Source organism: Micromonospora sp. DT178 (genome assembly GCF_049841695.1).
GTDB lineage: Bacteria > Actinomycetota > Actinomycetes > Mycobacteriales > Micromonosporaceae > Micromonospora.
In genome coordinates this window covers 623,500-678,734 of the sequence record NZ_JBNCKV010000001.1, presented here as the reverse complement: position 1 = coordinate 678,734, position 55,235 = coordinate 623,500, and the positions used below count along the sequence as shown (strand labels likewise).

Here is a 55,235-nt window from a genome sequence, read left to right as displayed (position 1 = left end):
GCCCGACCCGCGCACCGGCCGCGCGTTCCGCTACGACAAGCTGGGCGCCCTGGCGTACGAGAAGCCGCTGCTGCTCTCCGGCGGCGGCGGCCTGATCTCCAGCGCCGCCGACTACCACCGGTTCACCCAGATGCTGCTGCGCGGCGGCGAGCTGGACGGGGCACGCCTGCTGGGGCCGCGCACGGTGCGCTTCATGACCCGCAACCACCTGCCCGGCGGGCGGGACCTGGAGGCCCTCTCCGCCGGTGGCTTCGCCGAGACCACCCTCGACGGGATCGGCTTCGGGCTCGGCTTCGCCGTGGTCGACGACCCCGTGCCGAGCCGGGTGCCGAGCAGCCCCGGCGAGTACTACTGGGGCGGCGTGGCGAGCACGGCGTTCTGGGTCGACCCGGCCGAGGAGGTCACGGCCCTGTTCCTCACCCAGCTCATGCCGTCGAGCACCTACCCGATCCGGCCGCAGCTGCGCCAGCTCGTCTACTCCGCCCTGGTCGACTGAGCCGGCTCCCGGCCCGGCCGGCGAGTCGGGCCGGCGGCGCGGTGCCGGTCCGCCCCCGGTCGCCGGGTCACCGCCGCCGGCACTCCTCCATCCCGTCGGGGTACGTCCAGCACTCCGTCTGCACCCCGGCCGTGCCGGTGACCCGGAAGGGACGCCCCGCGTCGTCGACCGTGACGGTGCCGGTGCGCCCCCGCGACGCCCAGTCCACCTCGACCGTCCAGTCGCAGTCACAGTCGACCGTGTGGCCGATGACGAGGAAGGTCTCGGCATCGGTCAGGGACACCCGGTACGGGAAGCGGATCTCTTTGCGCTCGTGCTCGGGGAGGCTCTGCCCGCCCTCGTCGAACAGGCCGGCGGTGAGCACCGGAGGGTCCTCGTCCAGGTTCGCCTCCACCCAGCGGTAGGCGGCCGGGCCGCCCCCGCCCGGAGCGGTGAACACGCCCCGCAGGGCGGGGCGCCGCGTCACCACCCGCACCCGCAGGTCGGTGAGGGTCACCTGCGCCTCGTCGACCCCCTGGACGGTGAAGTAGACGTACTGCCGGGAGGCGGGCGTCCCGGCGGCCTCCCGGGCCCACCGCGACCAGTCGTCCGCCCAGGCCGGCCGGGCGGGGACGTCCGCCAGCGGCGGCGCGACCACCCAGCCGTCCGACGCCTCGTGGCCGACGCGGACCGCGACCGTGAACGGCAGCGCGTCGGGGTCGGGCGGAGGCGGCGGGGGCGTGCCGGGGAGGAGGCCCCAGGCGACGAGCCAGGCGGTCAGCACCGCCGTGACAACGGCCGCGAGGACCCCGGCGAACCAACGGCCGGCGGGCGGGCCGGCGGGTGAGAGCCGGCGCAGCAGCACCCGCAGCCGATCCGACCGGCGCGGCCTCGGCTCCGGCGCCGGTTCCGTCGACGGATCGGGGGGCCCGGGCGTCCCGGCGGACGCGTCACGTTCCTCCGTCATCGCGCCCACCCCCCGCCTTCAGCGGTCACGGTCCGATACCAGTGCACCCCGAAGCGTGCGACGACGCAAGGGGCGGCCGGGCCGGCCGGGATCCCCGGTCCGCCAGCGCGCGGCGGCGCCGGTCAATAGCCTGGAGACGGGCTACGTCCGCCGGGCCGGACGGGCCGGGCGGGAGGCGGTATGAGCAACATCGTCGTGTTCGGCGCGGGTGGCACCGCGGGGTCGCGGATCACCGCCGAGGCGGTCGGCCGGGGGCACCGGGTCACCGCGGCGGTACGCCGGCCGGAGGCCACCTCGTACCTGCCGCCGGCGGTCACGGTGGTCACCGGGGACGCCACCAGCGAGCGGAGCGTACGGGAGTTGGCGCCCGACACGGACGCCATGGTGGTGGCGATCGGCGGCGGCGGACACGACCTGTGGCTCGACGCGGCGCGGAACCTGGTCGGCGTGCTGCGCGGCATGCCGGCCGCGCCCCGGATCATCCACGTGGGCGGCGGGTCGACGCTGCTCACTCCGAAGGGCACCCGCTACCTCGACGAGCCGGACTTCCCCGAGGAGTACCGCGACGCGGCCATGGGGCAGGCCGACGCGCTCGACTTCTACCGCTCCTCGGCCGACGGGGTGAGCTGGACGTACGTCTCCCCGCCGCCGCTGGAGTTCCACCCGGGCGAGCGCACCGGGCACTACCGCACCGGCGGCGACCAGCCGGTGACCGACCACGAGGGCCGCTCGGTGCTCAGCTACGAGGACCTGGCGGTGGCGATCGTGGACGAGATCGAGCAGCCGCGCCACGAGAACGCCCGCTTCACCGCCGCGTACTGAGGGCGGCCCGGGCGGCGGCGGTGGGCCACCACTCGCGGTGGCCCACGGCGGCGCGGGACGGCGGGCGGGTCGTCAGTCGGCGAGGCGGGCGGGGAAGCCGCCGGTGGCGATCGGGCCCCACGCCTCGATGGTGACCCGGATCAGCGACTTGCCCTGCCGGAGCATCGCCGCCCGGTACTCGTCCCAGTCCGGGTGCTCGCCGGAGATGCAGCGGAAATAGTCCACCAGCGGCTCCAGCGCCTCCGGCAGGTCCAGCACCTCGGCGGTGCCGTCGACCTGCACCCACGGGCCGTTCCAGTCGTCGGAGAGCACGCAGGCCGACACCCGTGGGTCGCGGCGGACGTTGGCGACCTTGGCCCGCTCGGGATAGGTGGAGATCACCAACCGCCCGTCGCCGTCCACCCCGGCGGAGACCGGGGACGACTGCGGCCGACCGTCGGCGCGGGTGGTGATCAGCACCACCCGGTGCCGTGGCCGGAGGAACTCGGTCAGCTCGGCCCGGTCGACCCGGGTGTTCGTCGCGATGCTGCGTGCCATCGTTCGTTCCTACCAGGATGCCCGTCGCCCGGCGACCGCACCGGGCGGAACGGGCGCCGCGCGTCGGCCCGGCGGCCTCAGCGGGGGCGCGGGGCGGCGCGGCCGGCGGCGGGCTGGGCCGGCACCCGGGGGCGGACCGAGGGCCGCCAGGCGCGGCCGTTGGCGTAGATCACCCGGAATCCGAGGTACGAGGCGAGGGGCGCCCAGTGCGCGGAGCCCATTCGCAGTTCGGCGGCGTTGTGCCGCTGCCCGTTGGCCAGCACGTCGAGCAGGACGGTTTCGAAGGCGGCCGACTCGACCCAGTCCACCTCCCGGGTGTATCCGCAGATCAGAGCCGCTCCGGTGGCGTCGAGGAAGTCCCGCAGCACCGCGTCGGAGGCCCGCAGCACCGAACAGCTGCCGAAATAGAGCCGTCGGCCCTCGCACCGGCCCGCCATCAGCTCGGCGACGTCGGCGAGCGCCACCGATTCCCAGTCGGTGAGGCAGAGCCGGCTCGGCTCGCCGTGCATGGCGAAGAAGCCGACGCGGTGGTCGGCGTACTGCTTGAGCAGCCAGCGGTCGAGGAAGTAGAACAGCTCGTCGCGGGTGGCCGCGTCCTTGTGGATGAAACGGATCTTTCCGAGCCGTTCGAGCAGTTCCAGGGTGGGCAGGACGGAGCCGCGCTCGTTGAGGTCGCGGTGCCACTGGCCCTCGATGCAGAAGACGCCACCACGTGCCATGTCGCCCCCTCCCCCGGTCCCGCCGGCGCTGACGTTACCGGGTCGGACCAGCGGGAGAACATCACCCTGCGTGTGCCGTACTGCGCCTTCGCGTGCCGTTCGCGCTCTGCTGTGGCCCGTTGCCGATCAATGGGCGTTTCGCAATTCGCGTAATGCCCAGGCAACACCCAGGAACGGCGAATCGTGAGGACAATTCTTGTTAATTGCCGCGAACCGCCCGTCGACCTGCCACTGTGGAAATGCGGGACGGCCAGGCCGATGTCCCGGATGCCACCCCATTCCCACTCCTATCGGGAGGACTTCTGTGCGCGTTAACACCCTGAAACGGGCGGCTGTCGCATTCGCCCTGGCGTTGCCGGCAGCCGCTGTCGCCACGGTGGTCGCCGCGCCAGCGGCCCATGCCGACGGCTGCTACACGTGGCAGCGCAACCTCTACCAGGGGCGCTCCGGCGACGACGTCCGCCAGTTGCAGATCCGGGTGGCCGGGTGGGCCGGCAACCGGGACATCGTGGAGAACGACGGCCGCTACGGACCGAAGACCGCCGCCGCCGTCAAGCGCTTCCAGGCCGCGTACGGGCTGCGGGCCGACGGCGTCGCCGGACCGCAGACGTACGGCAAGCTCTACGCCCTCCAGGACGACGACTGCACGCCGCGGCACTTCAGCTACAGCGAGATGGACGACGGCTGCGGTCGCGGCGGCTGGACCGGCGGCCCGCTCTCCGCCGCGCAGACCCGGCAGAACGCGCTGCGCACGATGTGGAAGCTGGAGGCGATGCGGCGCAGCCTCGGCGACAAGCCGCTGCTCGTCAGCAGCGGCTTCCGCAGCCGCGCCTGCAACAACCAGGTCGGCGGGGCGTCCGACAGCCAGCACCTCTACGGCAACGCCGCCGACGTGGTGTCGCGCACCAGCTCGCTGTGCCAGATCGCCCGCGACGCCCGCAACCGGGGCTTCAGCGGGATCTACGGTCCCGGTTACCCGGACCACGACGACCACGTGCACGTGGACTCGCGGCGGGAGAACAACAGCGACAACACCTCGAACACCACCAGTTGGTCCGCGCCGGACTGCGGGATCGGCGCCGGCAACGACTGAGCCGGCCGGACGACGACGCCGGCCCGGTGCGCGGGTGGGAACCCCGCGCACCGGGCCGGCGTGGTCTCCCGCGGTCCCGCCGGCGGGCGTACCTCCGCCCGGCGGGCCGGCGGTCGCGCCGGCGTTACCCCCGTTCAGCTCGCCCGGGGCCAGCGTGGCGCGGTGGCGGGGGGAGCCACCGGCCGGCCGGGGCCGGCGGGACGGGCGCCGGGCGCGACCGCGCGCGGGCCGCCCGGCTGCCCGGCGGTGGTGCGTGGTGCGCGGGTGCTCGGCGCGGGGCCGGTCACCGTGAACGGGAACGGCACGTGCACGAAGGGATTGCCGTGCCGCACCAGGGCGTCGATCTGCCGCTCGTTGAGCCCGTGCCGCTCCAGCACCCGCCGACCCCAGCGGTGCAGCCGGCACGGGTACGTCGCGCCGTCGTTGCGGCACAGCGGGCCGGCCGGCCACTCCTCGGCGGCGTGCACCACCACCGCCCGGACCGCGAGCCGGACGTCCTCGGGGGTCAGCGGCGCCGGTACCGGCACCTCGCCCAGGATCTGGTCGATGGGATCCGTCGACTGCTCACCAACCCGCACGGCAGGCCTCCCGCGGCTCCGGCAGCGGTGCGGCTGGCCCGCCGCACCGCATCCTCGGCGACTGGTACGGCCCCCGGCCCCGGAAGGTTCAATCCCGCCTCAGACGAGCCCGGCGTCGTGCACCAGCAGGGCGACCTGGACCCGGTTGTTCAGGCCGAGCTTCACCAGCAGCCGCGACACGTACGCCTTGACGGTCGCGACGCTCATGAACAGCTCGGCGGCGATCTCCGCGTTCGTCCGGCCCTGCCCGAGCGCGACCGCGACCTCGTGCTCCCGCTCGCTGAGCCCGGCGAGCTGCCGCAGCGCCCGCTCCCGGCGCGGGTCGGGGCCGCCCGCCGCGCCCGGCGCGGTGACGTGGTCGATCAGCCGGCGGGTCACCGCCGGGGAGAGCGTCGCCTCGCCCGCCGCCACCCGACGCACCGCCCGCACGATCTCGGCCGGCGGGGTGTCCTTGAGCAGGAAGCCGCCGGCCCCGGCCCGCAGCGCCCGGAGCACCTGCTCGTCGGCGTCGAAGGTGGTCAGCACCAGCACCTCCGGCGGGTCGGGCGACGCGCGCAGCGCCTCGGTGGCCGCGAGACCGTCGAGCCGGGGCATCCGGATGTCCATCAGCACCACGTCCGGCGCGCAGGCGGCCACGGCGGCGGGCACCTCGCTGCCGTCGGCGGCCTCCCCGACCACGAGCAGGTCCGGCACCCCGCCGAGGATCATCGACAGGCCGGCCCGGACCAGCGCGTCGTCGTCGACGATCAGCACCCGCACCGGCCGGTCGGGCTCGGGCCCGTCCGCCGTCGGGCCGGTCACGCCGGCCACGGCAGCCAGGCGGCCAGCCGGAAGTCGCCCGCGTCGTCCCGCCCGTACTCCAGCCGGCCGCCGGCCAGGCTGACCCGCTCCGCGATGCCGACCAGCCCGGTCCCGGCGCCGGGGATCTCCGGGCCGGCGATGCCGCCGACCGGCCACCGGTTGCGGATCTCCACGGTCAGCCCGTCGCCGGGGGCGCCGGCCACGTCGACGGTGACCGCCGCGCCGGCCGCGTGCTTGCGGGCGTTGGTGAGCCCCTCCTGCACGATCCGGTAGACGCTGCGCCCCACCGCCGCGGGCACCCGTTCCGCCGAGGTGACCACCTCGCGGACGCCGATCCGCGCCCCGGCCGACCGGGACTCCTCGACGAGCGCGGGCAGGTCGCCCAGGGTGGGCTGCGGGCGCTCGGGATCCGCCTCGACGGTGGTCTCCGCGCGGAGCACCCCGATCACCTCGCGCAGGTCCTGCAACGCGGCGTGGGCGCTGCCCCGGATCACCCCGGCCGCCCGCGCCACCTCCTCCGGCGGCGCGTCCGGCCGGAACTCCAGCGCGCCGGCGTGCAGGCTGAGCAGCGAGATCCGGTGTGCCAGCACGTCGTGCATCTCGCGGGCGATCCGGGTGCGCTCCAGGTGCCGGACCTGCGCCACCCGCAACTGCTGCTCCGCCTCCGCCCGCTCGGCGCGCTCGCGCAGCGACACGACGAGCTGCCGCCGGGCCCGGACGAACATGCCCCACGCCAGCACGGAGAGGCTGAGCACCACCCCCCAGGCGGTCGTGATCCAGTACGGCATCTGCGGATCCGGGCGCAGGTAGCTGAAGGCGAAGTTGGTGACCAGACCGGCGGCGGTCACCGCCAGCGCGACGCCCGTGCGGCGGTGCACCACCACGGTGAAGTAGATGATCAGCAGCGGGATCGCCGCCGCCATCGAGAACAGGGTCAGCGGTACGGTTGCGACGGCGAGCCCCACCGGCCACCGGCGCCGCACCCAGAGCAGCGCGCAGCAGACGAGCCCGAGCAGGGCGTCGGCCGGGACCATCCAGCGCTGCGGCAGCGGGGTGGCGAACTGCGGGTCGAACGAGGCCGCGTCGGCCGTGGCCAGCAGCACCCAGCCGAGGGAGAGCAGGAAGCAGAGGCCGTCCACCACCCAGTCGCGGGTGGTGCGACGCGGCCCCCGCCCCACCCGCGCCGCCGGGTCGACGCTCAGCGCCCCCGGCAGCAGCCAGGGGTGCTCCGGTACGGCGGCACTGGTCACGCGACCCATGCTAGGCAGCCGCCCGGCGGGCCGACCAGCTACCAAAGTCGAGACCCTGGCGTCGACCAAGGTAGCCGCCGGACGAGACCGTCGGCCGCAGCGGGTGACCGGGTGGCTCCGGCAGCGTGACCGGCATGATCAGCGTGGAACACCTCACCAAACGGTACGGGCGGCACACCGCCGTCGACGACGTGTCGTTCCGCTGCGAGCCGGGCACCGTCACCGGCTTCCTGGGGCCGAACGGCGCCGGCAAGTCCACCACCATGCGGATGATCTGTGGACTCACGCCACCCAGCGGCGGCGGCGCGACGGTCGGCGGCCGGCCGTACCGGGAACTGCCCAACCCCGGGCGGGAGGTGGGCGTGCTGCTGGACGCCTCCGCCCAGCACGCCGGGCGCACCGGGCGGGAGGCGCTCACCGTGGCCGCGGCGACCATGGGCGTGGACCGCCGGCAGGTCGCCACCAAGCTCGACCTGGTCGGGCTGAACGAGGTCGCGGCGAAGCGCCGCCTCCGGGCGTACTCGCTGGGGATGCGGCAGCGGCTCGGCCTGGCGCACGCCCTGCTGGGCGACCCCCGGGTGCTGATCCTTGACGAGCCGGCCAACGGCCTGGACCCGGAGGGGATCTTCTGGATGCGCGGCCTGCTGCGCGACTTCGCCGACCGGGGCGGCACGGTGCTGCTCTCCTCCCACCTGCTGCGCGAGGTGGAGGCGGTCGCGGACCGGCTGGTGGTCATCGGGGGCGGCCGGATCGTGGCCCAGGGGGACAAGACCGAGTTGCTGGCCGGCGGCGGGACGCTGGTGCGGGCCCGGGACGCCGTGGCACTGCGCGGCGCGTTGGAGCGGGCCGGGCTGGCCGTCACCGAGGGCACCGAGGGGCTGCTGGTCCACGCCGACGCCGAGGCGGTCGGGCAGGCCGCCGCCGACGCCGGCGTCGCCCTCACCGAACTGCGGTCGGCCGGCAGCGGCGGCCTGGAACAGCTCTTCCTCACCCTGACCGCCGGCGCGTCGACCCAGGAGGCCGTCCGATGACCACCGCCACCACCGCCAGCCCGCCCGCCGCCGCCGCGCCTGCGCGCCATTCCGACGTACGCCGGCCGTCGCTGCTCCGGCTCACCGGCGTGGAGCTGCGCAAGCTCGTCGACACCCGGGCCGGGCTCTGGCTGCTGATCACCATCGGGCTGCTCGCCGCCGCCCTCGTGGTGGTCCAGCTGATCTGGACGGACGACGCCGCGCAGACCTTCGCCAACTTCTTCCTCTCCTCGCTGCTGCCGATCGGGCTGCTGCTGCCCGTGCTGGGCATCCTGTCGATCACCGGGGAGTGGTCGCAGCGCACGGCGCTCACCACGTTCGCCCTGGTGCCCCGGCGGGGCCGGGTGATCGTCGCGAAGCTGGCGGCGATGGTGCTGGCGGCCCTGGCGTCGGTGCTGGTGAGCCTCGGCGTGGCCGCCGCCGGCACGCTGGTCGCCGGGGCCACCGGCGGCGCCGGCACCTGGCGCATGGAATGGGCCCTGGTGCTGCACGCCGTGGTGCTCCAGGTGGCCAACGTGCTGATGGGGGCCGGCTTCGGCCTGCTGCTGCTCAACACCCCGGTGGCGATCGTCGGCTTCCTGCTGCTGCCGACCCTCTGGTCGATCCTCGGCGAGATGATCCGGCCGCTGCGCGGCCCGGCGGGCTGGCTCGACACGGGCCGGACCATGGAGCCGCTGCTCACGCCGGACGTGACCGCCGGGCAGTGGGGACGCTTCGCCGTGTCGCTGCTGGTCTGGCTGGCCGTGCCGCTGGTCGCGGGGCTGGTCCGCACGCTGCGGCGCGAGGTGTCCTGACGGTGGACGGCTACGGCGCCCCCACCGTCGTCGACGGCGGCGTGGCGGAACTGGCGGTCCTCTGGGGCGGCATCCCGACGCTCGGCGCGGGCGCCGGGTGGCTGCTCGTCGCGGGCGCGGAGTGGGTCGCCGGGCTGTCCTGGGCCCCCGCTCAGGATGTGTTCGAGCTGGTGGCCCGGCTGCCGGACCCGCAGGCCGGCATCGGCGGGGTGGCTCTCGGCACGCTGGGCGGCCTGCTGGTCGCCGCCGTCGGCACCGCCGAGCGGCTCGCCGTCACCGTCGACACCGAACGGGTCCGACTGCGCCGCGACCGCACGGACCGGCAGGTCGACCGGCGACCGGTGCGCGCCGTCTTCGTCGACGGCAAGAACCTGGTGCTGCTCGGCGCGGACGACGAGGAACTGGTCCGGGAGCGGTCGGACCTGGCCGTCGACCGGCTGCGCGACGCCTTCCGCGCGCACGGCTGGCCGTGGACCGACGGCGACCCGCACCGGGACGCGTACCGGCGGTGGGTGCCCGGCCTGCCCGGGCTGCCGACCGGCGCGGACGCGCTGCTGCGGGCCCGGCAGCGGGCCCTCGACGCCGACCGGGGCGGCGAGGCCCGGGAGCTGCGCGGCGAGCTGGGCCGCACCGGGGTGGTGGTCCGCGACGACGGCCGGCGGCAGTACTGGCGGCTGACCCGGGCCGCCCCGCTCCCCCGGCCGCAGGACGCGACTTCGGCTGAGCCGGAGGTCGAGGGCCGGTAGCGTTGCTCCCGACGGGGCCCGGGGCACGGGGAGCGCGCGATGACCGAGCAGCAGCCGTACCGGGTGGTGGCCCGGCACCCCGGCTTCGAGCTGCGCCGCTACCCGGCCCACCTGGTCGCCGAGGTGCGGGCGGAGGGCGCGTTCGAGCAGGCCGCCCGGGACGCCTTCACGCCGCTCGGCGCGTACCTGCGCGGCGCCAACCGCACCCGGCGGGCGACCGCCCGGGAGACGGGCCCGGAGCCGGTCGCCCTGACGGTCCCGTTCGTGCAGGAGGAGGGGGACCGACCGGGCCACTGGCTGGTATGGCTCGTGATGCCGGCGGGCCTCACCCCCGACACGCTGCCCGAGCCGACGGACCCCCGGGTGCGCACCCGGATGGTCCCCGAACAGCTCGCCGCCGCGACGCGCTTCGCGGGCCGCTGGACGGCCCGGGCGTTCGACCGGCGGGCGACCGCGCTGGGCCGCGCGGTCACCGCGGCCGGGCTGCGCCCCACCGGCGCGGTCCGGTACGCGCGCTTCGATCCGCCGTGGAAGCCGTGGTTCCTGCGCCACAACGAGGTCGTGCTGCCGATCGCCGAGTGAGCCCGCTGCCGCATCCCGGCCCCGGTGTCCTCGTTGGAGATTTACCGGCGTCGTTCGCGGGTACCCGCACGGGCATCGCAGCCGGCGGGTCGGGCACGTCGGGCGGGTCGGGAAGGGGGACGACGATGACCTCCACGGGACGGACGGCGGGCGGCGGCACGGGCATCTTCCGCCGCAAGCCGGTCGAGGAGATCGCCGACGAGACCGGGGACGGGCTCGCGCGTTCCCTCGGGCTCTGGCAGCTCACCGCCATCGGGGTGGGCGGCATCATCGGCGCGGGCATCTTCGCCCTGGCCGGTGCCGTGGCGAGCGAGACCGCCGGCCCGGCCGTGCTGGTCTCGTTCCTGATCGCGGGGCTCGCCAGTGCGGCGGCAGCACTGTCGTACGCCGAGTTCGCCGGCATGATCCCGAAGGCCGGCTCGGCCTACACCTACGGGTACGCGGTGCTCGGCGAGGCGGTGGGCTGGTTCATCGGCTGGGACCTGCTGCTGGAGTACACCGCGATCGTGGCCGTGGTGGCGATCGGCATCTCCGGCTACTTCTCGTTCCTGGTGGGCGAGCTGGGGGTGGACCTGCCGGCCTGGATGCTTGGCGCCCCGGGCACCGGCGAGGGACGGGTGGTCGACCTGTTCGCGGTGGTCCTCTGCCTGTTCATCGCGTTCCTGCTGAACCTCGGGATCAAGTCCGCCGCCCGCTTCGAGACGATCGTCGTCGGGTTGAAGATCGCCGTGGTGCTGCTGGTCGTCGTGGTCGGCTTCTTCCACATCCGCACCGAGAACTACTCGCCGTTCTTCCCCTTCGGGCTGGGCGGGGCGTTCACCGGCGCGGCCACGGTCTTCTTCGCCGTGTTCGGCTACGACGCGATGAGCACCGCCGCCGAGGAGTCGAAGGACGCCCGCCGGCACATGCCCAAGGCGATCATCTACTCGCTGGCGATCTCGATGGTCCTCTACGTGCTGGCCACCCTGGTGCTGACCGGCATGCAGAACTACCGGGACATCGACCCGGAGAGCGGCTTCTCCTCCGCGTTCGCCTCCGTGGGGCTCTCCGGCCTGGCCAGCGTGATCGCGGTCGGCGCGATCATCGGCATCCTGACCGTGATGTTCACCTTCATGCTCGGCGTCACGCGGGTGTGGTTCTCGATGAGCCGGGACGGGCTGCTGCCGGGGTGGTTCGCCAAGCTGCACCCGGTCCGCCGGGTGCCGAGCCGGGTCACCTGGATCGTCGGCGTGGGCTCGGCCCTGATCGCCGGCTTCCTGCCGATCCGGGAGGCCGCCGAGCTGACCAACATCGGCATCCTGCTGGCCTTCGTGGTGGTCTGCGTCGCGGTGATCGTGCTGCGCTACCGCCGCCCCGACGCGCCGCGCACCTTCCGGCTGCCGGGCATGCCCGTGGTGCCGGCGCTGGGCGCGGCCTTCTCCCTCTGGCTGATCACCTACCTGGCCCCGGAGACGTGGCTGCGCTTCGCCGTCTGGTTCCTCATCGGCGCGGTCATCTACGCCCTCTACGGCTACCGACGCTCGGCGCTGGCCCGCCGGGACTGAGGTCGGCCCGCACGCCCGGCACCGGGCCGCCGGAGCATCGGGCCACAAGGCCGTCCGGCGTCAGGCGTCGGGTGGGCACCGGCGCGCCCGACCCGGGACCGGAGGCGGTCACCCGCGTCCGGAGGTGCCCGCCCGCCGGGGCTGCGGGCCGGTCACCGACGCCAGCAGCTCGTCGAGGGCGTCGACCTCGGCCCAGCCGTTCACCGCGATCCGGCCGGCGGCGTCGACGGTCACCTCGACCCGGTCCGGGCTGCGCGACACTTCGTCGAGCAGGCCCGGGAAGCGGTCGCCGAGCAGCACGAACTCCTGGTTGGTGGAACCCACCCAGGGCCGCCGGGTGTCGATCCGGTCGGCCAGGAACGGCCCGGCGACGAGGAGGTCGGTCGCCGCCAGCAGCGCCGAGACGTCGTCCCGGCCGGCGTCGACCGCCCGGTGCAGCTGCGCCCCGGTGTAGCCGGTGAAGGTCATCACCGAACGCCCGGCGGCGCGTACCCCGGCGGCGACGGCGGCCAGCGGGGCGGCCTGGTCGAAGGGCTCGCCGCCCAGCAGCGTCAGCCCCTCGGTGCCGGCGTCCAGCACCCGGCGCACCAGGTCGGCGGGGGCGACGCGTTCCCCGCCCCGGAAGGTCCACAGGTGCGGGTTGAAGCAACCGGGGCAGCGGATGGCGCAGCCCTGCACCCAGACGGCCGTCCGCTCGCCCGGCCCCTCCGCGCGGGTGGCGGCCAGGAACCGGGCCACCGACACCGCCTCCGCCCCGACCGCCGGGCGGGGCCCGGGACCGTCGTCAGACATCGAGGACCCGGCCGGGTGGCGGCTGCCCGGGCACCGGCCCGACGGGCGGGAGGCAGGCCACGGCGTCGCGCAGGCGCGCGTACTCGTGGGGGGCCAGGTCGGCGGCGGCGGCGAACTCGGCCAGGCTGCCGAAGGAGCCGCGCCGTTCCCGCTCGGCCAGCACCTTGCGGGCGCGCGGCGGATCGAAGCCGGGCAGCGACGCGAGGGCCTCCGGCCCAGCCGTGTTGACGTCGAGCGGCCCCGGGGCCGGCGCTGCGGCGGCCGGCCGGTCCGGCTGCGACACGGGCGTCGCGACCGGCCCGGTCCCGAAGGGGTCGACGGGCTGGTACGGCACCATCGTCGGGTCGGCCGCCGGCGGCGCATACCCCGCCGGCGCGGGCGGATACCCCACCGGCGACCCCGGCGGATAGGCCGGCGACCCGGGCGGATATCCCGGCGACGCGGCCGGGTAGGACGGCGACCCGGGCGGGTACCCCGGCGGGGGTGCGGGCGGGTACGCCGGGGACGGGTACCCCGTCGGCGGACCGGGCGGATACGCCAGGGACATGCCCGGGTAGGGAGCGGGGATCGGGCCGGCGGGAGCCGTCCCGGGCAGCGGAGCCAGCGGGTACGCGCCGCCGGGCCACGCCCCCGCCGCCGCGGACCTAGCCCGGCGGTCGGTGAGCCAGCGCAGCCACGCCGGGTTGATCAGCGCGGCGTGCAGGATGCTGCCGACCCACACGGCCAGGAGGGCGCCGACCGCCCAGTCACTGAGGGCGCTCTTACTGTCCGACTCGCCGACGAGGATGAACGCCGCCCAGCCCACCACGGCGTAGACGATGCCGGGGATCCACCAGGCCGCGCGCCGGGCCCGCAGGCCCACGTAGATGAACCCGAAGCCACCGAGGCAGCTGCACCCGAGGACGGGCAGCAGCAGCCACCAGCTCTGCAACACCTGCCACATCGCGCTCGGCCGGGGCACGGCCGGGGGCGGCCAGCCGGGGCTAGGCGCGTTCGACATCACGTTGCTCCTGCCGCGCGACCACGGCCGCGCGATCGTGGTCGGCGGTGTACGCGCTGCGTACCGTGCGGGCCGCCAGCAGGTCCTCCAGCACGGCGATGTAGTCGAGGCAGTCGTCGCCGAGCACGTCCCGGGTCTCGGCGCTCACGACGCCCTCGCTGGTCACGGTGACCACGATCCGCGGCTGCCCGCCCATCACGACCTGCCCTCGACGGCGAACACCAGGCGGACGCTCGCGTCCTCGGTGACCTGTTCGGACTCCAGCCGCAGCCCGGCGGCGGGGGCCTGCTCGCGCAGCCGCTCCAGCACCGCCCGCTGGACCTGCCGCCCGTACGCGGCGTCGATGGCCCGGACCGCCTCGACGGCCCGCTGCTCGTCGACCTCGCCCGTGAAGTGCGCCGACCAGATGCCGTCCTCGCCGCGTCGGAAGCCGGCCCGCACCTCGGCCCAGTCCGCGATGATCGCGTCCGGCTCGGTGGTGACCACCGCGCCGGTGTCGCCCAACGCGGCGACGAGCAGCGTCTCGTCCCGCATCCGGGTCTGCACCTCGCAGACGACGCGGCCCTCCCCGTCCCGCCCGGCGGTGGCGCCATGGGTCGCGGCGACGGCGGCGACGGCCAGCGGCAGGAGTATCAGTGAGACGCTCATCGGGGCCCTTCCCTCGGTGTCGACCCACAGACTAGAACTCGACCGCTCGCCCGCCCTGCCCCCGTTGCTGCCCCGGACCGCCGGGGCGGGAGCCGCCCGGGCCGGCGGGGCGACCGCCGAGGTCCCAGTCCTCGGCGGCGGTGGCGGCGACGGCGCGGGCGTCGGCCCAGGAGCGTACGGCGTCGATGCGTTCCGCCTGGGTGACGCTGAGCGGCACCATGCTGACCAGGGCCCGGACCAGGTCGTCGCGGCGCAGCGGACGCCGTTCGGCGAAGGCGTCGAAGAGCCCGCCGACGACGGCCTGCTCGATCTCGGCCCCCGAGTAGCCCTCGCTGAGCCCGGCGAGTTCGCCGAGCAGGGCGTCGTCGGGCGTCAGGGCGCCGGCGACGGCCGGGTTGCGCAGCCGCCGGGCGAGGTGGACCCGCCAGATCGACGCCCGTTCCGCGCGGGTCGGCAGGTCGACGAAGAAGATCTCGTCGAAGCGTCCCTTGCGGAGCAGTTCCGGGGGCAGCCGCTCGAAGTCGTTGGCGGTCGCGATGACGAAGACGGGCTGGGCCTTCTCCTGCATCCAGGTCAGGAAGGAGCCGAAGACCCGGGCGGAGGTGCCGGAGTCGCCGGCCCCGCCGACGAAGCCCTTCTCGATCTCGTCGACCCACAGCACGCAGGGCGCGGTCGCCTCGGCGGTCCGGATGGCGGTACGCATGTTCTGCTCGCTCGACCCGACGAGCCCGGCGAAGACCCGGCCGACGTCCAGCCGCAGCAGCGGCAGGCCCCAGGCCGAGGCGATCGCCTTCGCGGTCAGCGACTTGCCGCAGCCGGGCACCCCGGTGATCAGGACGCCCCGGGGCGCGGGCAGCCCGTACGCCGCCGCCTCGGCCAGCCAGGAACCGTCCCGCTTGGCCAGCCACCGCTTCAGGTTCTCCAGCCCGCCGACGTCGGCGAGGTCGACCGGGGCGTCGACGAACTCCAGCAGCCCCGACTTGCGTACGGTCTGCCGCTTCTCCTCGTGCACGACGGCGAGATCGCTGCCGTCGAGCACGCCGTCGTTGACCATGGCGCGGGCGAACGCGTTCTCCGCCTCGTGCAGGGTGAGCCCGAGGGCCGCCTTGGCGAGCCGTTCCCGGCCGAGGTCGTCCAGTGCGATCCGGATCCGGCCGCTGGCGGAGTTGGCGGCGATCATGCCGTCGAGCACCCGCCGGATCTCCGTCTCGGTGGGCAGCGGGAAGTCGACGATGGTCACGTCCTTCTCCAGCTCCACCGGGATGTGCAGCACCGGCGAGACCAGGACGAGGGTGCGCGGCACCGGGCCGGCCTTGAACGCCGCCACCACGTCCCGCAGCCGGCGGACCACGCCGGGGGTGCCCGGCCGGTCGCTGCTGCCGTGCGCCGGGTGCAGGTCCTTGAAGATCAGCACACTGGGGTGGTCGAGGCGCAGCGCGGCGGCCAGCGCGTCGTCCGGGTCGGTGGTGCCCTTGCGGGCGACGCCGTCGGGCTGCACGAGCCCCGTCGTCAGCGACCAGGTCCACACCGCCCGGGGCGTGCGGACGAGGGTGGCGTCCTGGGCGACGGCGCAGACCTCGGCGACCACCCGCTGTTCCTCGGACGACTCGACGTAGAGGACCGGGAAGCGCGCCTTGAGCATCTGCGACAGCGCGTCACGAAATGGCACCACCACCCTCACTCCCCCTCCCACCCACCCGACCCACGAGCAGCGGAACTCTAACAGCCCCACCCACCCCCGACCCCGGCGTCGATCATGAGGTTGGCGGCGCGGATTCCGGCATTTCCCCCCGCCAACCTCATGATCACCGGGGCGGGGTCGGGTGGGAGGCGGTGGCCTGGCCCTCGGGGTCGGGCACCGCCGCGCGGACGTCGGCGGCCAGCGCGGTGTCGCCGGTGCTCTGCCCGGTCAGCCGGGGTGCGCGCGGCATGATCCCGACGGCCACGACCGCGGCGACGAGACCGACGACCAGGGTGAGGACGGTTGGCTTGCGCATGGTGCTCCCTCCGTCGGGGTGGGTCAGCGGCGGGCGGCGGTGAGGATGGCCAGCAGCGGCACGACCCGTTCGGCCGGGACGGCGTAGTGACCCCGGCCGGCGCTGCGCAGCCAGCCGGCGGCGGTGAGCTGGCGCAGGTGGTGGTGCAGCTGGCCGGTGGTGCCCAGGCCCTCGATCTCGGCCAGCTCGCCGGTGCCGTGCCGGCCGCCGAGGATCTCGCGCAGCAGGCGCAGCCGCACCGGATGCGCCAGGGCGGTCAGCACGCCGGCCAGCTCCGTCCAGTCGCCCGCGAGCACGTCGTCGACCGTGCGGCCGTACTGCCAGTCGTAGTGCTGGTCGTCGAGGCGGACGGTGCCGGTGTAGAGCACCGCGCCCCCGCCGTCGGGCGGGATCCGCTGCTTCAGCCCGTCGAGCGCCCAGAAGACGTCACCGGTCGTCGTGGGCGCCTCGGCCGGGGGCGGTTCCGCCCCGAGGCGCTCCGTCAGCGCGGCGACCTGCGCCTCCAGCGCGCCGAGCCGTTCCTCGATCTGCGTCATTATCCGATAATACGAACTTACGTAGTTACGTGCAAAGGCGGACCGCCGGAGCGGGTGCCGCGCCGGTCCGCCGGCCCGCTACCGTTCCCGGTCTGGGGAGGTGCCGGTGTACGTCGTATCGGTGATCAACTACAAGGGCGGGGTCGGCAAGACCACCGTGACCGCCAACCTCGGTGCCGAGCTGGCCAACCGCGGGATGAAGGTGCTGCTCATCGACCTCGATCCGCAGGCCAGCCTCACCTTCGGCTTCTACGACCCCGACGACTGGCGGGACCGGCTGCGCGACGGCCGGACGGTCAAGCGCTGGTACGACGGCCTGCGCGGGGACACCCCCGCGACGACGCTGGGCGAGCTGGTCGTCTCCCCCGGCCCGGCGAACGCGCGACTCAGTGGCGCGGGTCGGCTCGACCTGATCGCGTCCCACCTCCAGCTCGTCGACATCGACCTGGCGCTGGCCCGGGCCGTGGCCGACGGCGACGAGTACGACGCCGAGCTGTTCCGGGTGCGCGGCTCCCTGGCCGAGGGGCTGCACGACGACGCGCTCGGCGGCTACGACATGGTGCTCATCGACTGCCCGCCGAACTTCAACGTGGTCACCCAGTCGGCCATCATCGCCAGCGACCACCTGCTCATTCCGGCGAAGGCCGACTACCTGTCCACGTTGGGCATCGACTACCTGCACGGCAACGTCCGGGAACTGGTCGACCAGTACAACGCCGACGCCCGCCGGTTCGCCACCACCCGCCGGCACCACAAGGTCGCCCCCGACGTCGCCGGCGTGGTGTTCACGATGATCCAGCTCATGGCGCAGCGGCCGATCGCCGCCCACCAGGGCTACATGGACCAGGTGCGGGCGCTCGGCCTGCCGGTCTTCCCCACGCCCCTGCGGGAGAACGTCACCGCGTTCGCCACGAACACCCCGCGCGGCGTGCCCGTGGTGCTCCGCGACCGCATCGCCACCCCGGCGGTCCGCGACGAGCTGCGCCAGCTCGCCACCGAGTTCCTCGACCACCTCCAGCCCGAGCGGGTCGGGGCGTGACCGACCCGAACCGCGACGTCGCCGACCTGGTGGCCGCGCTGCTCCGGGGGCTGCCCGCCGCCGATCTCGCCGCCCTGGCGGAGGGGCGGGCCCGGCTCGCGGTGGTGCCGGTCGACCCGGCCCCACCCGGCCCACCGGCCGACGGGGCCACCTCCGCCGCGCGCCCGGCCACCGCCCCCGCCGACCGGCTCGCCCCCGCCGGGCGCCCGGCCGCCGCACCCGCCGACCTGGTCCTCCCGGCCACCGCACCCGCGCGCTCGTCAGCCCGGCGGGCGGCGCCCGCGCCGGACCCGGTGGCGGCCCGGGCCGCGCTGGCGACCATGTCCCGCCGCGACGACGGTACGGCGTACCTCTCCGGCTGGACCGCCCGCGACCTGCGGGTGCTCGCCGCGAGCCTGGAGCTGCGCGGCGTCGCCGGGCTGCGGAAGGCGGACCTGGTCGCCCGCATCGTCGACCGCACCATCGGCTTCCGCCTGGCCTCCGCCGCCATCCGCCGGCTCTGATGCCGGAGCAGAGCGGACGCCCGTCCCGGCGAGGAAGCTCGCCCCGGTGCCGACGGGCGCCGGCGTCCTCGGCATCCGCGGGGTCCCGGCCCGGCTCCGCCGCGACGCCCGGGCACCGGAGACGGCGACGCCCGGGCACCGGAGACGGCGACGCCCGGGCACCGGAGACGGCGATGGCCGGGCCTGCCCGGCCCGGCCATCCCAGTGGGTCAGCCGGTCGTGCAGGCCAGCCCGTCTAGGGTGAAGCCGACCGGACGGCTGTTGCTCGTGGACCAGCTGCCGAGGAAGCCGAACTCGACCGTCCCGCCGGCGGGCAGGGCGGAGTTCCAGGACGTGGGGGTGACCGCCACGTCCGGGCCGTCCTGCCGAACCGTGCCGTTCCAGAGCTGGCTGATCAACTGCCCGTCCGGGAACCGCCAGCGCACCGTCCAGCCGTCGCGCGCCCGCACCCCGGTGTTGGTGATCTTGAGGCTCGCCTGGAAGCCGCCCGGCCACTGGTTAGTGACGGTGTACGCCGCCCGGCAGGAGTCCGTCCCCGTGGTCGGCGTGACCGTCGGGGAAGCCGTCGGGCTGGCCGTCGGGCTGGCCGTCGGGGAGGCCGTCGGGGAGACGGTCGGCGTCGGGGTCGGGTCGATCCGGGTCGGGTCGACGATCCCCCAGTACGCCGACTTCGCCTGGAGTTCCGTGTCGAACAGCAGCGGCGCGTCCTTGCGGGCCACCGGGAAGGTGTCCAACCAGGTGTCGTCGTCCGCCAGCCCCCACAGGGTCACCGAGGTCAACTCGTCGGCGTAGCGGCGGTAGAGGGCGAAGAGGTCCCGGTACCGGTACGCCTGGGTCAGCAGCCGGTCGGCCGGCGGGGTGGGGAAGGACTCGCCGTTGTCGACGTAGATGCTGACGTCCATCTCGGTGACCTGCTGCTCGACGCCGAGCGGGATGAACGCCCGGAGCATCGCCTCGGTCTCGGCGATCGACGGCCACTGGACGTTGACGTGCATCTGGTGCCCGACGCCGTCGATCGGCACCCCTTCGGCGCGCAGTCGACTCACCAGGTCACGCAGCTTGTCGCGCTTGGCCGGCACGTTGGTGTTGTAGTCGTTGATGTAGAGCTCGGCAGTCGGCGCGACCTCCCGAGCCACCCGGAACGCGGTCCGCAGGTAGTCCAGGCCGCTGATCTCGTACCAGCGGCTGCGCCGCAGCCCGTCGGACTGGTTCTCGTCGATCACCTCGTTGGCGACGTCCCACACCCCGATCGCGTCGCCGTAGCGGCCGACGACCGCGCGGATGTGCGCCTCCAGCCGGGACAGCAGCAGGGCCTTGTCGGCCGGTTCCGAGGTCAGCGGGGTGCCGTCGGTGTCGGTGAAGACCCAGGCCGGGGTCTGCTGGTGCCAGACGAGGGTGTGTCCGCGTACCGCCAGGCCGTTGTCGGTGGCGAAACCGACCTGCGTGTCGGCGTCGGCCCACCGGAAGGTGCCCTCGGTCGGCTGGGTGGCGTCCCACTTGAGCGCGTTGCCGGGGGTCACCGTGTCGAAGTGCCGACGCAGCAGCGTGGCCTGGTCGCCGATGATCTGCCGGTTGCCGATCGCCGCCCCGATCGGGAAGTCGGCAGCCAGCACCTCGCGCAGGGCCGGGATGTCGGTCTGCACGGGCTTGGTCGGCTGGTACGCCATGGTGAAGTCGTCGATGTGCAGGTCGGCGGTGCCGCTGGCGGTCTCCACGTACGCCGACAGCCCGTCCACGTCGTGCGCGAGCACGTATGTGCCGCTGAGCCGGACCCAGGCGTCGGCGGTGACCGCGGTGTCACCCACCACCTGGTCGTAGGCGGAGGTGCCGCCGGAGTCGCGTTGCACGCTGAGCCGGACCTGGCCGGGCGACTGGCCGGCGGCGAGCCGCACCCACACCGTCAGCGTGTAGCGCGTTCCCTTGACCATCTCGTCGAGCAGGTCGAGGGCGGGGCCCTGCCAGCTCGCGGTACGGCCGGAGGCGAGCAGGCTGTGGGTACCGCCATGGGCGACGGCGGTGCTGACCGCGACGGTCTCACCGGCCCGGGACCGGAAGCCCTGGGTGGTGCCGTCCTCGAAGGTGGCGTCGAGCACCAGGACGGGATCGGCGGCGCGGGCGGGCGGGGTGGTCAGCGGAACGGCGGCGGCCACGGCGACGGTGGCGAGGCAGGCCAGGGCCAACAGGCCCGGCAGGAGGCGGTGACGGCGCGTCCAGGGAGCGCGCATAGGGGTGTCCTTCCGGTACGGATGGATGCGCGCGGACCGCTGGGCGAGGTTCTCGCGGAGACGGTCGCACGCCGGTCGACCGGCATGAGCCCGCATGCCGGTGGTCGGTGGTCCCGCTCCGCTCGCGGCACCCGTGGCGGGCGCCGCTGTCGAGCACTGATGGTACGGATCACGGACGCCTCGCTCCAGCACGGCGTGGTGGCGGCGCGCACCGCCCCGGGCGTCGACGGCGGCGATCGACGTCGACACACGCCCTAGGCTGACCCGTACCGCGGGTCGAGGAGGTCGGGTGGACAGGTGGGTCGCGCTGCTGCGCGGGGTCAACGTCGGCGGCGCGAAGGTCGCCATGGCCGACCTGCGCCGGCTGGTCACCGGCCTCGGCCACGACGACGTGAGGACGTACCTGCAAAGCGGGAACGTGGTCTTCGGGAGCACGGTGCGCGACGCCGACGCGCTGGCGCGGGGCATCGAGCGGGCCATCGCCGACGAGCTGGGGCTGACGGTGCCGGTGCTGGTGCGCAGCGGCCGGGAACTCGCGGCGGTGGCCGGCGGCAACCCGTACGCCGACCGGGAGGACGACCCGACGCGGCTGCTGGTGGTCTTCCTCGCGACCGCGCCCGGCCGGTCCGCCGTGGACGCCCTGGCCGTGCCCGGCGGCGAGAACCTGGCGTTCACGGTCGCCGGTCGCGAGGTCTTCCTGCACTATCCCGACGGCGGCTACGGCCGGTCGAAGTTCACCAACAACCACCTGGAGAAGAAGCTCGGCGTGGTGGCGACCACCCGCAACTGGCGGTCGGTGCGGGCCCTCGCCGAGATGTCGACGAGCTGAGCCCCCGGCGCCGGGCCGGTGCGCCGACCGGTCGAGCGGACGACTCACGCCCCAGCCTGGCCGTGACCGGTCCGCTGACCGGTCGCGGCCGACGGCTCACAGCAGCCCGTGCCGGGCGGCGTGCGCCCCGAGCTGGAATCGGCTGCGGGCCTCCAGGCGCTCCATGAGGGAGGCCGTGATCCGTCGCACCGTGCGCAGGGAGAGGCCGAGCTTGCGGGCCGCCACCTCGTCCGTGTGGCCGGCAGCGAGGATCTCCAGCAGTTCCCGGGCGAACGGCTCGAGGCCGTCCGCGTCCGGCGGCGCGGTGACGCCCAGTGGAGTGGCCGCACGCCACACCTGCTCGAACAGCGCGTGGATGGCGGCGACCACCTCGATGTGCACCACCTCGACCGCGCCGCGGCTGGAGTCCGCGGGGTCCAGCGGCAGCAGCGCGACCTGCCGGTCCACGACGACCATCAGCATCGGCAGGGTGGGGGTCGTCCGGACCTGCCCGCCGAGGCCGGAGAGCCAACGGGAGTACGCCACGACGTTCGAATCGTTGCGGTAGCTGTCCTGGTAGACGCACCTGATGGCCACGCCACGCTCCAGGGCCAGCTGGTTGAGCGGCTTGCTCGACTGCTTCGCGTCGGGCGCCTGCGCGCTGCCCGGGTTGAGTGAGACGCATTCGGTGGAAGCACCCGCCGCCAGTTCCTCCAGTCGCTGCCGGACGGCGTCGACGTCCTCGTAGCGGCGGACCCCCTCCCGGGAGCGCAGGGCTGACTGTTCGTCGGCGATGGACTTGATCGCCACGCGGGTCGCCTCTATCTGACGTTGCCGGTGCAGCACGTCGGCCTCGGCCCGCTGGAGCAGGGCGGCGAGGCCAACGTCCGGCGAGACCGCGCGCAGGTTTCCGGGTTCTGCCGAGGACGGCCGGAGCAGTGCGAGGTCGGCCAGTTCGTCGAGGGCGGCGCGGACGCCCGATTCGTCTGTCCCCAGATGCTCCGCGAGCCCGCCGACGCCGAGGCTGGGGAAGGCCAGCATGGCGCGGTAAGTCCGCTCGGCAGACTCCGTCAACCCAAGCATTTCGAGCATGTTCAACCTTTCGAGCCCCCGTGTCTGGTCAGTATCAAGACGCCGCTGAGCCCGCGCAAGGCCCGCGAGAGGGCAGGGCCCGAGATGGCACCAAGGTGCCACGCAGCTTGGTGCCAGTACGGAAGTAGTGACACCCACCCCGCCGGGCCGGCAAGCTTCTCGCATCGGGAGAACGGGCCCGAAAGACACCCGGAAACAAGTTTCCGCGACATTTCCTTAATTGTTCCAGCAGGAGGAGTCCGCCATGCGCACATCGATTCGTCTGATCTTCAGCGTCATCGCGGCGGGGGCTTTCCTGCTGGGCCCGAACCTGTCGAACCAGGGCGGCGCCGAGACCGGAACTAGCGACCCGGCCCGGGCCGTCGCCGGTGGTTTCGAGTGGGCCGTCACGCCGGACAGCGAGGTCCACCCCGTCGGCGACGCGACCGTCGACGGCGGTTTCGAATGGGCCTGAACATGGACATGCTGACCTTCACCGTCGAAGTCGACGGGATCACGGCACTCAACGAAGCGGCACTGCTCGACGCGATATGGGTCCACACGAGACCTGCCGACCGGGTCGAACACATCCGAGTACGGGCCGGGCCCGGACGAATTTCCGTGGCGCTTTTCCTCCTCGCGACAGATGCGCACGACATGAACGAGCTGACCGACCGGATCCGACAACGTATCAAGCAGTTGCCGCATTTCCGAACTGACTTCGAGAGAAAGGCACCACCATGACCGACATCAGCACGCCGCGCCGGGGCCGGCGGATCTCCGTGGGCATCATGGGCATCGCCGCGCTCTTCGCTGGTGGCCTCGCCGTTGCCCCCGACGCTGCGGCCAGCACGCTGCGCGACTCCATCGTCACGATCGCACAGCGCGAACTGAACGACGACAGCCGCAACCACGAGTACCGGGGCAGCGACAACTGCACCTACTACAGCGGTCAGATGACCGGCTGGCCCGTCTGCAACTCCCTCGGCTGGCGAGGCGGCACGCAGAGCGGCGACGGCACGTACGCCTGGTGCGCCAACTTCGCCAAGTACATCTGGAAGCAGGCGGGGGTGACCGACCTCGGCGGCCTGAACACCTGGGCGCGATCGTTCCGTGAGTACGGCCTCGACAACAAGACCTACCATTCCCGCGGCAGCGGCTACACCCCGCAGCCCGGCGACGCGATCGTCTTCGACTGGGAGCAGAACGGCGTGATCGACCACGTCGGCATCGTCACGAGCGCGTCGGGCGGGCGGGTCTACACGGTGGAGGGCAACTCCAGCGACCGGGTCGCCGCCCGCAACTACAGCACCTCCGACGTGGACATCGTCGGATACTCCTCGCCGGTCGGCGCGAACGCCGAGGAGGACACCGGCGGTGCCGGCACCACCACCGGCGACCTCGGCATGGTGCGTACCGACGACGGGATCCTGGCGCAGTACCGGCTCGGCACCGACGGGTGGATCCACGGCACCAACCAGCCGAGCGTCGGCGCGGCCTACGGCTCGTGGAAGCGGATCGGCGACCGCGGCGACTTCACCGGCAACCCGTCCGCCGTCGTCGGCGGCAACGAGACGATCGTGGTCTACGCCCGCGGCGCCGACAACAAGATCTACGGCGCGGGCCAGCCCTCGCCCGGCGCGGCCTTCGGCACCTGGAAGACCATCGGCACCGGGCAGCCCACGTTCGCCAGCGACCCGACTTCGGTGATGACGCCCGACGGGGTGATCGCCCTGTACGCGACCGGCAGCGACGGCTACGTCTGGGGCACGGCGCAGAGCGACCCCGGTAGCGCCTTCGGCGCCTGGGTGAAGATCGGCACCGGCGGCGCCGGGGTGGCGTCGGAGCCGCACGTCGTCATCGGCGCCAACGACACGATCGTCGTCTACGCCCGCGGCACCGACGGCAAGATCCACGGGGTGGGTCAGCCTTCTCCCGGTGCGGCCTTCGGCACCTGGCGCACCATCGGCACCGGTCAGCCCGTCGACGGCTTCAAGACCGCGCCCAGCGCGGTGGTCACTCCGGCCGGCGCCATCGTCGTCTACGCCACCGGCGTCGACGGCTTCGTCTGGGGGGCCGGCCAGAGCAGCGCCGGCGGCACCATCGGCGCCTGGGTGAAGATCGGCGCCGGCGGCGACGGGGTCGCGTCCCGCCCGCAGCCGATCATCGCCGCCAACGGCACCATCGCCCTCTACGCCCGGGCCGGCGACAACAAGATCCGCGGTGTCGGCCAGCCGTCGAAGGGCGCCGCGTTCGGCAGCTGGACGACGATCGGCACGGGCCAGCCGGACTTCGTCGGCGACCCGACGGCGATCGTCGCGGAGTCGGGCGCGATCGTGGTCTACGGCAAGGGCACCGACAACTGGGTCTGGGGCTCCGGACAGGGCAGCGCCGGCAGCACCTTCGGCGCCTGGTCCCACATCGGCAGCTGACCTGAGCGCGACGACGGGCCGCGGGCGGAAGCCCGCGGCCCGTCGTGCCGTCGCTCAGAAGTGGTACGCCGTGTGGTACTCGGGCACGATGACCCGGCTGCGCGGGGAGACCCGACGGACGGCGGCGAGGAGCGCGTCCAGCCGCTCGCGGTCCGCCGGCGCGACAGGCACGGGGTTGCGCAGCTCGGTCTCGAAGTTGTCGAAGTGCACCGGCACCACGATCTTCGGCCGGTCCAGCGCGTCGAGCAGCCGCTCGGCGTAGTCGGCGGTGGCGGTGCTGCTCGGCAGCGCCACCATGGCCACGTCGGGGGCCAGCCCGGTCAGGTTCCGCTGGTCGAAGTCGCTGGCGCCCATGAAGAAGACCGACGGGCCGCCGGCCACCCGCACCTGGTAGGCGAGGGTGTCGCCCTCGGGCAGGTCGGCGATGGTCTCCGGCTTCGCCGGCGGGCTGACCCGGACGCCGGGGAAGGCCATCGAGTACGACCTGTTGCGGCTGTGCAGGGAGCTGACCACCTCCACGGTGTAGGCCCCGAAGTCCAGCACCTCCCCGCCCCGCACCGGGCTGAGCTGCCCCGACGGCAGCCCGTACGCCAGCCCGAGGTGGTAGGCGGTCAGCGTGCCGACGACCCGGGCGCCGGTGCGGCCGGCGATGTGCGGCACGTCCATGTAGTGGTCCCAGTGGGTGTGCGTGACGAGCACCGTCTCGGCCCGGTCCACCAGGGAGTCCACGACGTCGGTGCGGACCTCCAGCTTCCTGGCCTGGTCGAAGGCGCCCCTGAACAGCCCCGTGTCGATCCGGCTGAGGAAGGGGTCGACCAGGACGGTCCGGTCGCCGACGTCGACGCGCCAGGCCGACGTGCCCCACCAGCGGAAGCTGACCGGGCCGCTGCGGCGGCCGGCCGGGGCGGCGGCGACCGGCGCGGCGTGCGCCGGCGCGGTGAGTGCGGTGCCGGCGAGCCCGCCGGCGGTGACCAGCGCGGTGCTGGCGGCGGCGTCGCGCAGGAAGCGGCGGCGGTCGAGGTTGGGCATGCGGAACTCTCCCCGTCGTGGTCTGATCGGTCGGCACCGAGCCAATCAGCACGACCCCCGCCAGGTCCAAGATCCATGCCCGACACGGTCGATACCGGACGGCATATCGGACCAGCTCAGCGGGGTTGTCGACGCCGCGTGCGGCCGGAAGACTCAGCCGGCGCGCAGCAACTCGACGGCGGCTCGGGCGGCCTGGCCCATCGCCAGGTCCACGTCGATGCGGCGGGTGGCGAGCTGCGTGGCGCGGACGAAGACGGCGATGGCGTACCGCCCGCCGTCGGGGTACTCGGCCACGCCGGCCTCCAGGTGCAGACCCGGCAGGCTGCCGGTCTTGCCGGCCACCCGCACGCCGGGCGGGAAGCCGGCGGCCAGCCGGGTCCAGAAGAGCTGCCGGGCCATCCAGCCCCGGACCATCGCGCACGCCTCGGGCGGGCCCGCCTCGTCACGCCAGATCAGGCCGAGCAGCCGGGTGATCTCCCGGGCGGTGCTCGACGTGGTGTGGGCGGGGTCGAACATCCGCATCGCGCGGACCCGCTCGGGCGGCAGGGTGGGGAAGATCCGGGCGAAGTCCGCCTCCGTACGCGCGCCGACGTCGGCGAGCATCGTCTCGACCAGGTGCCGGGGACCGCCGACGATCCGGGTCCGCGGCAGCCCCAGCTCGGCGGCGAGCATCGGCAGCACGTCCGCCCCGACCCGGCGCAGCAGCAGGTCGGCGGCGGTGTTGTCGCTGACCGACATGGCGAAGTAGGCCAGGTCCCGCAGCGACACCTCGGCGTCGTCGGCGCAGCCGGCGATCCCCCACCCGCCGAGCCGGTCGTCGGCGGTGACGAGGACCCGTTCCCGGGGGTCGAGCTGGCCGGCGACGACCTGCCGGGCGAACTCCAGCACCAGCAGCACCTTGAAGATCGAGGCGATCACCACCTGCTCGTCCGCCCGTACCGCCACCTCCCGCCGGCCGCCCGACCGCCCCGGCGCCGCGCCGCCCGGTCCTCCCGGTCCCGCGCCGCCGGGCCGCCCGGGGGCCACGCCGTCGTCGGCCGCGTCGAGGTCGACCACGTGCAGGCAGCCGGTGACCCCGACCCGTTCGAAGATCTCGCCGATGTGCTCCGTCGCCACCTGGGCACGGTAGCCGCCGCCCCCGGCCGGCGTCGGGGCACTGGCGTAGGGTCCGGCCGTGGACCTGCTCCGGCACCTGCGGCACTTCGTGGTGGTCGCCGACGAGCTGCACTTCGGGCGGGCCGCCGAGCTGCTCGGCATGGCCCAGCCGCCGCTGAGCCAGTCGGTGCAGCGCCTGGAGCGGGAGCTGGGGGTCGAGCTGTTCGACCGCTCCCGGCGGCAGGTGCGGCTGACCGCCGCCGGCCAGTTGCTCCTCGGCGAGGCCGAGGAACTGCTGGCCGGGGAGGGCCGGCTGCGCAACCTGATGCGGCAGGTGCGCGACGGGGTGTCGGGAGTGCTCCGGGCGGGGGTGCCGCCGGAGACCCCCGCGGTCACCCTGCGCGAGCTGCTCGACCGGCTGGCCGGGCGCGCCCCCGGGCTCGACGTGGACCTGCACGAGCTGACCAGCGGCGAGCAGGAGCGGATGCTCGGCGAGGGGCGGCTGGACGTCGGCCTGCTCCACCACCCCGTCACCGACGACGGGCTGCGCCTCGGCGCCGCCGTCGACGTACCGCTGGGGGTGCTGCTGCCGCGCGCCTCGGCGCTGGCCCGGGGCCGGGAGGTCGAGCTGGCGGCGCTGGCCGGACTGGACCTGGTGACCGCGCCCCGGGCCACCGCGCCCGGCTGGCACGACCACCTGCTGGAGGTCTGCCGCCGGCACGGGTTCACGCCGGGGCGGGTCCGCCCGGCGCGGAACCCGGAGTTCCTCTTCGGGTTGGTGCTGGCGGGCGGCGGGGTCGCCGTCGAGCCGGCGGCGACGGCGCGCCGGGAGCCCCGGATCGCCTGGCGGCCGATCGCCGGGTCGCCGCTGGTCCGGCGCACCTCGGCGGCGTGGCCGCGCCGGGCCGCGCACCCGGCCGCGCCGATGTTCGGGCAGCTCGCGGCGGAGGTGCTGGCCGACGGGTCGGAGCCCCCGGCACCGCCGCCCGGGCCGGCGCCCCGCCCCTGGCCGGTGCTCTTCGACGAGCCGGCCTGAGCCGGGGAGCACCGGTGGGAAGGCGATCAGGGGTACGCCACGGCCCGGTCCCCGGGGATGAGCCGGGCTCCGGTCAGGCCGTCAGGTCGAGGCGCCAGTCGTTGGCGCGCATCAGTCGACCGGGCGGATATTCGCACTCGGTCTCGCCGAGCAGGGTGAGCCACCCCTTCCTCCGACGCCCGTGGAAGCACCCGCCGCCGACATCGCGCCCCGCCAGTTCCGATCTGGCGGGGCGCTGGCCGCCGTCTCGCGCCTGACGGGTGGGACCGGAGCCGGGAGGGGGAGCCATGACGCCGCTGGGCCTCGCCGTGATCATCGGCAGCACCCGGGAGGGACGGGCGGGCGACCGGATCGGCCGCTGGTTCGTCGACCGGGCACGGCGGCGCGACGAGCTGGCGGTGACGGTCGTCGACCTCGCCGACCACGACCTCCCCGCGGGCTGTCCGGCCGGGCCGACTCCCGCCGTCCGGTCGTTCGTCGCGCAGGTCGCGCGGGCGGAGGCGTTCGTCGTGGTCACCCCCGAGTACAACCACAGCTTCCCGGGCTCGTTGAAACAGGCGATCGACCACGCGTACGACGAGTGGCAGGCCAAACCGGTCGGCTTCGTGTCGTACGGGTGCGGTTCCATCGGCCTGCACGCTGTCGACCAGCTCCGGACGGTCTTCACCGCGCTGCACGCGGTCACGATGCGCGACGTCGTCGGCGTCGACCTGCTCGACGGCGCGCCGTCACCCCCGACAACCGACCGGTGCGAACGCGCCGCCGACGTCCTGCTCGACCAGCTCCACTGGTGGGGCCTGGCCCTGCGCGACGCTCGCGCCGCGCGCCCGTACGTCTCCTGAACGTGTGACACATGAGGAAGGTAGGGAGCATGACACGCACCACCGGCCTGGCCATCGAGGCCGAGGGCCTGACCCGGTCGTTCGGGGCCACCCGGGCGCTCGCCGGCATTGATCTCCAGGTCCCGGCCGGCACCGTCTACGGGCTGCTCGGGCCCAACGGCGCCGGCAAGACCACGGCGGTACGGGTGCTGGCGACGCTGCTGCGCCCCGACGGCGGACGGGCCCGCGTCTTCGGGCACGACGTCGTCACCGAGGCCGACGCCGTACGCGCCCGGATGAGCCTGACCGGCCAGTACGCCTCCGTCGACGAGGACCTGACCGGGCTGGAGAACCTGATGCTCCTCGCCCGCCTGCTCGGGCACGGAAAGCCGGCCGCCCGGGCGCGCGCGGAGAGCATGCTCGCCGCGTTCGGCCTGACCGAGGCGGGCGACCGGCAGGTCAAGAAGTACTCGGGCGGCATGCGGCGGCGCATCGACATCGCGGCGAGCATCCTCAACACCCCCGACCTGCTCTTCCTCGACGAGCCGACGACGGGGCTGGACCCGCGCAGCCGCAACCAGGTGTGGGAGATCGTCCGGGCCGTCGTGGCGCACGGCACGACCGTGCTGCTGACCACGCAGTACCTGGACGAGGCCGACCAGCTCGCCGGCCGCATCGCGGTGGTGGACCACGGCCGGGTGATCGCGGAGGGCACCCCGGGCGAGTTGAAGTCCTCGGTCGGCTCCGGCACCGTCCACCTGCGGTTGCGCGACCCGGGCCAGCGGCCGGAGGCCGAGAGGCTGCTCCAGGCGGCCCTCGGCGTGCCGGTGCAGCTCGCACCCGACCCGGTCGCGCTGACCGCGCGGGTCGGCGGCGACGGCAGCGACCTCGACGCCAGCGAGCAGGCGGCCCGCGCGCTCGGGGACCTGGCCCGCGCCGGCATCCTCGTCGACGACTTCTCCCTCGGTCAGCCGAGCCTGGACGAGGTCTTCCTGGCCCTGACCGACCACCCCGCCGTCGCGGCCGACGAGCGGGACGACCAGCTGGAGGCAGCCCGATGACCAACGCCACCACGACCGGGCGAGCCCCGTCCGTCTACGTACCGTCGGCGGAGGCGCTGGCCACCGTCCTCGCACCCGGCGCGCGCCCGCCCCGACCGAACGCGCTGTCGGCGTCGCTGACGTTCGGTTGGCGCGCGCTGCTGAAGATCAAGCACGTGCCGGAGCAGCTGTTCGACGTGACGGCGTTCCCGATCATCATGGTGCTGATGTTCACGTACCTGTTCGGCGGTGCCCTCGCCGACAGCCCGCGCGACTACCTCCAGTTCTTCCTGCCCGGCATCATGGTGACGAGCGTCGTGATGATCACCATGTACACCGGCATCGGGCTGAACACCGACATCGAGAAGGGCGTCTTCGACCGGTTCCGGACGCTGTCGATCTGGCGGCCGGCCCCGCTGGTCGGCATGATCTTCGGCGACGTGCTGCGGTACGTGCTGGCGGCCGTGGTCATCCTCGGCGTCGGGCTGGTGCTGGGCTTCCGGCCCGACGGCGGGCTGCCCGGCGTGCTGGCCGGGATCGGCCTGCTGGTGGTCTTCTCGTTCGCGTTCTCCTGGGTCTGGACGTTCTTCGGCCTCGTCCTGCGCAGCGAGAAGTCCGTCATGGGCGTGAGCATGATGGTGCTCTTCCCGCTGACGTTCCTCAGCAACGTGTTCGTCGACCCGGGCACGATGCCCGGCTGGCTCCAGGCGTTCGTCAAGGTCAACCCGATCTCGCAGCTGGTGGCCTCGGTGCGCGCGGTGATGTCGGGCGGCTGGGACGCGTCGGCCACGATGTGGACGCTGGTGTGGAGCGCCGGCTTCCTGGTGGTCTTCGGGACCCTGACCATGTACCGCTACAACCGCCGCTGATCCTGCCGACGACGGGCACCGCCACGGTGGTGGTGGTGCCCGTCGTCGTCCGCTGGCCGGTTAGGAGTCGACCCGGACGGTGGTCACCGTGCCGCCGGCGGCGGTGACGCGTACCTCGGTGGCGTCGGCGGGTAGCAGCGCCGCGCCACGCCCGGCGTCGTGCCACCGCCCGGCGCCGATCCGGTAGCTCAGCGCCGCGCCCTCGGTGGCGACGAGGACGCCCTGCCCGTCCGGCAGCCGCAGCCGCACCGGCAGCGGCGCGGTCCAGTCGGCGAACCCGCTGACCACCGGCTGGAAGGGCGCGCCGGCGTGGGCGAGCAGTGCGATCGCGCGGGCGGGGTCGTCGTCGTACTGGAGGGTCTGGAGCAGCAACTGCCGGCCGTCGGGGGTCGCGCCGTAGACGGTCAGGCTGGGCGATTCCCCAGCCCGGTGGCTGCCGCCGTGATCGACGTAGGCGGCCAGCGCGTCCGTCGCGAAGACGTCCCTGCCGACCTGCGCGGCGGGGGCGTCACCCCACACCCGGTCCGCGCCGGGCAACGTGTGGGTGAGCTGTCGCGGCGACGTGCTGTCCTTCCCGTCGAAGAGGATTTCCGTCGCATTGGTGATGTGGACGACGTTCGCCATGCTGACCGGCGTCCGGGAAAGGGCCACGGTCAGCCTGCCGCGCTGCGGCGGCACCGACAGCACGGCGGCCCCGTCCCGGAAGGCCACCGGCTGGAAGGTGCGCTCGATCCGGCCGTCGGCGGCGTACCGGAGCGTCGGTGAGAACTCCACCGGGTGTCCGACGTCGAGCACGACCAGCACGTCGCGGCGCGGCCCGAGCAGCACGGCCTGTGAGTTGCCGTCCGTGCCGGAGTCCACGAGTGTCTCGGTCGTCATGACCCGCGGTCCGGCGGCGGTGGGCTCGACGAACGCGGCCAGGCCGATCTGGCGGGCGCCGTCCGGGCTGGACACCACCGGGTTGATCTCGGTCCGCTGCGCGACGTAGGCGGCGGGCCCGGCCGGCGTGTCTCCCGCCCAGACCACGTGCGGATCGCCCCGGAGGCCGCTCCCGAGTTGCCTCGCCCGATGCCGCCACGCCTCGCGAACCTGTCGCAGATACGCCTCGTCGCCGGCCAGGTCGCCGCGGGTGGGTCCGTCGAGCAGCGGCGAGGCGACCTCCACCGCCGCCCCGTCGTCGGCGAGGTGAAGCGCACCGCCGACGGGTACCGCCACCACGGCCGCGCACAGCGCGGCCAGGACGGCTCGACGCCGCAGCAACCGGCGACGCCCACCCCGTCGCACGTCGTCGAGCAGGGTCGGCGGGCCGACGAGGTCGTCGGTCACCCGACGCAGGACGCCCTGCACGTCACTTTCTTCGATGGTCATCGCGTACTCCCGGTGTCGGTCGGGACGGACAGGACGAGATGTGACCCGGCCAGCGCCTGCCGGAGGTGGGCGAGGCCCCGGGAGGCGTGGCTCTTCACAGTGCCCTCGGAGCAGCGCAGCGCCCCGGCCACGTCGGCGACCGACAGGTCCTCCAGGTAGCGGAGCACGACGGCGGCGCGCTGCCGGGGCGGCAGGGTACGCAGCGCCGCGACGACCGCCTGGCGCAGCGCGATGTCGTCGGCGTGGTCCCGGGCGACCCCGTCGTTGTCGCCCAACGCCTGCTCCGGCCGCCGGGCCCGCCGCCGCCACCGGTTGATCGACCGGTTGACCAGGGCCCGCCGGGCGTACGCCTCCGGGAAGGTGCGCACCCGGCGCCAACGCACGTACATCTGCTCCAGCACCTCCTGAAGCAGGTCCTCGGCCGCGTGTCGGTCGCTGGTCAGCAGGTAGGCCACCCGCAACAGCGCCACGGACCGGGTACGGACGAAGTCGTCGAACTCCGCGCCATGCGCATCTCGCATCTGGCCCCTCCCGCTCTCTCAGTCAGCAAGACACCGCGGAGAGCTGCGGGGTTTACCGACTCCCGATGCCGGCGATCGACCGGTGCCCGAGGGCTAGAAGCGCCAGGGCAGTGGCTCGGGCGGGAGGTAGCGGCAGGTGCTGCCCGTGGAGACGGTGTCGCGCAGGTGGGCGGCGAGGACCGGGTGCCGCTGGTCGAGCTTGCGCAGCGCGTCCCGGATGCGGGCGGTGACCGTCTTGCGGGCCCGCTCGGCCTCGTCGCCGAGGCGTCGGCTGCGGCCGGCCAGCCCGGCGGCGGCGCGCAGCTCGGCGAGCAGGGCGCCGCGCTCGGCGTCGAGGTCGGCCAACCTCCGCTCGTCGCCGCGCTCGGCCGCCCGGTCGATCTCGTCGTCGAGCCGTTCGAGGTGCCGCCGGTAGCGGGCCTTGGCCTCGTCGTCGAGGACCGGGTCGCCGCCCATCCGGCGGGCCGCGACGAGTTCCGGCCCGGCGGCCGGGTCGAGCAACTCGACCGCCGGGACGTCGACGCCCGGCCGGCTCAGCAGCACGTGCAGGTCGCGCAGCCCCTTCGCGTCGGGCAGGTGCACCACCACGCCGGCGTAGGTGAGCTGCCAGACCGGCCCGTCGCGGCGGAACCCGTACGCCTGGTCCGGCTGCTCCTCCACGGCGGACGGGTGCGGCCCGGCGGCGACGGCCCGCGCGGCATGCGACCCGGTCACCACCGCCTGCGGACCGGGCGACCCGGTCACCACCGGCTGTGGACCGGGTGGCCCGGCGGCGACGGCCCGTGCCGGGTCCGGGCCGGCGACCGGAGCGCCGGCCCACGCCGGCTGCGGACCGGCGGGCGCGGCGACGGCCCCCGGCCCGCCGGCGGGCGACGCCTCGGCCCCCGTCGGCGGCCCGCCGGCCAGGCGACGGGCCGTCCGGTCCATGCCGAGGTCGGTGGCGTCGCGGGCGGTGGTGACGCGCAGCGCGGCGGCGGCCGCCGCGTCGCCCGGGCGGTCCCGCCCGGTCAGGGCGTCGGCCAGCTCGGCGCGGGCCAGGACCGACCACGGGCGGGCGCCCAGCCGGTCGGCGGCGTCGCGGGCGGCCGAGAATCCGGCCACCGCGTCGTCCCAGCGTTCCTGCGCGGCGTCGACGAGGGCCAGCCAGTGGTCGACGGGGCCACTGAGGTCGCAGCCGAACATCGCCGACATCCACTGCCCGCGGTGCGGTCGCAGCGCGTCCCGGGCCTCGGCGCAGCGCCGGGGGTCGCGGCTCGCGGCGGCGACCCCCGCGCGCAGTCGCAGCCACAGCGGCGACACCGATCCCGGGTACGTCGTGCCGGCGGCCTCGATGCCGGTGGCCACCCGGAGGGCCGCCTCGACGTCGCCGCGCTCGGCCGCGGTGACGCCCCGGAGGAGTTCCGGGTGGGGGTAGCCGGTCGAGGACAGCTCGTCGAGGAGGGCGTCGACCTCGTCGGGCCGCCCCTGCAGGTGCAGCCGGGACCAGCGCAGGTGGTGGCCCATGAAGGCGAAGTCGGAGTGGTCCCACTCGCTGAGGCCGGTCAGCTCGTCGACCAGCTCGTCGGCCCGGGCGAAGTCGCCACGGAAGGCCGCGATGATGGCGTCGTCCATCGTGGCGGCCGCCCGGTGCCGGGCGTCGCACTGGCGGGCCCCGGTGGCGAAGGTGGTGAACTCGTCGTGGTAGCGGGGGTCGCCCAGCTCCAGCAGGGCGACCCAGCGCAGCGCGGTCGCCCAGAGCACGGTCTCCCGGTCGCCACCGCGGCGCGCCACGTCGCGGATCTCGGCGGTGATCGCGGCCCGGTCGCGGGCCGAGCCCAGCCCCCAGGTGGTGTCGTGGCGGGCCCACAGGCTGAAGGTGAGCGCCTCGTCGTCGTGCCCGCGCCGGGCCAGGGATTCCGTGGCGGCGATCAGGTCGGTGACGATCGTGCTGACCGGGACGGCGCCCGCGGACTCGCCGATCAACCGCTGGTGCGCCTCCCGCAGCACGCCCTCCGGGTCGGCGAGCCGCCCGGGGCCGTCGGCGTGGCGGCGGTGCACGACGAGGGCGACCCGGGCCAGCACCACCGGGTCGTCGGCCGCCACGGCCAGCGTGGCGGCCTCGGCGAGCAGCCGCCGGGCCTCGTCGCCCGCGCCCGTGTGGTGCAGCAGTTCACCCAGCTCGATCATGATCTTCACGCGTCGGGTCGGGTCGTCGGCGACCTCGAGCGCCCGGCGGAAGTGGACCACCGACTCGTCCACGGCCAGCCGGCCGGCCGCGGCGCGGGCCGCGGCGACCAGCAGCTCGGCGGCGCGGGACGGGTCGAGGTGGGCGCCGGCGAGGTGGGCGTGCCGGGCCAGGTCGGCGGGGATCAGCCGCTCGGCGAGCGCCGGTGCGCCGTCGACGGCCCGGACGACCGCCGCGTGCCGGGAGCGCCGGTCGTCGTCGGGCAGCGCGTCGTAGAGGGTCTCCCGCACGAGGTCGTGGACGAAGGCGAACCGGCCGCCGCCACGGGACACCACGAGCCGGGCGGTGACCGCCCGGTCGAGCAGCCGGTCGACCTGCGCCGCCGGCGTGCCCGCGCAGGCGGCGAGGACGGGACGGTGGAACTCCCGGCCCAGCACGGCGGCGGCGGTGAGCGCCTCGACGACCGCCGCCGGCAACTGGGCGAGACGGCCCCGCACCGCCTCCCGTACGCCCGGGGGGATCGTGCCGATCCGGCCGTCGGCGCGCCAGATCCGGGCGGTCTGCTCCACGAAGAACGGGTTGCCGCCGGTGCGCCGGTGCACCTCGTCGAGGAGACCGGCGTCCGGCGCCCGGCCGGCCGCGCGGGTCATCAGCGCGGCCACCTCGTCGCGGGACAGGCCGGTGAGGGTGAGCGTGGTCGCCTTCGCCACCAGCGGCATCAGCAGCCCGCGCAGCGGGTGGTCGGGGGACTCGACCTCGGCGTCGCGGTAGGTGCCGATCAGCAGCAGCCGCTCGAACCAGGTGTGCTGGGCGGCGAAGCGCAGCAGCCGCATCGAGGCGGGGTCGGCCCAGTGCAGGTCGTCGAGCACGACCACGACCGGCCGGCGCTGGGACACCGCGACCAGCGCGGTGGTCACCGCATCGTGCAGCGCGAACTCCTCCTGGTCGACGCCGTCGTCACCGCTCGGCCGGCCGGCCGACTCGCCGCTGACGCCGTCGACCGCCCCGGCATCGCCGTCGACCGCCCCGGCATCGCCGTCCGGCGGCTGCCCGGCGGTGCCACCCGTCGCCTCGCCGAGCAGCGCCGCCAGGGCCGGCTCCGCCGACTCCCGGGCCAGCGCCCAGTCGTCGGCCGAGCGGCGCAGGCCGCGCAGCACCTGCACCCAGGGCCAGTAGCCGGGCGCGCTGTCGGAGTGCCAGCAGGCGGCGCCGAGCACCAGCGCGCCCCGCCGTCGGGCCTCGCCGGCCGCCGCCGTGACCAGCGTCGTCTTGCCGATGCCGGGTTCCCCGGCGACGAGGGCCAGACCGCCGTGGCTGGTGGTCACCCGGTCGATCTCGGCGCGCAGCAGACCCGCGGGATGCTCCCGCCCGATGACGTCCTCGTCGTACCGCGGATCCATGACGCACAGACCGTAGCGGAACGGTGGGACATCGCGAGCCCTTTACCCGGCGGGCGGCGCGATCCTCCGGCGCGGAAACGACGCCGTGGGGCGAGGGCTCAGCGGGCGTCGGTGACCACGTGGGAACAGGCGGCGCAGGCGGCACGGCCCTGCTCGGCGTACCACCGGCAGGTCCGGCGGATCGCGCAGCGCGGCAGGTCGTCCTCCGCCGGACCGACGGCTTCCTGGAAGGACGCCGCCACCCGCTCGCCGAGGCCGCAGTGCTCGCCGGTCCAGAAGCCGCACTTCGCGGTCACGCACGGGCCGGCCAGCCGGTAGCGCGACTCGACCGGCGTGTCCGTGCCGGCCTGGGCGAGGGCGACCTCGGCCGGGAGCGGGGGCGTCACGTAGGCGACCCGCCCCGCCGGAGTGATCATGCCGAGGAACACCGTGGCGTTGGCCGCGGGGGTGCTCGGGCACATCCGCTCCGGCGGGTCCGGCCGGTGGGCGGCGTCCGTCACCGCTGCATCCAGAAGCCGATGTCGTTGATCTTCTGGCCGAGTTCCTGGGCGAACGGGCCGTCGATGACCCACATGCCGTACCACTCGGGGCGGAGCTTGAGGTTGGCGTGCCCGACGGCGAGCGGGGTGGTCAGTCTGCTGCCGGAGACGGAGAGGGCGTTGAGGCCCGCCTTCTGGATCTCGCTCGCGATGAGGCTCTGCTGTTCGGTGGTCAGGTCGACGCCGTCGACGACGAAACGGAATTCGCTGCGTGCCATGTCCTACCTCCGGTGGTCAGTACGATTCGGTCCGCAGCCCGCGCCGCAGACTCGCTCTGGTGAACGCCGCCCAGCCGGAGCGGGAGGCGGGGTCGATCGCGTGCCCGACCCGGCTGACGTGCTCCCGCCAGTTCGTCGGGTCGGCCGTGCGCAGCCCCCACAGCTCGCGGCAGGCGGTGACCGCGAACGCCACCTGCTCGCCCGAGCCGCTCCAGCCGGCGGGGCCGTCGGCCACCCGCAGTGCGCCGTCGGCCTCGACGCGCACCGCCGGGAAGTGGTGGTGCAGGCTGGCGAGGGTGGCCAGGTGGGCGGCGTCGGACCGCCCGGCGGCGAAGGCGTCCCGCGTCTCGTCGTCGCGGGTGACCCGGATGGCGTGCAGGGTGAACGTGTCGCCGCCCGCGCCGACCCGGCCCTCGACCTGCACGGGTGTGCTCCAGACCCGGGGCGAGTTGGCCGACCAGAAGGCCAGCCAGGCGTCGAGGCGTTCGCAGAGGTCCGCCTGGAAGCGGGCCGGGCCGCCGGCGAGCCGGGCGCCCGCGATCCGGTCCCGGACGACGAGATGCCGGGCTCCCCGCGCCGGGGTCGCCTCCTCGGCGGGTGCTGCGGTGGCTGGCGCGGCGTGGGCGGTGGTCGCCCCGGCGACGGTGACCGCCGAGGCCGCGGCGGCGCCGAGCAGGATCCGGCGCCGGGACAGTGAGGTGTGGGAATCGTTCATGGTCCGCCTTTCATGGACGGCCTGTACCACGACACGCTATCGACAGAGGTAGATCAGGAGGGGCGCTCCGCTATCGGTGAACCGACACCGGCGCCGGTGATCGACGGCGGCGGAATCCCGGCCGATGTGCTGTCGGCCGCCGCCGCGCCCCCGCCAGGGGTCGGATGCGCGCCTAACGATTGATAAGCGTCCATCGATGCTCGTAGCATCCCCGTCATGCGTGCCCGTCGCGTCACCATCGCCGCCGTCCTCGCCGCGCTGCTGAGCTCCTTCGCCGTCGGCGCCGCGCGGGCGGACGACGCCCCGGCACTCACCACGCCCGGCAGCCCCGTCGTCGTGGTCGACGAGCCCCACCTCCTCACCCTCTCCTGGACGCCCTCGACCTGGGTGGGCGAGCCGGCCGGCGAGGAACCGATCACGTACGAGGTGCGGGCGCAGCTGGGCCCGTACGTCTACCGGAGCCTCGGCAGCACGACCGCCACCACCCTGACGCTGACCAACCTGGCGCCGGGCAGCGAGTACCGGCTCGTCGTCAACGCCCACACCCTCGGCGGCTACTCCGACCCCTCGCCGGTCACCCCGGTCCGCACGGCGTACGGGCGGGCCAAGGTCAGCTACCTCAACCTCGACTGGTCACCGACGGACAACCAGATCCAGCACGTCCTCCAGGTCACCAACACCGGCACCGCGCCGCTCGACCTGGCCACCGTGCGGGTGCGCTACCACCTGGTGTTCGAGGGCGGCAACACCTCCCTCGTGCTGAACTGCGACTGGGCGGCGCTGGGCTGCGACCGGATCCGCCGCAGCATGACGTACTTCCCGCCGCCCCTGCCGCCCGGCGGCCCGCCGACGCCGACGCCCACGCCGACCCGGTACCCGCTGCCGGGCACGCCGATCCCCGGCTGGGTGGAGCTGACCTTCACCGAGGGCGTCCTGGCCCCGGGCGCGTCGTCCGGGCCGATCCAGCTGCGCCACCACCGGCCCGGCTGGACCGACATCGACGAACGCGACGACCCGAGCTGGCGCGCCGCCACCGGCCGGTGGACCGACAACAGCCGGATCACCCTCGACGTGGACGGCGTACGCGAGTTCGGCGACACGTTCGCCTGACGCGCAAGGGCCGGCCGGTGGCACCGCTCCGGGTCGGGGCGGCACCACCGGCCGGTGCGTGCTGACTACGTCGTCGCGCAGATGGCGTACGCGGTGTTGGTCCAGTTGCCGGTGAAGGTGTCCTCCTCGTACGCGCCGGAGGTGACGGTGGCCGGCGCGGCGGCCGGGCCGCCGTTGGGCCGGAAGTCGTCGACGACGCCCTCGCCCATGATGCCGTTGAGCTCGTAGCCGGCTCCGGTCAGCACCTTCCCGATCGGGCAGGCCGCGGCGACGCTGTGGAAGTCGTTCGAGTCACTGGGGCTCACCGCCGAGGTGCGGGCCAGGCCGGCGAGGGGGTTGGCGCAGATCGCGTACGCCGTCGCGGACCAGTTGCCGGCGAAGGCGTCGGCCTCGTACGCGCCCACGAAGACCGAGGTCGGCGCGGCGGCCGGGCCGCCGTTGGGCCGGAAGTCGTCGACCACGCCCTCGCCCATGACGCCGTTGAGCTCGTAGCCCGTCCCGGTCAGCACCTTGCCCACCGGGCAGGCGGCCGTCACGCCGCGGAAGTCGTTCGAGTCGCTGGCGGTGGTCGCCAGGACCCGCACCAGGCCCGCGAGCGGGTTGGCGCAGATGGCGTACGCGGTGAGGGACCAGTTGCCCGCGAACGCCTCCGCCTCGTACGCCCCGACGGTGACGGCGGTCGGCGCGGCGGCCGGGCCGCCGTTGGGGCGCAGGTCGTCGACCACCGCCTCGCCGGTCGCCCCGTTGAGTTCGTAGCCCGTCCCGGTCAGCACCTTGCCCACCGGGCAGGCGGCCGTGACGCTGCGGAAGTCGGTCGAGTCGCTGGCGCTCGTCACGGCGATGCGCACGAGGCCGGGGACGGCGGCCGAGGCGGGAGTGGCGGGGACGACCACCCCGGCCGCCACGGCGACGCCGAGGACGAGGGTGAACGCGTGGGGTCGGAGTCGGCGGGCTGCTGCCTGAGCTGACATGGAAACTCTCCTGTCTGTCGCCTCGGCGGTGAATCCCGCAGGTGTCGGATGCGACCGTGACGAGGCGCTGCGATTGACGCGCTCACGCTATGTAGTCACGCGACCAGGCATTATCCCCAAGCCGACTACGTCGGGTAATCGACTGATCGCCCTCGCCCGGGCCGCCACGCCCGCCGGCTTCTTCGATCGCCGACGGGCGGGCGGCAGGCGGTCCGGCTCCGGTCCGGTTGACCGGTGCCCCCGGACAGTGGCCGGTCGCACCGTCAGGCGGTGTAGAGGATCTTCACCCCGTTGAGGCTCGTCGCCGAGACGGTCGTGCCGCGGACGCCGGAGTTGAGGTTGCGCCAGCCGGTGTTGCTCGCCGCCTCGTGCACCATGCCCCCGGCCACGGTGTAGACGTGCTTGACGCCATTGACGTCCATCGCCGCCAGCGCGTCGGGGCTGACCCCGGAGATGCCGGAGTTCAGGTTGCGCCACCCGCTGTTGCTCGCCGCCTCGTGGACCGAACCGCCGGCCACGGTGTAGACGATCTTCACGCCGTGGTGACTGATCGCGGCCAACGCGTTCGGGCTGACCCCGGAGATGCCGGAGTTGAGGTTGCGCCACCCCATGTCGCTGGACGCCTCGTGGACCATGCCCCCGGCCACCGTGTAGACGATCTTCACGCCGTGGTGACTGATCGCGGCCAACGCGTTCGAACTGACCCCGGAGATGCCGGTGTTCAGGTTGCGCCAGCCGTTGTTGCTCGCCGCCTCGTGGACCATGCCCCCGATCACGGTGTAGATGTACTTGACGCCGTCGACGTGGATCACGGCGAGCGCGTTGTTGCTGACGCCCGAGATGCCGGTCCACAGGTTGCGCCACCCCATGTCGCTGGACGCCTCGTACACCCGGCCGTCGTTGACGGTGTAGAGCAGCTTGTTGCTGCCCATGACCATCGACGCGGTGGTCGAGCCGGTGATGCTGTTGACGGGCAGCATCTGCCAGCCGCTGTGGCTGCCCGACTCGTACACCTGGCGGTTGCTGCTGACCTGCCCGCAGTTCTGGCTGGTCATGTTCCGGGCCGGCGAGGTGGGGCCGGAGACGTAGAGCGGGCCGGTGTTCGGGCTGCCGTCGGAGGTGATGCCGGAGGGCACGCCGTTGAAGTACGCCTCGGTCTTGACTCCGTCGCGCGTCAGCTCGTAGTGCAGGTGCGGGCCCGTCGAGTTGCCGGTGCTGCCGACCCGACCGATCTGCTGGCCGGTCGACACCCACTGCCCGGCGCGCACCGCCGGCGACTCGATCATGTGCGCGTAGCTGGTCCGCCAGCCGCCGCCGTGGTCGACCACCACGTACCAGCCGCCGCCGCTGGTCCAGCCGGCGAACGTGACGGTGCCGGCGTACGAGGCGAGGATCGGCCGGCCGCTGCTGGCCCCGCCGGTGAAGGTCATGTCGATGTCGTAGTCGTCATGCCCGTAGTAGGTGGCCATCCGCCAGGTCTCGCCGCAGGGGAACGGCATCTGGAAGTTCGGCCGTGGGCCCGCGGCCTGGGCCGGCGCGGCCACGACAGCGATGGTGCCCACCACGGCGAGCAGCGCGGCGCCGACGCCGGCGAGTGCCAGGCGGGCCGAGGTGAGGACGCGGGCGAGTAGACCCGTCATGGGGAAGTTCCCTCCGGAGCCGGAATTTGATGTTGATGGATGCTAGGGCAGCCATCACCATCCGGCGAGAGGGGGCGGACGATCCGCTCGGCGGGCGGACCGGCCGGCGGCGGGCGACCGGGTCAGGCGGCCACCGTCGCGCCGGCGAGCAGGGCGAGGATCGTCTGGTTCGCCTCCCAGCCGTCCGGGAACTTGACCGGCACGTCGAGGTGCACGGTCTCCGTCGACGGGTGGGCGTCCAGCAGCTCGCCGATCCCGGCGCGCGCCACGACGACGCACGCCTGGCGGTGCCGCGACGCCAGCACGCAGAGCCGCCCCGACTCCAGGTGGAACGCGGTCGCGTCGCGCCGCCCCGACAGCGGGTGCAGCACGATCGTCACGTCGTACTCCCGACCCTGGAGCCGGTTGGCGGTGTCGACGGTGATGCCGGCCCCCGCCGGCCCCAGGCGCGCGCGGATGGCCGCGGCCTGGTCGCGGTGGGCGGCGCCGACGGCGATCCGGTCGGCGGTGACCGGCGCGCCCGCCGGCGCGTGCTCGGAGACCGCGACCGCGCCGCGTTCGAGCACCCGCAGCGCCAGCGCCGCGCAGGCTGAGGCGGCCTCGGCATCGGTACGCAGGGTCTGCCGCGCCGGCAGCTCGTACAGCGCCCAGCCGGTGGTCGCCGCCAGGTCCACCGCCCGGTCCAGGGCGTCCCCCGCCCCGGGCCCGCCGAGGCGCAACGCCCGGTCGGCGGGGCCGGTGCCGGCCCGGAACCCGGTGAACGGGTAGAACGCCGCCGCCACCACCGGCGCCGCCGAGGCCGGCAGCCGCCACGACACCGGCAGCCGGTGCACCGGCAGCTCCGGGTTGTGCCGCAGCAGCACGGCCACCGCCGACTGCATCGGATCCCAGGTCAGGCCCGTCCAGCGCCCCGTCTCCACCGTCGAGAACGGGTCGAGCTGACCGGGGTCGCCGACGAACAGCGCCCGCTCGAACCGCCCGGCCACGCGCAGCAGGGCGTCCGAGCGCATCTGGTACGCCTCGTCGATGATCGCCCACGGCCAGGAGCCCTCGGCGACCGTGGCCCACTTGGCGGCCGTACCGATGATGACGGCCGGACCGCCGAGGTCGGCGACCTTCGCGGCGACCCGGACCGTCTCGTGGCCGCTGACCCGCTCGGACGGCCGGTAGTCGGCGGCGGAGAGCCGCCCGATGCGCAGCTCGGGCGCCTTGCGCGCCAGGCGGTCGATGAGGTCGTCGACCTGCTCGTTGGTCTGCGCGATGATGATCAACGGCTCGCCGGCGGCGGCCAGCTCGACGGCGGCGCGCACCACCAGCGTCGACTTGCCGGCTCCTGGCGGCGAGTCGACCACCACGCCACGATGGTCGCCGGAGCGCAGGTCGGCCAGTACGGCGGCGATGACCCGCTCCGCCTCGACCGCCGGCGGCACCTCCAGCCCGGAGCGCATCGATTCCCCCTCCCCGCGAGGTCTACGGGACACTACGCCCTGGTCAGGCCGCGCAGGAAGGCCAGCCCCTCCGTGGCGAGGGTGTCGGGGCCGGCGGCGAGGGGCCGCCACACGGACATCGGCACGGCCAGGGCCTCGGCGGTGAACGACTCGATGTTCACCTGGCCGGCGTAGCCGATGCCGGCCAGGGCGTCGAACATCCCCGGCCAGTCGAGGTGGTCGCCGCCGGGCACCCCGCGGTCGTTGCCGCACACCTGCACGTGGGCAAGCTGGTCGCCGGCCAGCCGGATGGCGCCCGGCAGGTCGCGCTCCTCGATGTTGAGATGGAAGGTGTCCAGCGCCAGGCCAAGGCCCGGGACGCCGGCCACCACCTCCAGCGCCTGGTCGACGGTGTTGAGCAGGCTCGTCTCGAACCGGTTGAGCGGTTCGAGGGCGATCGTCACGCCCTGCCCGGCGGCCTCGTCGGCGAGCGGCCGCAGCCGCTGCACGAGGCGGGCGGTGGCGGCCCGCCGGGCGTCCGCGTCGAGCAGCCAGCGACGGCCGGCCGGGGCGTAGAGCGGGCCCGCCACCACGTCGGCCCCCACCCGGCTCGCGGCCCGCACGCAGTGCCGCACGAACTCCTCCGTACGCCGCACGACCTCCTCGTCGTCGGCGAGCAGGTCGTGCTCGGGCAGCAGGCCGGCGCAGACGGCGGGGGCCAGCCCCAGCCCGGCGAGCAGATCGGCGGCCCGCGCCGGGTCCCAGTCCCCCGGCGCCTGGACGGTCAGCTCGATGGCGTCGAAGCCCCACGCTTTGATCCGTGGGGCCAGTTCGGCGAGCGCCTCGTCGGTCAGCGGTGCCGCCCACGCCCACGTGTTGATGCCGATCCGCACTTGTGCCCTCTCGCCGTCGCCTCGATGAGACCGTCGACTGTAGAGGGCCGCTCGTCGCGGGCGCGGCCCGGGCGCGAAGAGGTCGCGCGGGAATGCCGGAACCGGGCTCCCACCCGCGGGAACGGGCACTAACGTGAACGTGAGAGGGAGGCGGGAGGCCTCCGTCCGGTAACCGGCCATGCCGATCATGGGGGTGTCCGTGCGCGGGCCGAAACGTGGTCCGGTCTGGGCGGCCCAACTGTGGCTACGCCAGCGCCGGCGCCGGTGGCGCACCCGACGGGAACGCCGGACGGAGCGGGACCGCCGCCGGCGGACCGACGAGCGGGCCAGCAACCGGGTGAGGTGGCGGTACCGCCGCTGGCTGCGGTGGACGATCGTCGCCATGGCCTGGGCGTTCCTCGCCTGGACCCTCCTCTCCCTGGTCCTGACGGTCCTCGGCACCGAGCCCCGGTTCCTGCCGATGGCGAGGTGGTGCGCAGGAGGCCAGCCCAGGGCGTACTACTGCGGGCAGGTGGAGGGCTTCGTCAAGCCCCTGCTGGTCGCGGCGCTCGGCCTCGCGTTCTTCTACTACTGGCGGTACGTCCCGGTCCGCCGCTGGTACCGGCGCAACGTGATGCGCAACAGCCGGATGGTGCTGCCCAGCGCAGAACGGGGCCTCGACCCGCGTGACATCGTCGGCCGCGACGAGCTGTGTGAGCTGCTGATCCAGCGGCTGCGGGACCGGGAGACCCGGCGTCCGCTGCTGCTGGTGGGCGGCATCGGCACCGGCAAGACCGCCACCCTGGCCCGGCTCGCGGAGATGCTGATGACCGCCGACGTCGTACCGGTCGGGGTCGACCTGAGGACGGTCACCGATCCGGAGAAGCTGAACTTCCGCCAGCTCGCCCTCGAACAGTTCGAACGCACCGTCGACACCCGGCTGCGCGCCGCGGGCGAGGCCGACCGGATCTGGCGGAGGCTCTGGCTGGAGAACCGCATCGTGGTGCTCGCCGACGGTCTGGAGGAGAGCCTCGCCGACGCCGCCCAGCCCGCCGACCGGGACAGCGTGCTGCGCGACGCCGTCCGGGCCGCGGTCCGTGAGCGCCTACCCCTGGTGATCACGTCGCGGCCCGACGATCCGCTGCGTGGGCTGGACGCGCTGCTGCTGCGACTGGAACCGCTCGCCCAGGGCCCCGCCCTCGAATACGTGCGGGCCCGCAGCCGCCGCTCGGAAGCGGGCCACCGGTGGGACCGCATCAGCGAACTGGTCAAGGCCGCCGACATCGCGGACTCGCCGTTCTACCTGCGGATCATCGGGCAGCTCTACGAGGTCGACCGGCTGGACCGCGTCGGGCCGGTGGGCCCGGGCAGGGCCGCGCTGCGGTGGTGCCTGCTGGAGGAGTGGTACGACGCCACCGTCGCCGGTGACCTGTACGAGGATTACGGCCTGCCGCAGGTCGAACGGTCCGACGCGATCGAGGTGCTCTCCGCCCTCGCCTGCATCGGGCTGCGGAACAACCGACTGTCGGTGCGGACGACGGAACTCACCGGCGGCGACGACACCACCGACGCCGGCCGGCAGTGGATTCTGACCGAGCTGCGGAGCCGCCTGCGGAAGCTTGACGCCGGCAACGCGCAGGACGTCGGGCTGGCCGAGACGACCGGGGACGCGCTGAACATCGTGGTGAAGCGGCAGGACGGGGTGCGTTTCCAGCACGGGGTGATCCAGGCGTACCTCGGCTCGCGCTTCCTCACCGCCGCCATGCGCGACCCCGGCTTCCTCGATCGTGCCTTCGCCCACCACCATGGCCCTGGCCGGGAGCTGCTGACCGCCCTCACCCTGCACACCCGCAGCGCGGGCGCGTTCGAGCAACTGGACGGGCGACGGCAGCCGACCGGCCGGCCCGGGAACCTGCCCCGCCTCGGCGACGCCGTCCGGCAGAAGATGGGACTGCCCGCGGGAAGCCGGGACGCGAAGGCCACCCGGAAGAGGTCGATCGAACTCCTGCGGCGGCTCTGCGACGAGGCGACCCGCACCCGCAACCGCACCCGGGCGCTGGAGATGTTCGCGGCCGCGCTGGAGATGGACGCCGCCACCGGGCACACCTCGCACCGGCTGCTGGCCGACGCCATCCGCCGCGCCTGGTGCCGCTACCAGGGCGACGGCTCGGTCACCGACCGCCCCCTCGAAGACGCCAAGATCGCCCTCGTGCACCGGTACGGTGACGCCGCCCGGCAGCTCGCGGAGCGGCCCCCCGATCCCACCGGGCTCCGGAGGGAGCGGACCACCCCGCAGTACAGGCAGCTGTTCCTGATGATGGGCGACGAGGGGTCCTACCTTCCCCGGCTGGCCGCGGCCCGCGAGATCGCCGCTGGCGGCACCGCGGCGGTCCGCACGCTGCGCGACCTGCTCTTCGAGCCGCCGCGGGCGGACGAGTCACCGGGCCAGGAGCGCCTCGACGAGGTGCGGACCTGGATGACGCCGTCGCTGTTCCTCTACGCCGACGACGAGCACGAACCCGGCGAACCCAACTGGCGGTACGAGGCCCACCGGGCCCTGCAGCGCTGGGTGCACCGGCTGGCCTCCGACGCCACCGACGGGGCCCGCGTCTACGAGCTCACGCTCGCCCAGGGGTTCCGCCTCGCGGCGAACTGCCGGGTCTACCCGGCGCACCGCAGCCTGCTGGTCGAGGAGGCCGAGAAGGCACTGCGGCACTCCCGGTTCTGGTACTCCCACCTGGTGCTCATCCAGGCGCTGACCCTGCTGGCCCTGCCCCGCGATCCCGGCGAGACGCTGCGCGAGCGGGGCCACGGATCGGACCCGCGCGGGCTGGTCGACTTCTGGACCTCGATCGCCGGTGGCGGCGACCGCGCCCCGCACCGCCACAGCGGCACCGACCACCCGCTAGTCCGCAGGGTCGCGGACCTGTGCGTCGAGTCGCTCGTCGACCGGCACCCCGAGCGACGCTGCTGGATCGACGAGCGGGAGATCGTCGGACGGGTGGGGACGGTCAGCCCACAGCCCGGCATCCGCCGGCTCCAGGACTCCTGGCTGCCCGCCTCGCACGGCTGGGCCGTCCTGGAACCACGGGCACAACGGCTGCTGGCCGACGTGATGCTGCTGCTCAACCTCGCCGACCGGGGCCGGGACAGCACCGAGCGGGCCCGCCGGCTCACCCGGGCCAGCCGGCCCGAGCTGCCGCCGTGCCTCACCATCGACCGCACCGCCATGCGGGTCACCCTCGGCCGCCGCCAGGCCCACGACGTCCAGCCCGGCTCCACCTGCATCGACGACTGCCCGTTCCGGCTGTGCCCGCTGCCGCCGAAGGGCGACGAGCTGCCGTACCAGATGGAGGAGGTCTTCTGCGCCCACCAGATCGACCTCGTCGGACACTGGTTCCGTCCCGGCGTGCGGGCGGACTGGCAGGCGGTCAACCGCAGGGACCTGCGCACCTTCTGGCGCGAGATGTCCGAGCGGATGGCCCCCGCCTGGCGCAAGTGAGCCTACGAGCACCCGACGTTCCGATCATCCGGCCGGCTCGGCATCGGGAACGCCGGCCGGCTGACCTCGCCGAGGAGCGGCAGGACTAGTCACCGTCACACCGGGTACCCGCGCGCCGGATGTGGAGGTGGTGCCTGGATGGCGAAGTTCCTGCTCACGTCGACCTACACGGTCGAGGGGCTCCACGGGCTGAGGCAGGACGGCGGGACGAGACGCGCCGAGGTGGTCGGAGCGTTGATCGAGAATGCCGGCGGCCGGATGGAGGCGCTGTACTTCGGGTTCGGCCAGTACGACACGTACGTGGTGTGCGACCTTCCGGACCTTCGGACCGCCGCCGCCCTGGCCGTCACCATCCGGGCGTCCGGCGGCCTGGACACCCGGATCAGCCCGCTGCTGGCCCCCGAGGAAGTGGACGAGGCGCTCGGGATGCAGGTGGCGTACCAGCCGCCGGGAGCCTGACCCGTCGACCCGCTCGCCGCCGGGGTCGACGTATCGCCGAGGGTGTCACGGGGCCGGCCGGTGTGCCGAGTCATCACAGTCTCCTGATGACGGGGCGGGCATGACCCCCGTTCGGTCATGCCCGCCCCGCCGTCATCGTCGATCCCGATCGGGGCCGGTGCGCCGGCCGTCAACCGTGCCGGAAACCGCGCATTAGTCAGCCGACGCGCTGGCGGGGGCGGGTCAGGGCGAAGCCGACCACGCCCGCGACGGCGGCCAGGACGCCACCCGCGATGGTCCAGTACCAGCGGGACGACAGGCTCGGCCACCGGACCCGGTCGAACCAGCCGTCCTCCTCGTCACCGACGGCCGCCGGGTCCGGAGTGCCGGCGGTCGGATCCTCGGCGAGCACCTTGCCCGGGTTCACCGCCGGGACTAGGGGCTTCTTCAGGTCCCCGCCCTCCGGCTTGGTGTCGCCGTCGGACTCCACGCCGACCAGCAGGCTCACCTCGATCGGCAGGCCCAGCTCCTGCTCCGGCAACTCGGTGCCGGACAGCCGGACGTAGTAGGTGCCCGGCAACGGGTCACCCGACCACGGCTCGGCCCACGAGCGCACCTGGCGCAGCTCGCAGTCGAGTTCGACGGTGGCGGCGCTCTTCGACGCCACCGGAGTCTGCGCCCCCGCCACACACGCCTGCCGGCGGCGCAGCCCGTCGAAGACCTCGACGGTCCAGGTGGAGTCGCCCTTCCGGCTCGCCGCGGCGGGCAGCGACACGGTGGCCGCCACGTGGTGGGTGTCCCCCGCCGCAGCCGTGAACGACCAGTACAGGTAGTCGCCAACGGAGGCGCCGACCCGGACCGGCTGGCCGGGGCTGATCCCGGCGGCGGTGAGGAACGAGGTGCCGGCCTTGTTGATGGTGGCGGCTCCCGGCGACGGGGTGGGCGTGTCCGCGCCGGCGGCGGCCGGCAGCGCGACGGCGATGCCGGTGGCGGCAAGCAGCACCGCCGCCCGCCGGGCCGAGATAAGGGCCGGAGCCTTCCGCATCGTCATCGGGTCCTCCAGACCGCTACCCACCAACGGGTCAGCCAACCGACGATCAACCCACTGAGCAGACCCGCGAGGATCAGTACGCCCAACAGCACCCAGCCCCGGCCGAGGCCCGGACTGTTCGGGGCGGGCGACGCCTCGACCAGGTCGACGGTCAGTTCGAGCGGCATGCCCGGAGCCTGACCGGCACCCGCCTTGGCGGAGAAGGAGTTGCTGACCACCAGGCACACGACGGTGGGCTCGGGAGCCTTCTCCGTCGAGTCCGCGAAGACGCCGTCCTTGTCGTCGTCCTCCGCCTCATCCTCGTCGTCCGCCACCGCCGACCAGCGCACGCCGGTCGACAGCACGTCGGTACGACCGCTGCCAGCGTCGTTGCCCCGGACCAGTTCCCGCCCGTCGGTGGCGGTGGCCCGCAGCAGCACGCCATAGTCCCGGTTCAACGGCCGGTCCAGGCCGATGCTCACCGAGGCCCGCAGCTCCTGCCCCGGCTGGACCGGGATCCGGTACCACCGGTGCTCCTCGAAGCGCTCCCGGTCGGTGTAGACACCGGGGGTGAGCACGGGCGCCTTGGCGCAGACGTCGGTGCCCGCCACCTTCGCCGGCGTCCTGGTGTGGGTGTCCTTGGCCCGTTCCACGATCTGCTTGATCCGCCGGGTCAGGTCGTCCTTGCTCTGCGCGGAGGTGTACGTCCCGCCGGTCGCCGAGGCGATGCAGACGAGCTGCTTGCGTACCTTCTCGTCCGGGATGAGGCCGAGCGTGTCGACCACCAGGTGGGTGCCCTGGGCGGCCAGTTCCCGGGCCACCTCGCAGGGGTCCGGCGGCGCGCAGGTGTCCTCGCCGTCGGTGATAAGCACGATACGTCGGGTGGTCTCGCCGGTGCCGAGGTCCTTGGCCGCCTCGCGCAGGGCCAACCCGACGGGGGTGAAGCCGGTCGGGCGCAGCGTGGCGATGGCGTTCTTGGCCTTCACCCGGTCGACCGGGCCGACCGGCACGAGCTGCTGCGTGTCCTGGCAGCCGACCTTCTTGTCGTCGCCGCCGTAGGTGGCGCCGAGGACGCGGATGCCGAGATCCGTCCTCTCGGGCAGCGCATCCACGACGTCGTTGAACGCCTCCTGTGCGACCGCGATGCGGGAACGCCCGCCGACGTCCTTGGCGCGCATCGAACCACTGACGTCGAGCACCAGCTCCACTTTGGGCGGCTCGACGGGCGTGGTCTCGTGCTCGTCGGCATAGGCGGGAGGCACGCCCAGTGTCGGGAAGGCCACCAACAGTCCTAAGAGGACCGCTGGGAGCCGTCGTTTGATCATCACGGCGCCGATCCTAGTGATCACCGCGTTCGTGGCCGACCGGGCGGCAGCACCATCGTCCACAAGGGATCGCCCACCCCCTTTAAGCGTCTCGGCCACTACCGGCGACGAGGGAGCGCTTGCGGCAGGCGTCAGTCCTCGCAACTGGCGGCGAAGGTCAGGTGTCGGCGGTCCACGTCGGCGGCAGCCGTCACGATCCTGTCGAGGGCCCCGGCGTTCCGGTTTCCCGACACGGCCAGCACGACGACCTCCCGGTAGTGCAGGACGCCTGCGGTCAACACCGCCGCCTCCTGCCCGTGCCCGGAGGGGACAGCCGCCACGTAGGAGTCAACCTCTCTTCTCAGGTTCTCAAGCTCAGGACCTGTCGGCATCAGCTCGGCAGCCATCACGGACCGGTAGTGGTCCTGCCATTTGTAGTACGCGCGCCGCTCGGAAAGACACCAGTCCTCGGACCGGGTCGTCCCGGTGGTGCCCGCGCCCTTGACGGAAGACTGCACGGTGCTGCCGGTGTTCGAGGCGATACCGGGGCTGCCGTCGCTCCCGTCGACAGAATCCATGAACTTGCCGACGAGACACAACAGCGCCAGGCAGAACATGCCCACCCCCAGCTTCGAGGGCGAGCCGGAAGCGGATCGGCCCTCCGGAGATCGGCCTACCGGCACCCAGCCTCCCGGCGATCGGCCAGCCGGCCGTGGCGCCCGCCCCCTCGACGTCCGCAGGTGATCCCTGCGGTAGTGCCTCTGCACCCAGCGGCCGTTGCGGAAATGACCCGCGACCTGATGTCCCCGCACGCGATGGCGTCGCACCCACTACCTCCTGCCGGTAGGACATCGCGAGAGTGGGAAGCGGCGATGCCCGGCGGCGGATCTCGTCCACCGTACGGTACGCACCGCTGGTCCTCCCGGTGTGTCGGCCGGACCCTACCTGGCCGCCGATCGGCGACCGTCGCCTGCCACGTCCCGCCTGGTCGTGTGGGGGCGACGGGGGCGGGCCGACGACATCGACTGAGCCTGACCGCCACGGCTTCGGCGCTTCTCTGCCCACCATCTCGACCGCCTCCCGCGGGGCGGCGCCGGACACGTCCTTCCGACAACCGCTCCCGTCGCGGTCAGGCGGCGAAGCCGCGCCAGCCCTGGGACGCCTCACCCGGTAGCGGGAGGTCCTCGACGTGCTGCCACTCCAGTTCGTCGTTCTGCCGCAGCGCCGCCTCGCCCCAGGAGACGCGGAGCAGCCCGGCGTCCGAGTTGCAGGCATAGCCGACCAGCAGCACCTTCGGCTCGACGGAAAGCCGCTCGGCTGCTTCCCGCAACTCCGACCGGTCGCGGGATTCCTGGTCGCTGAGCGGCATGAGCGGCAGGGTGTCCTGCTGGTAGCGCGGCTTCGGGCCGTACAGGGCGAGCAGGTCGCGGGCGAAGCGACTGAAGGTGCGCCCCGGTCGGACCCGTGCGATCTCGAGGTCGGTCCTGGTGGAGTAGTGCCAGGGCAGCAGGAAGTGCCCCGCGCAGACGGTGATCCTGAACTGGGCACCGGGTGGTCGCAGGTCCGTCACGTCGGGCAGTTCCCGTAGGTGCTGGTGCAGTTCCTCGTACTGCACCAGCCAGCGTACGGATCCGAAGGCATGATCACTGGTCATCTCGGACGCCTCCCGGGCGTCCATGGCGCGCTCGATCGCCCGCTTGAGGGCCGCCGGAACGCGCTTGCGTAGCGTCACCGCCTGGGTGAACCCGAACTTCTCGATCGACCACCGCGACGGCCCGTCCGCAACACTCACATCGATCACCCCTCGTGTCCTGCCGCACACGCTCCGACATAGACGGTCTCACGGGGGTCTATGTCGAACCAGGGGTCTCACGCCATCCCGGCCACCTGCTCGCGATGGGCGCGCAGCGCGGCGGCATCCGGACGGTCCGCCGCACGGATCGGCAGGCGCAGCTCCTCGCCGTGCCAGCTGGCGTAGTGCGCGGCCTCCGCCTTGACCCGTACGCGGAGCTGCTCGTCGACCCAGATCAGGCCCCGGTCGAAGAGGTTGTGCACGTCGGCCCGGAGCAGCAGACCGTTGGTCACCCTGTTCGTGGCGGGCCCGTCGTACGGCGAGATGTGGGCGGCCTGGAGGGCTGCCTCGGTGTCGCAGCCGGTGATCGCGCAGCGCCCCCCGTACGCCTCGACGAGCCTGCGCCGGAAGTCGCCCTGCCCCTGGCGGGCGGTGACCTGCGTGAGCCGCCGGCGGCGCCCCTCCGGCAGGGCGTCGGGCTCCGGCGCCCTGCTCGCCTCCAGCGCGTCGACGAGTCGGTCACGCTCGGCCGCGCTCATCCCCCGCACGCCACGAGCCGAACCCGCTGGCAGTACGGGCACGTCCCCCTCGCTGTCGAGGAGATGCCGGGTCAGTTCGGCGTCCCACCGGACCGCCACCCGCCACTCCAGCCCGCTCTCGGTAGCCCGCCGGTACGGGTCGTCCCAGGCGACGCCCGCCGCGACTAGGCGGGCGGGAGGCTCGCTGGCGTACGCCCAGATCCGGTCCCCGGCGGCGATCTGGTGATAGCCGGCGGAGAGCCGCCAGTCGACCACCGCGTCGCTGTGGGAGTACTCCCAGACGTCGTTGTCCTCGCCCGAATAGCCGCCGCCCACGTTCACCGGGAAGATCCAGTCGGTGTGTTCGTGCCGGCCGAGCACCGCATCGGCGAGTTGCTGATCGTGTCCGCGAGCGTGCAGGGTCCGCGACCGGAGCAGCGGTTCGGTCAGGGCGCGGGCGGCCAGGACGACGCACTCGTCCCCGAGCGCCGCGATTAGGTCCTCGACGTCACCGGCGAGGCACTCCTGGTCGGCCCCGGCATCGACGTAGTCCGACGGCCACCTGGTGATGCCGGGATGGGCCGCCCGGAAGGCCGCCGGCGTCCAGTGCCGGTCGAGCACCGACTTACGGACGACAAGGAAACCCTCGGCCCTGGCATCGGCACCCGGCTCGGTCGGCTCGTGCAGCACGAACGTCTCCATGGTCTTCATGGAGACCGCCGACAGTCGGCGCGGGTTCGTCCTGGTGCCGGGCAGGCAGGAGAGCGCCCAGTGCTCCCGCTCGATGGTTGCCGCGTCCGGCACGACCGCGTCGAGATAGGTCCGGTTGGCCATCACCACGGAGTCGAGGTACGGGCCGTCCGCCAGCCGCTCGAAGCGGCCCCTGGCATCTGTGGACGTGACCCGCTGCCCGGGCAGCAGCCGGTTGAACCGTGGAGTGGTCCGGGTGAGCAGGGCCTCCTTGAGCGCCTTCGGGTCACCCGTCTCCCGCCACCTGATCTCACACCGGCCGAGCCAGGCGGCGATCTCGGCGGCGGTGGCCTGGCGGCCGAGTTCCCGGTCGAGCAGCTCGCCGACCTGCTTGTGCAGCACCGACGAGCCCCGGTTGCCTCGCAGGTGGGTCCCAAGTCGCTCCCTGAGGGTGCGTCCCGTCTCGCCCACGTAGACGATGTCGCCATCGAGGAGGACGACGTGTGCCCCCGGCGCGAGTGGCGCCCGGGCGACCGTGTCCCGCGTGAAGGGCTGCGGGTCGGTGAACGCGGCGAGGAGACCGTCGAGAGTGGAGTCAGGCATCCGGGGAGGCTACCGACGCCGACGCCTCCGCTCGGTCCGGGCGCTGCTGAGCCCGAAAAGTGACGGTCAGACCCCGACCGGCAGTGCCGCCCGGATCAGGGAATCGTAGGTCTCGGTGCTCCGCTCCAACTCCACGTCGAGCGAGCGGGCGAACCGGTCGAGGTCACGCTGCACCTCTGCGGCCGGGCGCTGCCCGCCGACCATCGCCTCGATCTCGAAGAAGGCACCCAGACCACGCACCTCGTCGAGGCAGAGCGACATGTGCCCGAGTCGAGCGGTGCGCCGAGTCTTCACGATGCGCACCGTGGGATAGAAGCCCATTGCCAGGATCGCCTCGTGCATCTGGTCCCGGCCGAGCACCTCTGTCTCGTGCTCCTGACAGGCCAGCTCGTTGTCCAGCGGCTTCTTCACGCAGAAGACGTGCCGCCCGTTCTCCGTCCGCAGGCGGGCGAACACCGCGCCCGCCTTGCTCTGGCCGTAGCTCCAGCCGACCGCCGCGTACGCCTGGTCGTCCTGGTGAACCGGCTTCGAGAACGTCGCTCCTCGGGCCCTGAGCGCCTCGGTCAGCACCTCGGGATCCTTGACCCGATACTTGACCTCGATCTCCCGGAGCCCGTCGGTCATCACTTCTCCATGCTGCGGTGGTCGTCGATCGCGTCACTCAACCACGGCACCGGACTGTCCCGGTGACGACACCCTGATACCTGGTCGAGTCGACCGAATCGGGCGTTCCCTGCCCTCAGGCCGTCGCGGCCAGGCGGATACCGTCGGCGGGCACTCCGGCGGCGAGCAGCCGCAGCCGCGCGCCGGCGAGCATCGGGGGCGGGCCGCAGACGTACACGTCGTGGTCGGGGCGAGGGTGGTCGAGGGCGATGGTCAGGGCGTCGCCCCGCTCGGAGGGCTCCGCGCCGGGGTCGTGGCTGAATGCGGGGACGACGGTCAGCCAGTCGTGGGCACTCTGGAGCTTGTCGAGGGCGGGCGCGTCGTACAGGTCCGCGAAGGTGCGCGCGCCGACGACCAGGGTCACCCGCCGGCCGTCGGGTGCGGCGGCGAGCTGCTCGACCAGGGCGCGCAGCGGCGCCAGCCCGGTGCCCCCGGCCACGAGCAGCAGGTCCCGCCGCGCGGACGGGTCCAGGCAGAGGCCGGCGTCGCGCGGCGGGCCGAGCCAGAGCAGCTCGCCGGGGCGTACGTCGTGGACGAGGCGGTGGGCGACGGCCCCGGCGGCGACGGCGCGGAGGTGCAGCTCGACGGTGCCGTCGGGGCGCGGGGCGTTGGCCGGGGAGAGCCAGCGCCAGCGGCCGGGCCGGCGCGGCGTGCAGACTGGGACCGCCTGGCCGGGCCGGAAGGGCAGGCGCTGCCAGGGGCGTACGGTCAGGATCGCGATCGTGTCGCACGGCCGGTCGTGGCCGATCACCTCGGCGGGACACCAGGCCGGCCCGGCGCCGGCGCGGGCGGCGGCACGCCGCACGGCCTCGTCGGCGCGGCGGCCGGCGTGCTCCCAGGCGTCGGCGAGCCGCGGCGTCCACAGTGGGC

Annotated in this window: 55 protein-coding genes (2 of these 55 only partly in view); 21 read left to right on the top strand and 34 right to left on the bottom strand. The window is 74.0% G+C overall.

Annotated elements, in window-relative coordinates; translation table 11 throughout:
• On the top strand, positions 1–496 hold the 3' end of the coding sequence (locus ACLQ22_RS03170) for a serine hydrolase domain-containing protein (protein WP_425690970.1). Its footprint begins 737 nt before the window's first position; the window shows 496 of its 1,233 coding nt (coding positions 738–1,233); its start codon lies beyond the left edge, outside the window; its stop codon occupies positions 494–496.
• A gap of 67 nt (positions 497–563) precedes the next feature.
• On the opposite strand, the gene ACLQ22_RS03165 is transcribed toward ACLQ22_RS03170, so the two are convergent.
• Positions 564–1,442: a hypothetical protein gene (locus tag ACLQ22_RS03165; protein WP_425690969.1), complete on the bottom strand. Its 879-nt coding sequence runs from the start codon at positions 1,440–1,442 to the stop codon at positions 564–566.
• A gap of 180 nt (positions 1,443–1,622) precedes the next feature.
• Between ACLQ22_RS03165 and ACLQ22_RS03160 the strand changes: the two genes are divergently transcribed.
• Positions 1,623–2,264 (top strand): NAD(P)-dependent oxidoreductase, encoded by a 642-nt coding sequence (locus ACLQ22_RS03160; protein ID WP_425690968.1) that lies wholly within the window; start codon positions 1,623–1,625, stop codon positions 2,262–2,264.
• A 72-nt stretch (positions 2,265–2,336) separates the two neighbouring features.
• Here the strand turns inward: ACLQ22_RS03160 and ACLQ22_RS03155 are convergent, their stop codons facing one another.
• A complete protein-coding gene (locus ACLQ22_RS03155; protein WP_366640527.1) occupies positions 2,337–2,801 on the bottom strand; it encodes a PPOX class F420-dependent oxidoreductase in 465 nt (154 codons plus the stop codon).
• A 77-nt stretch (positions 2,802–2,878) separates the two neighbouring features.
• The gene (locus tag ACLQ22_RS03150) at positions 2,879–3,520 is read right to left on the bottom strand and encodes a DUF6642 family protein (RefSeq protein ID WP_366640529.1); all 642 of its coding nucleotides are present in this window, start codon (positions 3,518–3,520) and stop codon (positions 2,879–2,881) included.
• Between the two features lie 304 nt (positions 3,521–3,824).
• Here ACLQ22_RS03150 and ACLQ22_RS03145 point away from each other — a divergent pair, with 304 nt between their 5' ends.
• Positions 3,825–4,613 (top strand): D-Ala-D-Ala carboxypeptidase family metallohydrolase, encoded by a 789-nt coding sequence (locus tag ACLQ22_RS03145; RefSeq protein ID WP_425690967.1) that lies wholly within the window; start codon positions 3,825–3,827, stop codon positions 4,611–4,613.
• A 134-nt stretch (positions 4,614–4,747) separates the two neighbouring features.
• Here the strand turns inward: ACLQ22_RS03145 and ACLQ22_RS03140 are convergent, their stop codons facing one another.
• The 3 genes from ACLQ22_RS03140 to ACLQ22_RS03130 all read right to left on the bottom strand — a co-directional run bounded on the left by ACLQ22_RS03140 (position 4,748) and on the right by ACLQ22_RS03130 (position 7,242).
• The gene (locus ACLQ22_RS03140) at positions 4,748–5,191 is read right to left on the bottom strand and encodes a hypothetical protein (protein WP_425690966.1); all 444 of its coding nucleotides are present in this window, start codon (positions 5,189–5,191) and stop codon (positions 4,748–4,750) included.
• Between the two features lie 99 nt (positions 5,192–5,290).
• Complete coding sequence (locus ACLQ22_RS03135; RefSeq protein WP_425691070.1) at positions 5,291–6,010, bottom strand: response regulator; 720 nt, start codon at positions 6,008–6,010, stop codon at positions 5,291–5,293.
• Positions 5,989–7,242 (bottom strand): sensor histidine kinase, encoded by a 1,254-nt coding sequence (locus tag ACLQ22_RS03130; RefSeq protein WP_425690965.1) that lies wholly within the window; start codon positions 7,240–7,242, stop codon positions 5,989–5,991. The genes ACLQ22_RS03135 and ACLQ22_RS03130 overlap by 22 nt, the downstream gene beginning before the upstream one ends.
• Positions 7,243–7,376: 134 nt before the next feature.
• On the opposite strand from ACLQ22_RS03130, the gene ACLQ22_RS03125 reads away from it, so the two are divergent.
• The 5 genes from ACLQ22_RS03125 (at position 7,377) to ACLQ22_RS03105 (ending at position 11,939) form a co-directional block, all read left to right on the top strand.
• Positions 7,377–8,273, top strand: a complete 897-nt coding sequence (locus tag ACLQ22_RS03125; protein ID WP_425690964.1) for an ABC transporter ATP-binding protein — start codon at positions 7,377–7,379, stop codon at positions 8,271–8,273.
• Positions 8,270–9,067 (top strand): ABC transporter permease, encoded by a 798-nt coding sequence (locus ACLQ22_RS03120; RefSeq protein ID WP_425690963.1) that lies wholly within the window; start codon positions 8,270–8,272, stop codon positions 9,065–9,067. Before ACLQ22_RS03125 ends, ACLQ22_RS03120 begins: the two co-directional genes overlap by 4 nt.
• A gap of 2 nt (positions 9,068–9,069) precedes the next feature.
• Positions 9,070–9,813: a YqeB family protein gene (locus ACLQ22_RS03115; protein ID WP_425690962.1), complete on the top strand. Its 744-nt coding sequence runs from the start codon at positions 9,070–9,072 to the stop codon at positions 9,811–9,813.
• Between the two features lie 39 nt (positions 9,814–9,852).
• Entirely contained in the window at positions 9,853–10,395 is a 543-nt protein-coding gene (locus tag ACLQ22_RS03110) for an SOUL family heme-binding protein (RefSeq protein ID WP_425690961.1), read from the top strand.
• A 125-nt stretch (positions 10,396–10,520) separates the two neighbouring features.
• Positions 10,521–11,939: an amino acid permease gene (locus tag ACLQ22_RS03105; RefSeq protein ID WP_121396375.1), complete on the top strand. Its 1,419-nt coding sequence runs from the start codon at positions 10,521–10,523 to the stop codon at positions 11,937–11,939.
• 108 nt (positions 11,940–12,047) lie between these two features.
• Here the strand turns inward: ACLQ22_RS03105 and ACLQ22_RS03100 are convergent, their stop codons facing one another.
• The 7 genes from ACLQ22_RS03100 to ACLQ22_RS03070 form a co-directional block, all read right to left on the bottom strand.
• Entirely contained in the window at positions 12,048–12,731 is a 684-nt protein-coding gene (locus ACLQ22_RS03100) for a 4Fe-4S single cluster domain-containing protein (RefSeq protein WP_425690960.1), read from the bottom strand.
• Positions 12,724–13,731, bottom strand: coding sequence for a ComEA family DNA-binding protein (locus ACLQ22_RS03095; protein ID WP_425690959.1), 1,008 nt, complete (start codon positions 13,729–13,731; stop codon positions 12,724–12,726). The genes ACLQ22_RS03100 and ACLQ22_RS03095 overlap by 8 nt, the downstream gene beginning before the upstream one ends.
• A complete protein-coding gene (locus ACLQ22_RS03090) occupies positions 13,715–13,927 on the bottom strand; it encodes a DUF2997 domain-containing protein (RefSeq protein WP_425690958.1) in 213 nt (70 codons plus the stop codon). Before ACLQ22_RS03090 ends, ACLQ22_RS03095 begins: the two co-directional genes overlap by 17 nt.
• Positions 13,927–14,379 carry a hypothetical protein gene (locus tag ACLQ22_RS03085; RefSeq protein ID WP_425690957.1) on the bottom strand — a complete coding sequence of 151 codons (453 nt, stop codon included), beginning with the start codon at positions 14,377–14,379 and terminating at the stop codon, positions 13,927–13,929. The genes ACLQ22_RS03090 and ACLQ22_RS03085 overlap by 1 nt, the downstream gene beginning before the upstream one ends.
• Before the next feature lie 31 nt (positions 14,380–14,410).
• Positions 14,411–16,051 (bottom strand): AAA family ATPase, encoded by a 1,641-nt coding sequence (locus ACLQ22_RS03080; protein WP_425690956.1) that lies wholly within the window; start codon positions 16,049–16,051, stop codon positions 14,411–14,413.
• 133 nt (positions 16,052–16,184) lie between these two features.
• A complete protein-coding gene (locus tag ACLQ22_RS03075; RefSeq protein WP_425690955.1) occupies positions 16,185–16,376 on the bottom strand; it encodes a hypothetical protein in 192 nt (63 codons plus the stop codon).
• Positions 16,377–16,399: 23 nt separating this feature from the next.
• Complete coding sequence (locus tag ACLQ22_RS03070) at positions 16,400–16,912, bottom strand: ArsR/SmtB family transcription factor (RefSeq protein ID WP_425690954.1); 513 nt, start codon at positions 16,910–16,912, stop codon at positions 16,400–16,402.
• A gap of 106 nt (positions 16,913–17,018) precedes the next feature.
• Between ACLQ22_RS03070 and ACLQ22_RS03065 the strand changes: the two genes are divergently transcribed.
• Together ACLQ22_RS03065 and ACLQ22_RS03060 are read left to right on the top strand one after the other, a co-directional pair.
• A complete protein-coding gene (locus tag ACLQ22_RS03065; protein ID WP_425690953.1) occupies positions 17,019–17,951 on the top strand; it encodes a ParA family protein in 933 nt (310 codons plus the stop codon).
• The gene (locus tag ACLQ22_RS03060) at positions 17,948–18,454 is read left to right on the top strand and encodes a Rho termination factor N-terminal domain-containing protein (RefSeq protein ID WP_425690952.1); all 507 of its coding nucleotides are present in this window, start codon (positions 17,948–17,950) and stop codon (positions 18,452–18,454) included. Before ACLQ22_RS03065 ends, ACLQ22_RS03060 begins: the two co-directional genes overlap by 4 nt.
• 209 nt (positions 18,455–18,663) lie before the next feature.
• On the opposite strand, the gene ACLQ22_RS03055 is transcribed toward ACLQ22_RS03060, so the two are convergent.
• A complete protein-coding gene (locus tag ACLQ22_RS03055; protein ID WP_425690951.1) occupies positions 18,664–20,679 on the bottom strand; it encodes an endo-1,4-beta-xylanase in 2,016 nt (671 codons plus the stop codon).
• A 289-nt stretch (positions 20,680–20,968) separates the two neighbouring features.
• On the opposite strand from ACLQ22_RS03055, the gene ACLQ22_RS03050 reads away from it, so the two are divergent.
• Positions 20,969–21,508 (top strand): DUF1697 domain-containing protein, encoded by a 540-nt coding sequence (locus tag ACLQ22_RS03050; protein ID WP_425690950.1) that lies wholly within the window; start codon positions 20,969–20,971, stop codon positions 21,506–21,508.
• 96 nt (positions 21,509–21,604) lie between these two features.
• On the opposite strand, the gene ACLQ22_RS03045 is transcribed toward ACLQ22_RS03050, so the two are convergent.
• Positions 21,605–22,579, bottom strand: a complete 975-nt coding sequence (locus ACLQ22_RS03045) for a helix-turn-helix transcriptional regulator (protein WP_425690949.1) — start codon at positions 22,577–22,579, stop codon at positions 21,605–21,607.
• A 220-nt stretch (positions 22,580–22,799) separates the two neighbouring features.
• Here ACLQ22_RS03045 and ACLQ22_RS03040 point away from each other — a divergent pair, with 220 nt between their 5' ends.
• Genes ACLQ22_RS03040 through ACLQ22_RS03030 form a run of 3 tightly spaced genes read left to right on the top strand, consistent with a single transcriptional unit; the run spans position 22,800 to position 24,990 of the window.
• Complete coding sequence (locus tag ACLQ22_RS03040) at positions 22,800–23,033, top strand: hypothetical protein (RefSeq protein ID WP_425690948.1); 234 nt, start codon at positions 22,800–22,802, stop codon at positions 23,031–23,033.
• A gap of 2 nt (positions 23,034–23,035) precedes the next feature.
• Positions 23,036–23,302 (top strand): hypothetical protein, encoded by a 267-nt coding sequence (locus tag ACLQ22_RS03035; protein WP_425690947.1) that lies wholly within the window; start codon positions 23,036–23,038, stop codon positions 23,300–23,302.
• Positions 23,299–24,990, top strand: coding sequence for a CHAP domain-containing protein (locus tag ACLQ22_RS03030; RefSeq protein ID WP_425690946.1), 1,692 nt, complete (start codon positions 23,299–23,301; stop codon positions 24,988–24,990). The genes ACLQ22_RS03035 and ACLQ22_RS03030 overlap by 4 nt, the downstream gene beginning before the upstream one ends.
• A 54-nt stretch (positions 24,991–25,044) precedes the next feature.
• On the opposite strand, the gene ACLQ22_RS03025 is transcribed toward ACLQ22_RS03030, so the two are convergent.
• A complete protein-coding gene (locus tag ACLQ22_RS03025) occupies positions 25,045–26,019 on the bottom strand; it encodes an MBL fold metallo-hydrolase (RefSeq protein WP_425690945.1) in 975 nt (324 codons plus the stop codon).
• A gap of 153 nt (positions 26,020–26,172) precedes the next feature.
• Positions 26,173–27,135: a serine hydrolase gene (locus ACLQ22_RS03020; protein ID WP_425690944.1), complete on the bottom strand. Its 963-nt coding sequence runs from the start codon at positions 27,133–27,135 to the stop codon at positions 26,173–26,175.
• Positions 27,136–27,193: 58 nt separating this feature from the next.
• Between ACLQ22_RS03020 and ACLQ22_RS03015 the strand changes: the two genes are divergently transcribed.
• The 4 genes from ACLQ22_RS03015 to ACLQ22_RS03000 all read left to right on the top strand — a co-directional run bounded on the left by ACLQ22_RS03015 (position 27,194) and on the right by ACLQ22_RS03000 (position 30,880).
• Positions 27,194–28,150, top strand: a complete 957-nt coding sequence (locus tag ACLQ22_RS03015) for a LysR family transcriptional regulator (RefSeq protein WP_425690943.1) — start codon at positions 27,194–27,196, stop codon at positions 28,148–28,150.
• A 287-nt stretch (positions 28,151–28,437) separates the two neighbouring features.
• Positions 28,438–28,992, top strand: a complete 555-nt coding sequence (locus ACLQ22_RS03010) for an NADPH-dependent FMN reductase (RefSeq protein WP_425690942.1) — start codon at positions 28,438–28,440, stop codon at positions 28,990–28,992.
• Positions 28,993–29,021: 29 nt separating this feature from the next.
• A complete protein-coding gene (locus ACLQ22_RS03005) occupies positions 29,022–30,032 on the top strand; it encodes an ATP-binding cassette domain-containing protein (RefSeq protein WP_425690941.1) in 1,011 nt (336 codons plus the stop codon).
• Positions 30,029–30,880 carry an ABC transporter permease gene (locus ACLQ22_RS03000; protein WP_425690940.1) on the top strand — a complete coding sequence of 284 codons (852 nt, stop codon included), beginning with the start codon at positions 30,029–30,031 and terminating at the stop codon, positions 30,878–30,880. The genes ACLQ22_RS03005 and ACLQ22_RS03000 overlap by 4 nt, the downstream gene beginning before the upstream one ends.
• 60 nt (positions 30,881–30,940) lie before the next feature.
• Here the strand turns inward: ACLQ22_RS03000 and ACLQ22_RS02995 are convergent, their stop codons facing one another.
• The 6 genes from ACLQ22_RS02995 to ACLQ22_RS02970 all read right to left on the bottom strand — a co-directional run bounded on the left by ACLQ22_RS02995 (position 30,941) and on the right by ACLQ22_RS02970 (position 37,805).
• Positions 30,941–32,248 carry a hypothetical protein gene (locus tag ACLQ22_RS02995; RefSeq protein ID WP_425690939.1) on the bottom strand — a complete coding sequence of 436 codons (1,308 nt, stop codon included), beginning with the start codon at positions 32,246–32,248 and terminating at the stop codon, positions 30,941–30,943.
• Positions 32,245–32,769 (bottom strand): SigE family RNA polymerase sigma factor, encoded by a 525-nt coding sequence (locus ACLQ22_RS02990; protein ID WP_425690938.1) that lies wholly within the window; start codon positions 32,767–32,769, stop codon positions 32,245–32,247. The genes ACLQ22_RS02995 and ACLQ22_RS02990 overlap by 4 nt, the downstream gene beginning before the upstream one ends.
• Before the next feature lie 93 nt (positions 32,770–32,862).
• A complete protein-coding gene (locus ACLQ22_RS02985; RefSeq protein ID WP_425690937.1) occupies positions 32,863–36,333 on the bottom strand; it encodes an AAA family ATPase in 3,471 nt (1,156 codons plus the stop codon).
• A gap of 98 nt (positions 36,334–36,431) precedes the next feature.
• Entirely contained in the window at positions 36,432–36,833 is a 402-nt protein-coding gene (locus ACLQ22_RS02980) for a hypothetical protein (protein WP_425690936.1), read from the bottom strand.
• Complete coding sequence (locus ACLQ22_RS02975) at positions 36,830–37,090, bottom strand: hypothetical protein (RefSeq protein WP_121396397.1); 261 nt, start codon at positions 37,088–37,090, stop codon at positions 36,830–36,832. The genes ACLQ22_RS02980 and ACLQ22_RS02975 overlap by 4 nt, the downstream gene beginning before the upstream one ends.
• A 16-nt stretch (positions 37,091–37,106) precedes the next feature.
• Entirely contained in the window at positions 37,107–37,805 is a 699-nt protein-coding gene (locus ACLQ22_RS02970; protein ID WP_425690935.1) for a hypothetical protein, read from the bottom strand.
• Positions 37,806–38,021: 216 nt separating this feature from the next.
• Between ACLQ22_RS02970 and ACLQ22_RS02965 the strand changes: the two genes are divergently transcribed.
• Positions 38,022–38,915: a cellulose binding domain-containing protein gene (locus ACLQ22_RS02965; protein ID WP_425690934.1), complete on the top strand. Its 894-nt coding sequence runs from the start codon at positions 38,022–38,024 to the stop codon at positions 38,913–38,915.
• Positions 38,916–38,980: 65 nt separating this feature from the next.
• Here ACLQ22_RS02965 and ACLQ22_RS02960 read toward each other — a convergent pair whose 3' ends face one another.
• The 4 genes from ACLQ22_RS02960 to ACLQ22_RS02945 form a co-directional block, all read right to left on the bottom strand.
• Positions 38,981–39,886, bottom strand: coding sequence for a hypothetical protein (locus tag ACLQ22_RS02960; RefSeq protein ID WP_425690933.1), 906 nt, complete (start codon positions 39,884–39,886; stop codon positions 38,981–38,983).
• Between the two features lie 263 nt (positions 39,887–40,149).
• Positions 40,150–41,526 (bottom strand): M23 family metallopeptidase, encoded by a 1,377-nt coding sequence (locus tag ACLQ22_RS02955; RefSeq protein ID WP_425690932.1) that lies wholly within the window; start codon positions 41,524–41,526, stop codon positions 40,150–40,152.
• Between the two features lie 122 nt (positions 41,527–41,648).
• A complete protein-coding gene (locus ACLQ22_RS02950) occupies positions 41,649–42,974 on the bottom strand; it encodes an AAA family ATPase (protein ID WP_425690931.1) in 1,326 nt (441 codons plus the stop codon).
• 32 nt (positions 42,975–43,006) lie between these two features.
• Positions 43,007–43,846: a sugar phosphate isomerase/epimerase family protein gene (locus ACLQ22_RS02945; RefSeq protein ID WP_425690930.1), complete on the bottom strand. Its 840-nt coding sequence runs from the start codon at positions 43,844–43,846 to the stop codon at positions 43,007–43,009.
• A gap of 199 nt (positions 43,847–44,045) precedes the next feature.
• Between ACLQ22_RS02945 and ACLQ22_RS02940 the strand changes: the two genes are divergently transcribed.
• Positions 44,046–47,327, top strand: a complete 3,282-nt coding sequence (locus ACLQ22_RS02940) for an NACHT domain-containing protein (protein WP_425690929.1) — start codon at positions 44,046–44,048, stop codon at positions 47,325–47,327.
• 138 nt (positions 47,328–47,465) lie between these two features.
• Entirely contained in the window at positions 47,466–47,786 is a 321-nt protein-coding gene (locus tag ACLQ22_RS02935; protein WP_425690928.1) for a GYD domain-containing protein, read from the top strand.
• Between the two features lie 196 nt (positions 47,787–47,982).
• On the opposite strand, the gene ACLQ22_RS02930 is transcribed toward ACLQ22_RS02935, so the two are convergent.
• The 7 genes from ACLQ22_RS02930 to ACLQ22_RS02900 form a co-directional block, all read right to left on the bottom strand.
• Entirely contained in the window at positions 47,983–48,816 is an 834-nt protein-coding gene (locus tag ACLQ22_RS02930) for a peptidase (protein WP_425690927.1), read from the bottom strand.
• A complete protein-coding gene (locus tag ACLQ22_RS02925; protein WP_425691069.1) occupies positions 48,813–50,120 on the bottom strand; it encodes a VWA domain-containing protein in 1,308 nt (435 codons plus the stop codon). The genes ACLQ22_RS02930 and ACLQ22_RS02925 overlap by 4 nt, the downstream gene beginning before the upstream one ends.
• Before the next feature lie 131 nt (positions 50,121–50,251).
• Entirely contained in the window at positions 50,252–50,722 is a 471-nt protein-coding gene (locus ACLQ22_RS02920) for a hypothetical protein (RefSeq protein ID WP_425690926.1), read from the bottom strand.
• 506 nt (positions 50,723–51,228) lie between these two features.
• The gene (locus tag ACLQ22_RS02915; protein WP_425690925.1) at positions 51,229–51,891 is read right to left on the bottom strand and encodes a hypothetical protein; all 663 of its coding nucleotides are present in this window, start codon (positions 51,889–51,891) and stop codon (positions 51,229–51,231) included.
• Between the two features lie 77 nt (positions 51,892–51,968).
• Positions 51,969–53,702: an HNH endonuclease gene (locus ACLQ22_RS02910; protein WP_425690924.1), complete on the bottom strand. Its 1,734-nt coding sequence runs from the start codon at positions 53,700–53,702 to the stop codon at positions 51,969–51,971.
• Between the two features lie 66 nt (positions 53,703–53,768).
• Positions 53,769–54,326 carry a class IV adenylate cyclase gene (locus ACLQ22_RS02905; protein ID WP_425690923.1) on the bottom strand — a complete coding sequence of 186 codons (558 nt, stop codon included), beginning with the start codon at positions 54,324–54,326 and terminating at the stop codon, positions 53,769–53,771.
• Positions 54,327–54,441: 115 nt separating this feature from the next.
• Positions 54,442–55,235, bottom strand: the 3' portion of a protein-coding gene (locus ACLQ22_RS02900; protein WP_425690922.1) for an FAD-binding oxidoreductase. 283 nt of this gene lie beyond the right edge of the window; 794 of the gene's 1,077 nt are visible here — the last part of the coding sequence; its start codon lies off the right edge, out of view — the gene reads right to left on this strand; its stop codon occupies positions 54,442–54,444.

Bases quoted from the DNA above. Each gene is read 5' to 3' on its own strand.
- ACLQ22_RS02965 (WP_425690934.1), top strand. From the start codon at position 38,022: ATGCGTGCCCGTCGCGTCACCATCGCCGCCGTCCTCGCCGCGCTGCTG.
- ACLQ22_RS03035 (WP_425690947.1), top strand. From the start codon at position 23,036: ATGGACATGCTGACCTTCACCGTCGAAGTCGACGGGATCACGGCACTC.
- ACLQ22_RS03030 (WP_425690946.1), top strand. From the start codon at position 23,299: ATGACCGACATCAGCACGCCGCGCCGGGGCCGGCGGATCTCCGTGGGC.
- ACLQ22_RS02905 (WP_425690923.1), bottom strand. From the start codon at position 54,326: ATGACCGACGGGCTCCGGGAGATCGAGGTCAAGTATCGGGTCAAGGAT.
- ACLQ22_RS03105 (WP_121396375.1), top strand. From the start codon at position 10,521: ATGACCTCCACGGGACGGACGGCGGGCGGCGGCACGGGCATCTTCCGC.
- ACLQ22_RS03120 (WP_425690963.1), top strand. From the start codon at position 8,270: ATGACCACCGCCACCACCGCCAGCCCGCCCGCCGCCGCCGCGCCTGCG.
- ACLQ22_RS03095 (WP_425690959.1), bottom strand. From the start codon at position 13,731: ATGTCGAACGCGCCTAGCCCCGGCTGGCCGCCCCCGGCCGTGCCCCGG.
- ACLQ22_RS02995 (WP_425690939.1), bottom strand. From the start codon at position 32,248: ATGACCATCGAAGAAAGTGACGTGCAGGGCGTCCTGCGTCGGGTGACC.
- ACLQ22_RS03070 (WP_425690954.1), bottom strand. From the start codon at position 16,912: ATGACGCAGATCGAGGAACGGCTCGGCGCGCTGGAGGCGCAGGTCGCC.
- ACLQ22_RS02935 (WP_425690928.1), top strand. From the start codon at position 47,466: ATGGCGAAGTTCCTGCTCACGTCGACCTACACGGTCGAGGGGCTCCAC.
- ACLQ22_RS02975 (WP_121396397.1), bottom strand. From the start codon at position 37,090: ATGGCACGCAGCGAATTCCGTTTCGTCGTCGACGGCGTCGACCTGACC.
- ACLQ22_RS02925 (WP_425691069.1), bottom strand. From the start codon at position 50,120: ATGATCAAACGACGGCTCCCAGCGGTCCTCTTAGGACTGTTGGTGGCC.
- ACLQ22_RS03000 (WP_425690940.1), top strand. From the start codon at position 30,029: ATGACCAACGCCACCACGACCGGGCGAGCCCCGTCCGTCTACGTACCG.
- ACLQ22_RS02910 (WP_425690924.1), bottom strand. From the start codon at position 53,702: ATGCCTGACTCCACTCTCGACGGTCTCCTCGCCGCGTTCACCGACCCG.
- ACLQ22_RS03155 (WP_366640527.1), bottom strand. From the start codon at position 2,801: ATGGCACGCAGCATCGCGACGAACACCCGGGTCGACCGGGCCGAGCTG.
- ACLQ22_RS03025 (WP_425690945.1), bottom strand. From the start codon at position 26,019: ATGCCCAACCTCGACCGCCGCCGCTTCCTGCGCGACGCCGCCGCCAGC.
- ACLQ22_RS02950 (WP_425690931.1), bottom strand. From the start codon at position 42,974: ATGCGCTCCGGGCTGGAGGTGCCGCCGGCGGTCGAGGCGGAGCGGGTC.
- ACLQ22_RS03165 (WP_425690969.1), bottom strand. From the start codon at position 1,442: ATGACGGAGGAACGTGACGCGTCCGCCGGGACGCCCGGGCCCCCCGAT.
- ACLQ22_RS03005 (WP_425690941.1), top strand. From the start codon at position 29,022: ATGACACGCACCACCGGCCTGGCCATCGAGGCCGAGGGCCTGACCCGG.
- ACLQ22_RS03055 (WP_425690951.1), bottom strand. From the start codon at position 20,679: ATGCGCGCTCCCTGGACGCGCCGTCACCGCCTCCTGCCGGGCCTGTTG.
- ACLQ22_RS02985 (WP_425690937.1), bottom strand. From the start codon at position 36,333: ATGGATCCGCGGTACGACGAGGACGTCATCGGGCGGGAGCATCCCGCG.
- ACLQ22_RS03010 (WP_425690942.1), top strand. From the start codon at position 28,438: ATGACGCCGCTGGGCCTCGCCGTGATCATCGGCAGCACCCGGGAGGGA.
- ACLQ22_RS02955 (WP_425690932.1), bottom strand. From the start codon at position 41,526: ATGACGGGTCTACTCGCCCGCGTCCTCACCTCGGCCCGCCTGGCACTC.
- ACLQ22_RS03045 (WP_425690949.1), bottom strand. From the start codon at position 22,579: ATGCTCGAAATGCTTGGGTTGACGGAGTCTGCCGAGCGGACTTACCGC.
- ACLQ22_RS03160 (WP_425690968.1), top strand. From the start codon at position 1,623: ATGAGCAACATCGTCGTGTTCGGCGCGGGTGGCACCGCGGGGTCGCGG.
- ACLQ22_RS02990 (WP_425690938.1), bottom strand. From the start codon at position 32,769: ATGCGAGATGCGCATGGCGCGGAGTTCGACGACTTCGTCCGTACCCGG.
- ACLQ22_RS03100 (WP_425690960.1), bottom strand. From the start codon at position 12,731: ATGTCTGACGACGGTCCCGGGCCCCGCCCGGCGGTCGGGGCGGAGGCG.
- ACLQ22_RS03090 (WP_425690958.1), bottom strand. From the start codon at position 13,927: ATGGGCGGGCAGCCGCGGATCGTGGTCACCGTGACCAGCGAGGGCGTC.
- ACLQ22_RS03075 (WP_425690955.1), bottom strand. From the start codon at position 16,376: ATGCGCAAGCCAACCGTCCTCACCCTGGTCGTCGGTCTCGTCGCCGCG.
- ACLQ22_RS03085 (WP_425690957.1), bottom strand. From the start codon at position 14,379: ATGAGCGTCTCACTGATACTCCTGCCGCTGGCCGTCGCCGCCGTCGCC.
- ACLQ22_RS03150 (WP_366640529.1), bottom strand. From the start codon at position 3,520: ATGGCACGTGGTGGCGTCTTCTGCATCGAGGGCCAGTGGCACCGCGAC.
- ACLQ22_RS03125 (WP_425690964.1), top strand. From the start codon at position 7,377: ATGATCAGCGTGGAACACCTCACCAAACGGTACGGGCGGCACACCGCC.
- ACLQ22_RS02930 (WP_425690927.1), bottom strand. From the start codon at position 48,816: ATGACGATGCGGAAGGCTCCGGCCCTTATCTCGGCCCGGCGGGCGGCG.
- ACLQ22_RS02970 (WP_425690935.1), bottom strand. From the start codon at position 37,805: ATGAACGATTCCCACACCTCACTGTCCCGGCGCCGGATCCTGCTCGGC.
- ACLQ22_RS03110 (WP_425690961.1), top strand. From the start codon at position 9,853: ATGACCGAGCAGCAGCCGTACCGGGTGGTGGCCCGGCACCCCGGCTTC.
- ACLQ22_RS02960 (WP_425690933.1), bottom strand. From the start codon at position 39,886: ATGTCAGCTCAGGCAGCAGCCCGCCGACTCCGACCCCACGCGTTCACC.